Genomic DNA, 57,671 nt, shown 5'->3' with positions numbered 1-57,671 from the left:
GTGGTGTGGAGGATGCAGGAGTCAACTGGCACCAGCCCGTGGTGTTGGATCGGCCAGGACCGGCAGCCACCGTCCAGGTCCTCTGCTGAGTAAGCGGCACCTGGCCCGCCCTTCGAACCTCGAACAGACCGAAACTATGTGTATGTCATGGGGCCAGCAAGAAAGAACCAGCCCCCAAGCTGATTGGCGCTGTATAACTCAATATGGATTATGAGCTAGCTTTCTTAGGTCGGGTTGACTACCAATGCGGCGGTAGGCGATGTGGAAGAGGTTGTTTTGGCATAGTCAGAGGCCCCCACGCTCGCTGCGCCGTAGTCAGCGCACCCAGCCCGAGCACGAAGACCGTACCGACCTGGCTGAGTGCACTGAAGGAGCCTTCCGACACCGGCACCAGTCCCGCTAGTCCGGTGCCAAATCCAAATATGATGCCGAGTGCAGTCAGCGGCGCAACCGCGCGTCGCACAGACACGGTCGCCACGGCCTTTGTCTCGGTGGCGACGTAAGCAGTTTTGAGACCGGCAACCAGACATGGGACCCCGCACGACGCGAGAATGGCGAACGACACCAGCGGGACTGAGGCTTGCAGCTCGCGATCCAATGCGTGTTGCCACAGTCCAACCGAGATTCCCAGCGCGGCGAGGTAGGCGGCCAGTACACCTAAGCCAACCGCAAGCCCGCCGGCGGCACCGCTCCACATGCTGATCAGACCCACTACCGCGACCAGCGCGACGGCCAGTAGCACGATATCATGGGTGAGGGCAGCACGGGTGGCCACGGCTACTTGCACGGCTCCGTCCAGTGTGATCTGGCTGTCGACAAGACTTCCATATTTCATCGCTTTGCTGGCGGCGATTGTGATTTGCTGCGCACGTGCTGCTGCGCCAAGGTCCAGTTGTTTCCTGTCGGAATAGACGAATAGGCGGGTCACTGTTCCGTCTGACGAGAACATCGATTCCCGTACGTGCTGGTACGACGGACTCGCCAGTTCCTTCATGGATAAGTGGAAGCCGCCCTCACCAGTGTCGGCGAAATCGGCGCTGAGATTCTTCAGCATTGCTGATGCTTGCGCTATTTGCGGCATGATTTCCTGAATGGTGGATTCCAGCCGGGGTACGAAGCCGTGCACTTGCTCCAGCGCCAACCGCATTTGCGTCACGAGGTGCGGAATCTGGTTTAAGGAGTTCATTGTTTGATCCGATATCGTAGATATACGGTCGGCACCCTTGGACAGTTGGTCCATGCCAGCTACTATCTTGTCATAGGGCTCAATGACCTTGCGCATGGCCGAGCACAGTGCATCATTGGGGCAGTTTGTGACGCTGACCACCCAGTTGCGGACCGTGTCCAGGTATCCTGAAAGCTCAGCGGTTTTGTTTTTAAGGTTCCGTGCGGCGGATAGCACCGGATTCAGGTACTCCTGTACTTGGTGGGCCCCGGCCAGACTTACGTTGACGGTGTTTTCCACTTGGTCGATCGCTCCGCTCATCTGATCGATCACGGTCTTAATTTGTTTGATCGCCGTCACTGCCGGCACGAACGACCCGGCCTGCTGACCTAGTTGATCGGCGAGCCTTCCGGCGGCGGAGCTGAGCGAAGCATCGGTCCACGGCACACCGCCCGGCCAGGCAGCTGACTCTACCTTGCGCACACCAGGAATCTCCATTAGACGGTGACTGACTTGGTTGATGGCGATGAGCGCTGCGGGATCTCTGAGGTCCTGGGCGGATTTGATGAACAGAACGTCGGGCAGGGGATTGCCTGGAAGGACCTGTGTGCCACTTTGACCGGCATGGTCCTCAGCCAGACCTAACCGCATCCCGATGACGGGTAGAGCGCAGATGGCCAACACCACGGCGGTGACGCAGGCCCGACGAGAAAAGTTGAGCTTGATGCGCGGCCACTCGCTGCGTCCGACTTCGCTGGCTGGTGCTGATGCCTGCCCGTTCAACCTCGTCAGCTTGGTTAGGGTAGGCAGTAGCGTCAACGAAGCCGCCAGTGCCACAATGACACTCAACGCGGCTATCCCGACGCTGTGCAGCGCCGGTGTCCGGGCGAACAGTAGCGGGCCGGTGAGTAACGCGACGCACGCTCCGGGCATCGCTAACGCGGGTAGGTGGTCACGATAGGTGGGTGCGGCTGAATCACCTGCGTTGATCGTGAGCACCAGCAGGGTGGAAGCGGCGATAGTCCCGATCGTCAGGACTGTGGCCAAGGCCCAAGAAAATCCCGAAACGGTTCCCCCAGCTTGTTCCCGCACTACTGCAGCTAACGGCCAGGCTACCGCGAGCGACAAGTCGGCGGTCAGCAGCACAACCCCCGCGGCTCGGATCGAATGTAGCGCGCGCAGCAGCAGTAGGACGGCGAGTAACGCCGCGCCAGTTACGATGGTTGCGACCTGCCAGGCGGCCATCTCCATCGGCATGGCGTTTGTGGTTGCTGGAACCACAATGCGGGTGCGAAGCTCCGCATTTGGTGGTAACTGACGCACCACCGATCGGACAGCATCAAGGGATTCCCGAGCTTGGGGGGTACCTGCCTCGCCCCGCAGCCACATAATGGCTATGGCGGAATGGCCGTAGAGGCTGGTTCCTAGTGGGGCGGTAAGGGGATCTGACCACCAATCCAGGACTGATCCTACGTGGCGGGTGTCGGCGCGCAGGGCACTGACGGCGTCGTTATAGTACGATTGTTCTTCCGGTTCAAATGTGTTGGTGCCGTCCACCACCAGGTATGCGATGGCGTTAGTGCTGGTTCCCGGGAAAGCCTTCGCAATCCGGCTGGTTGCGGCAACTGTCTCGGCATCTTGTGGTAGGAGCGCCGAGCTGGCACCGCTGGGTTTTACCGGTGTCAGTGTGAGAACTAAATTCGCAATTACCGCTGCCGCAATCCAGGCGGCGACGACAAAGAGGTTGACAAGCCGGGGTGACCTATGATTATCGCCGGTTGACACGCTCGTGGTTTTCGGGTGGATGTACTAACGTCTGCACAGTACGGTCCCGTCCGTGGCTAAGCGTCTAATCGGGCGAACTGATCTTGTCGATACTGCTCGACACACGCCGCACGTCTGATCTTGCCGCTTGTGGTGATCGGGATCGAGCCAGGTGCTACCAGGACCAAATCTGCGATGCTTAGGCCGTGTGAACTTGATAAGGCCGAGGTCACTTCACGTTTGATAGCGCCTAGCCGGGCTAGCGCATCCTGATCTGAATTACCCTGCTGTTTGAGTTCAATGATGGCGACTAGCTTTTCAGTGCTGCGATCAGGAACCGATATCGCCGCACAGCGTCCTTGGGTGATTTCCTGGATCGTCGCCTCAATGTCGTCCGGGGAATGGTTGCGGCCGTACACGATTAGCAGATCCTTGATCCGGCCAATGATGAACATTTTTCCATCGGTGACGAAACCCGAGTCTCCTGTCCTTAACCAAGGGCCTTCGGGTGTGCCCTCCGAAGGGTCAGTGATTTTTCCGTTGAACGTGCGTTTACTCTCGTCAGGTTTTTGCCAATAGCCGTTAGCAACGTTGTCTCCGTGCACCCAGATCTCGCCGACGATTTTGTCCGGACATTCAACGCCGGTGTCCGAGTCGACGATCCGTACGATCGGTGACTGTGGTAAAGTATAGCTGATTAACGATGTACTGCGGCTGCTTGCGCAGGGTTTAGCCTGGCCAGCGGACAAACTCTCGGCATCGAAGTCAACGAGTTCCGGTGGCTGACTCGGTCTGCTGGTCGCCACGTACACTGTTGCTTCTGCGAGCCCATACGAAGGTCGAATCACCTTTTCTTGCAGATTGAATTGAGCAAAACGGTTGGCAAAGCGCTTAACCGTCGCGGGCTGTACTCGTTCGCTACCATTGAGGATGGTATGTATGTTGCCGAGATCAATCCCGGCCATGTCGTCATCTGATATCTTTTTTGCCGCCAGTTCAAAGGCGAAGTTCGGTGCTGCCGAAAGGACAGGGCAATCGGCTGCCAGCATGTGCATCCACCGGGCTGGGCGTTGCAGGAACGACACCGGGCCGGTGAGTATTGCCGGATATCCCCCTAAAATCGGTGCGCAAACTCCCAGCACCAAACCCATGTCGTGGTAGAATGGCAACCACGACACGAGTGTAATACCCAGTGGTGCGACCCCGTCGGTGTCCGCAAAATAGCTAGACATCAGCTGTTCGAAATTAGTCCGAAGGTTCTGATACGACATCACCACGCCCGCGGGGGTGCGAGTCGATCCGGAGGTATACTGCAGATAGGCGGTAGATGGGTAATCATCATTGTTGCCCGAGTCAGAGCCATTTGGCGAGTCCAGGTTTAGCAAATCAATTTCAATGACTGATGGCGCGGGTTCATTAGGCTGGTGTGTAACGTGCTGCACAACGTCGTCCACGACGGACGATGTTGTCAGGATGGCCACAGGTGATGAATCGTTGAGCACCGACTCGAAGCGTTCATCGGTGACACCGCCCTGTGGAACCGATAGCGGAATAGCAATGCGCCCGGCTTGCAATGCGCCAAGAAAAGCGACGACGTAGTCGAGTCCCTGTGGAGCCGAAATCGCTACTCGATCACCCGTTGAACCGCAACGGTTCAGCTCTTGCGCCACGCTCAGCGTTCTTCGATAAAGCTGCGACCATGTCAAGGTTATCGCAACACCATCCCAATCCTGTTCATAATCCATAAACGTGAAGACTGGGTCATTAGGTTGCAGACGTGCGCACGCGCGCAGCACAGCGGGGATGGAACGCACACTCATAGTGATAACGTTACTGGACTAGTCCTGACGTTGCCGCAAGTCGCCAAAGAGCTCGGTGCCGGCTCAGCCGGTTATTAGCACCTCGCCAGCAAACTCACTCCGGCGCCCGACCAGCCGGAAAACCTGTGAAGTGTATTCAGATGTGGAATCTGCCCGATACTTGACCCGTGTGGTGCGGGATGGACAGAATACTTGGGGTGGCAGCCATGCTGGTCTTGGCCTGCGTGGGGTCATCGCTGTCGTTAGCCCTGGTCGACATGTAAGCCCGGTCAAATATGGGGAAATCATGTTATATGTTCCACAGTCTCCCTATGGGGCGTCTAAGCTGAGGTCCTACACCTGTCAACGATGGCGAGATCCGGATCAGCCAGGGGGTAGAGGCTGCGTTAGCGGTGCTGCGACCATTTCGTTGCCCGCGTGAAAGTTCGGTGATGTCGCCGGGAAACGCCGGTTGAGCTGAGACGAGGTTAATATAGCGATGGAAATACCTGTCACTCCCATTGCGGTCATCGGAATGGGATGTCGGCTTCCCGGAGGCATCAACTCGCCAGACCAGCTATGGGAGTCGTTGCTACGCGGCGATGATCTGGTCACCGAGGTACCAGCCGACCGCTGGGACGCTGACGACTTTTACGACCCTGAGCCTGGCGTGCCCGGGCGATCGGTATCACGGTGGGGTGGTTTTCTTGACGACGTCGCCGGCTTTGATGCTGAGTTTTTTGGGATCAGCGAGCGGGAGGCAATCTCGATCGATCCGCAACAGCGGTTATTGCTGGAAACCTCGTGGGAGACGATCGAACAGGGTGGTCTGGATCCGGCGTCTTTAGTCGGGTCCTTGACAGCTGTTTTTACTGGGTTGACCCACGAAGACTACCTAGTACTCACCACCGCAGCGGGTGGTTTGGCCAGTCCGTACGTGGTAACCGGCCTCAACAACAGTGTGGCGTCCGGGCGGATCTCGCACACGTTGGGTCTGCACGGTCCGGCGATGACGTTTGACACCGCGTGTTCGTCGGGCCTGATGGCGGTGCATCTGGCTTGCCGCAGCTTGCACGACGGCGAAAGTGACCTTGCTTTAGCGGGTGGCTGTGCAGTCTTGCTGGAACCGCACGCAAGTGTGGCGGCGTCCGCGCAGGGCATGCTTTCGTCGACCGGTCGGTGCAAATCATTCGACGTCGACGCGGACGGGTTTGTGCGTTCCGAAGGCTGTGCGATGGTGTTGCTCAAACGACTGCCAGACGCGTTGCGCGACGGTAACCGGATCTTCGCTGTGATCCGCGGTACAGCAACCAACCAGGACGGTGGCACGGAGATGCTCATGATGCCGTCCGAGGACGCCCAGGTCGCTGTGTATCGGGCGGCATTGGTTGCGGCGGGCGTGGAGCCCGAAACGGTCAGTGTGGTGGAGGCGCACGGCACCGGCACACCAATTGGCGACCCGATTGAGTACCGCAGCCTGGCACGTGTGTATGGCGCGGGCACTTCCTGTGCGATAGGTTCGGTCAAGAGTAACATGGGGCACAGCACAGCATCGGCAGGAACCGTCGGGCTGATCAAGGCTATTCTGTCGTTGCGGCACGGGCTGGTGCCACCGTTGCTGCACTTTCATCGGCTTCCCGATGAACTTGCCGAGATCGAGACGGGACTCTTTGTGCCGCAGGCGGTTACGCCGTGGCCCAACAGTGACAATCACACGCCGAAGCGGGTTTCGGTTTCCTCGTTCGGAATGTCGGGAACCAACGTGCACGCCATTATAGAAGAGGCTCCGGAGGAAGCTTCCGCATTAGACTTACCCGAGGCTTCGACCGGAGACACTATGGGCGGCCGGTGGCTGTTCATGTTGTCGTCCACGTCTAGCGACGCACTGCGGGAAACCGCGCGCCAACTTGCTACGTGGGTGGAAGAACGTCAGGACTCTGTAATGCCTTTGGATCTGGCCTATACACTGGCACGCGGCCGTGCGCACCGACCGGTGCGCACCGCGGTGGTTGCCACGGACCTGTCCGAGCTCGTCGAAGGTTTACGTGGGGTGGCTGAGGGTGACGTCCTCTATACTGCTGCTGTTGGACAGGGTGATCGGGGGCCGGTCTGGGTTTTCTCCGGACAAGGGTCGCAGTGGGCGGCGATGGGTACGCAATTGATGGCGAGTGAGCCAGTGTTCGCTGCCACTGTCGCCACGCTAGAGCCGGTAATCGCCGCAGAATCACGATTCTCGGTGACTGAGGCGATTACGGCGCAGGAGACGGTGACCGGGATCGACAAGGTTCAGCCGGCGGTTTTTGCCGTGCAGGTCGCGTTGGCTGCTACCATGGAGCATGCCTATGGAGTGCGCCCGGGCGCCGTTATCGGACACTCGATGGGTGAGTCAGCCGCAGCCGTTGTCGCCGGAGCACTGTCGCTCGAAGACGCAGCGCGCGTTATCTGTCGTCGCTCGAAGTTGATGACCCGTATCGCCGGTGGCGGATCTATGGGGTCGGTGGAATTGTCTGCCAAGCAAGTGAATTCGGAACTCATGGCCCGTGGCATTGATGATGTTGTGATATCGGTGGTGGCTTCGCCGCAGTCCACGGTGATTGGCGGCGCCACCGAAACTGTGCGCGACTTAATTGCACGATGGGAGCAGCGTGACGTGATGGCGCGTGAGGTGGCTGTCGACGTAGCGTCGCACTCGCCTCAAGTCGATCCGATACTCGACGATTTAGCTGCGGCACTGACTGACATAGTCCCGATGACACCGAAGGTTCCCTACTACTCGGCGACCCTGTTCGACCCGCGTGAGCGACCGGTGTGCAACGGTGCTTACTGGGTGGACAACTTGCGAAGCACTGTGCAGTTCGCCGCGGCAGTGCAGGCCGCGATGGAGGACGGTTATCGAGTCTTTGCCGAGCTGTCACCACACCCGCTGCTGACCCACGCCGTTGAGCAGACTGCCCGAAATCTCGACATGTCGGTTGCTACCCTGGCCGGTATGCGGCGCGAACAGCTGCTTTCGCACGGGCTGCGTGGCTTGTTGACCGATCTGTATAGCGCGGGTGCCGCGTTAGATTTTGCGACGTTGTATCCTGCGGGCCGGTTGCTGGATGCGCCGCTACCGGTTTGGACTCACCCCCGCTTGTTTATCGACACCGACGGGCAAGAACGACGGGCGCAAGGTGTTAGCACCGTAACCGTGCATCCGTTGCTAGGCTCGCATGTGCACCTGCTTGAGGAACCCGAGCGCCACATTTGGCAGGGGGATGTAGGGACCTCGACACTGCCCTGGCTCGCCGACCATCAGGTGCACAGTGTTGCCGCTTTCCCCGCCGCTGCCTATTGCGAAATGGCATTAGCTGCGGCTGTGAAGATCTTCGGCAAAGCGGCCGAAGTCCGTGACATCGCTTTTGAGCAGATGCTGTTGCTTGATGACGAGACCCCGATCGACGCCATCGCGTCGATGGATGCGCCTGGTGTCATTAACTTCACAGTAACGGCAAGCCAGGATGGTGAAAAGACCCGGAACGCCACCGCGACACTACACGCCGCCGAGGATGCCTGCCCACCACCGGCGTATAACATCACCGCCCTGTTGGAAGAGCATCTGAATAGCATGAACGGGACCAGCATGCGGGAATCATTCGCTGAGCGTGGTGTGCAGCTGGGTACTGCGTTTGCTGGCTTGGCCACCGTGCACACTGCCGAAGCGGAAGCCGGCACTGTGCTGGCCGAGGTCGCGTTGCCCGCTTCGATTCGTTTCCAGCAAAGCTCTTACCACATCCACCCGGCACTGTTGGATGCCTGTTTCCAATCCGTCGGTGCTGGCGCCGATGCCACCAAGGCCGGCAGTAAAAGGGACTTACTGCTGCCGTTGGGTGTGCGTAGCTTGCGTGCCTACGGACCTGCCCGCAATGCCCGCTACTGCTACACGCGGTTGACCAAGATCGAAACCAGAGGCGGTGAGGCCGATCTCGACGTGCTCGACGAGCACGGGACAGTCTTGTTGGCTGTGCGTGGGCTACATATGGGAACCGGGACCACCGAACGCGGAGAGCTCGACCGCCAGCTCAGTGAGCGGTTACTGACCCTCGGATGGCAACAACGGACACTGCCTGAGGCGACCCGCCTTGAGGCCGGATCGTGGCTGTTGATTGACACCTCCAACGCCTCCGAAACCCCCGACATGTTGGCTTCCACTTTGATGGACGCGCTGAAATCACATGGTCCCCAAGGCGTCGAATGCACCAATCTGTCCTGGTCGATCCAGGACGATCCCGTGGTTAGCCGCGAAAAGCTTGGCAGCCAGCTACGTGGCCGCGATGGTGTGGTGATCCTCTACGGGCCACGCGCCGGCGACCCCGATGAGCAAAGTCTGCTGGCTGGCCGTGAGCAGGTACGTCATCTGGTTCGAATCATCCGGGAGCTGGCTGAATTAGAGGGTGAGATGCCGCGTCTATTCGTTGTGACCAGGCAAGCCCAGATAGTTCAGTCGGGGGATGTGGCCAACCTGGAGCAGGCCGGACTGCGTGGCTTGTTGCGGGTGATCAGCAGTGAACACCCGATGCTGCGCACCACTCTGGTTGACCTGGAAGAGCATATCGAGCATATCGACGTTGAACGGGTGGCGCAGCAACTGCTGAGCGGATCGGAAGAGGATGAGACAGCCTGGCGGAATGGCAACTGGTACGTGGCACGGCTGAGCCCTAGTCCGTTGAGCCATGAAGATCGTCGAACTGTTGTCTTGAACCCCGAGCACGACGGGATGCGGGTGCAAGTCCGCAAGCCGGGTGACTTGCAGTCTTTGGAACTCGTTGCCAGTGACCGGATTCCACCCGGTCCTGGACAGCTTGAGGTTGCGGTCAGCATGTCCAGCATCAACTTCGCTGATGTTCTTATCGCATTCGGCCGATTCCCCATCATTGACGACCGCGAGCCGCAGTTGGGTATGGACTTCGTGGGTGTGGTGACTGCCGTCGGAGAGGGCGTAACCGGCCATCAGATCGGCGATCGGGTTGGTGGTTTCTCCGAAGGAGGCTGTTGGCGGACGTTCCTCACTTGCGACGCCAATCTCGCTGTCACGCTCCCATCCGGCTTGACCGGTGAGCAGGCTATCACGGCGGCCACCGCGCATGCCACTGCCTGGTATGGGCTGAACGATCTGGCTGGGATTAAGGCCGGCGACAAAGTGTTGATTCACTCCGCCACCGGCGGTGTGGGACAGGCAGCTATTTCGATTGCTCGCGCTAAGGGTGCGGAAATCTTCGCGACCGCCGGTAACCCAACGAAACGAGCAATGTTGCACGACATGGGCATCGAGCGTGTCTACGATTCTCGTAGCGTCGAATTTGCCGAGCAGATCCGGCGCGACACCAACGGGTACGGCGTGGATATCGTGCTAAATTCGTTGACTGGTGCCGCACAACGCGTCGGGCTGGAGTTGTTGGCCTTCGGTGGGCGGTTTGTCGAAATCGGCAAGGCCGATGTTTACGGCAACACCCGGCTGGGACTTTTCCCGTTCCGCCGTGGTCTCACATTTTACTACTTGGACCTCGCACTGATGTCGGTTACCCAACCCGACCGGGTCCGTGAGTTGCTTGCCACAGTGTTCAAGCTCACCGCTGACGGCGTTCTGACCTCACCAGAGTGCACTCACTATCCGTTGATCGATGCGGCCAATGCCATCCGGGCAATGAGCAACGCCGAGCACACCGGTAAACTTGTGCTCGATATACCGCGTGCTGGCAGTAGAAGCGTGGCGGTGCCTCCGGGGCAAGCTTCGGTCTATCGCCGTGATGGCTCCTACATCATCACCGGTGGTTTGGGTGGCCTCGGCCTGTTTTTCGCCTCAAAGCTAGCCGAGGCGGGCTGCGGCCGGATCCTGCTGACCGCGCGTTCGCAGCCCAACCCCAAAGCTCGGCAGACCATCGAACGTCTTCGTGCAGCCGGGGCCGACATAGTGGTGGAGTGTGGCAATATCGCTGAGCCCGACACCGCGGACCGGTTGGTGAGCGCGGCGACTGCCACCGGGCTTCCGGTGCGCGGCGTACTGCACTCGGCTGCGGTGGTCGAGGACGCCACGCTGACCAACATCACCGATGAGCTCATTGACCGCGACTGGTCGCCCAAGGTGTACGGATCGTGGAACTTGCACCGCGCGACAATCGGGCAGCCGCTGGACTGGTTCTGCTTGTTCTCCTCGGGAGCAGCTCTGCTGGGCTCGCCTGGTCAAGGTGCCTATGCGGCAGCTAACAGTTGGGTCGATCTCTTTGCCCACTGGCGTCGTGCTCAGGGTTTGCCTGTCAGCGCGATTGCGTGGGGTGCGTGGGGAGAAGTAGGTCGTGCTACGTTCTTGGCTGAAGGGGGGGAAATCATGATCACCCCTGACGAAGGCGCGTATGCCTTCGAGACACTGGTGCGTCATGACCGGGCCTATAGTGGCTATATTCCGATCCTCGGGGCGCCATGGTTGCCGGGCCTCGTCCGGCGCAGCCCTTGGGGTGAGATGTTTGCATCCACTGGGCAAGGTTCAAGGGGCCCAAGCAAATTCCGCATGGAGCTGCTTGCGCTGCCATCAGATGAATGGCCCGGCCGACTGCGGCGTTTGCTAGTCGAGCAGGCAAGTGTGATTCTGCGTCGAACGATCGACGCGGATCGCTCATTCATTGAATACGGCCTGGATTCGCTGGGTATGCTTGAGATGCGTACCTATATTGAATCTGAGACCGGAATACGCCTGACTCCTAAGGTCATCGCTACGAACAACACCGCGCGTGCCTTGGCTCAGTATTTGGCCGACACACTGGCCGAGGAGGAAGGGGCGGTAACGGCTGCTGCAGCGACACTCGAGGTACAGGAGGAGTCCTGAGAAGCGGATTACGCTACACTGCAAGGTGAGCAGTGGTGCTGAAGCGCGTTGGAGACGTTACGTCTACTATTTTCATCTTCCTATGTGTTCATGTCGCGATTTTGTGAGCGAGGTTCCAAGCTAAAGCAGTTGGAGGACGGAAATCCAGTCGTGTTTTACTACGACTCCCCTAATCTCCATATGCATACGACTCAAAGTCGCGGTTGTCAAGCTAGACGAGGACTTTTGAAATCTCGACATTGAGGCATTCCACCAGGTTACTTGCGGTCGGTTGTATAAACGTGACACGACTTTGCTGTCAACTGGTAGACATTCCGTTCAAGTTGCACTATCCGATGTGACGTGAACTCTGCTTTGTCGACTTCACCTACTACATCCGGCCTTGGCGGCTACTTGCCCTGGGTAGTCGCCGTGAACTGAATGAGGCTAATTAGAACGGTCGCCAGCGTCCCGCTTGACCGCAGCCGTCCACTATGGAAAATGTACTTCGTTAAAGGTCTGGCTAGTAGCCAAATCACAGTGGTTGGTAAAATTCACCGTATATTGGTTGATGGAGTCAGTGTCGCCAACCTTATGACCGTTGCTATGGATCGGCTGCCCAGCCCGTGAAGATGGTCTGTACATGGCGGGTCGTGTCCCTACCGAAGAGTTGAGTGGTGTGTCGCCTGGTGTACGCGCACCACCTAAGCCATCCTAGTCAGGATTCCAGCTGACAATCAGCTGGAATGTCCGGGGCCTGGCACGGGTGCACAGCAGTTCGCGCAAGCTTTTAGAGATACTGGCCCAAGCCAATTGGCTAAATTCTCCAATAGATACATAGTCTCGCTGGTGTTGTGTGGTGTTGTTTTGTGTTGTTGGTTGGTGGTGTTGAAGCGAGGTTTTGGTCTGTTCTTATCTGGGGAGAGTCTAGCCAGTGTGACCATGGTGATGTCGTGATGCAAGACCGTCGCCCCTTACGGTACATGCGCTAGCCTTCACCTCATTTTGATGAAGACCAGCGCAACCCCCCGCCAGACAGTGTGCTGCGAGTCGCTACCCCAACCCCCGCACAGATACATCCCAGACACCTAGTCCCGGCCAGTATCCCAATCTACATTTACATGTAGATTCCAACAGGCCCACAATCTCCTCAGCCGCGTACCGCAACAACCACAAACCCACCGCCAAGCACGACACACCAGCCATAGCGGCAAGCTCCTTCTACAAACAACTCACAACACCACCCGCTTTACCGAGGGATTCATGGCTACCGGAACATCCACACAGTAGATCAACTCACACAACCCATCGACCTACACCACAATCAACTCCACCACACCAACACACTCCACATAAACAAAACCACACAACACTTAACGACTGGAAAAAGTCTCGCGCAGCCGACTGAACAGTCCGCCGCCGGCCGTATGCGACGAGCGAACCTCGGCCACGTCACGGCTGCGGCGGCTCTTCAGTTCGCGTAGCAGTTCGGTGTCATGGTGGTCCAGCCGAGTGGGAACCATCACCTCAACGTGCACGTGCAAATCGCCCCGAGTATTAGAGCGCAGGTGTGGCATCCCTCGGCCAGGCAGCTCGATGATCGAACCCGGTTGCGTCCCAGGCGGAATGTCGATCTCGCTCATACCGTCCGAGATGGCGTCCACGGCGATCGTGGTGCCCAACGCCGCGTCGACCATCGGCACTGAAACTGTGCAGTGCAGATCGTCTCCATCGCGAACAAAGATGTCGTGGGCCTGCTCGTGGACTTCGACATACAAGTCGCCCGCCGGACCTCCCCCGGGCCCAACCTCACCTTGAGCGGCAAGCCGGACCCGCATCCCGTCACCAACACCGGCAGGAATCTTGACGGTGATCTCCCGACGGGCGCGCACCCTGCCGTCGCCAACGCATTGGTAGCACGGATCGGGGATTACGACCCCGACACCCCGGCAGGTGGGACATGGCCGCGCCGTCATCATCTGACCCAACAGCGAACGCTGCACAGTCTGCACCTCTCCGCGCCCTCCACATGCGTCGCAAGGTACCGGGGCGGAATCGCCGTTGGTGCCCTTGCCCTGGCATTGGCTGCATAACACTGCGGTGTCGACGGTGACCTGCTTAGTGACACCGGTTGCGCACTCCTCAAGATCGAGTCGCATCCGCAGCAACGAGTCCGAGCCCGGCCGCACCCGGCCGATGGGACCACGCGATGCTGCCCCCCCGCCGAAGCTCCCGCCAAAAAATGCTTCGAAGACATCGCCTAAGCCACCAAAGCCGCCGAACCCTGACGCAGATGCTGCAGCGTTTTCCATCGGATCCCCGCCCAAATCGACAACCCGACGTTTCTCCGGGTCGCTCAGCACCTCGTACGCCATGCTGATTTCCTTGAATTTCGCCTGCGCGGCTTCATCGGGATTGATGTCGGGATGTAGTTCGCGCGCCAGCTTGCGATAGGCACGCTTAATGTCCACATCGCTGGCATTCCTGCTCACGCCGAGCAGCCCATAATAATCGCGTGCCACGCTTAACTCTCCTAGCAGCGTCTTAGTGCCGCTTCTAAGCGGCTGTCCACAGATTCCGTAGCGGGCGCACGTTCACCGGGCACCCAAAACTTCGCTGATATACAAAGCAACCGCTGCGACACTGGCGATAGTTCCCGGATAATCCATCCGAGTAGGCCCCAAAACACCCATGCCGCCATAGACAGTATCCGAAGTACCATAGGCGGTAGACACCATCGAGGTACTCATTATCTGTTCAGCCGCTGTCTCGTGACCAATACGCACGTTCACCTTGCCAGCCTCCTGCTGGGCGGCGAGCAGGCGCAGCACCACCACCTGCTCTTCGAGCGCTTCCAGGATGGATCGCAGTGAACCACCGAAGTCTGCGGAATTGCGGGTCAGATTGGCAGTGCCCCCCAGCAACAAGCGTTCTTCAGTGTGTTCGACCAGCGACTCTAGCAATACAGTCGCCGAGCGGCCTACGGCGTTGGCCAACCCGCCCGTACCCCGAAACTGTCCGGCGAGGTCAGCAACCGTGGTGGAGGCCGCCGACAGTTTCTTGCCTTCCATCGCCTGGCCGAGCATTTCACGCAGCTGGGAGAGCTGGTGATCGTCGATAACGTCACCAAGTTCGACGATGCGCTGATCCACCCGACCGGACTCGGTGATAACCACCATCAGCAGCCTGGCTGGATTTAGCGCAATCACTTCCAGATGGCGAACGGTCGACGTCAACAACGTCGGATACTGAACCACTGCCACCTGGCGGGTCAACTGAGCGAGCAGCCGCACCGCACGGCGCAGCACGTCGTCAAGGTCGACACCGGACTCCAGGAAGCTTTGGATCGCCTGCCGCTCGGCCGCTGACAGCGGCTTAACGTATTCGAGTCGATCGACGAACTCACGGTAGCCCTTCTCCGTGGGCACTCGTCCGGAGCTGGTGTGCGGCTGGGTGATGTATCCCTCGGCCTCCAACACCGCCATGTCGTTGCGGATGGTGGCGCTGGACACACCCAGGTTGTGGCGCTCTACCAAAGTCTTCGACCCAATCGGTTCCTTGGTAGCGACGAAGTCAGCAACGATAGCGCGCAGCACCTCGAAGCGACGCTCGTCAGCGCTTCCCATCGCCAGTCCATCCTCCTTAGTCGCGTTCATTTTACGGTCTCAAAATGGCGCTGAACGCCATGAGCAACCGTCGGGTGGCATACGTTGCGCAGTAGCACGGCATGGCAGGAGTGGAAGCCACGATTGGATCGGATATATCGATGAGCATGGCGGCCAGATGTCGAGCAGGCCCGTCGTCACAGTCACCCCAGGTTGTTGGTGCAGCTCACGCCCATTCCGTCGCCGGCCCACCACTCACTGAGTCAAGTCCTACTGGCCTGGACAAACAATAAATCCGCCGAATGGGCATTAAGGGATCTGAACATCACCATCGTCCCGCTGCAGACTCACGCCGCCCGGATGAACATCGTGCCGTTACTATACGAGAACGTTTTTGACGCCACCACGATCAGCGCCTCGATCGACCGATTGGAGAAGCTGTTGTTGGCGATAACCGCCGACCTACACCGGCGGTTGTCTTCAATCGACCTAACTTGATGAGCCCAAGCTCACTACCCCCCAACCTAACAGCAGCAAGCACTAAATTCTTCAACTAGCCTGGGTCAGTGTCAAAGCCATAGTATCGCAGGTGACGGTGGCGGGATCCCAATCACCCAGTTTCTGGCTCGTAACCTGACTGCTGCCCTTGTGTTTGGGGCTTGACATAGATATTTAGGAGAAGCGCCTAATTACATCGGGCTTGGGTGAAGCATTAAAGTTAAGTTGGGCAGATGACCTTCAAGGTATCATGGAGAACAAACCGTACGCCGAGCATGGGCTGTTCTACCGAGACTGGGCAAATCTACCGCCACAGCAGGTTCGACTCAACGAATTCGTTACCACCACGACCAGACTTGCGCTTGAACGGCTGTTGTCGGAAAGGTCTACGTTCTATGGCAATTTTTCCTGTATCCGGTGAGGTAGCTAGGGGTTCAGCTATCTCGAGTATAGCTCACACCGGGCAGTGCGCATTACGCTACGCAATCGTCGAAGTTTGTTAGCCGGATTCACGGGAGTTACTCTGATTCACGGGAGTTACTCTATTGGTTACCTTGGTCAATATAGCCCGATCCGCGACATCACACCCTACCCTGCAGCACGAGACGCTTGACGCCAGCGTCACCCGCGGCGGCCAATAGTCGAAGCTGCTTCTCCACATGCTCTGCTTGAGGCGAGATACCCGACGGGCACCCCGAAATAGGCGGTCAACTCACTAAATGATATCTGCATAACACTGGATTGAGCGCTCATGCCTGAGGGCATGGATTTAGCTGCCACTAACCCACTAATGGGGAGACCGATGAGCTAACTCACCGATCTGGCAACGCCGTCGACGGACTGCTCCACGTGATCCCGTGACCGATAAACGTCGAACAACCAGTTAAGTTGGGCCGAAAACGTCACGGCACTGTCACTGCCACCAGTCATCCACCGACCCTTTCGGGTGGATGGTTGCGGTGTCGAAGTCGCCGCCGAAATGACACCTCAAGCTCGGCGTCGATGCTGTCGAAGTAACCTAAGAGCCAGCGTCGGTACAACTTCTCAAGCTCTTCAGGATCATCTGCCGAGACCGGCGCCGAGAGCAACTCGGCAAACGCGTATTCCAGTAGCGGCTGCATCGGTTGGCCACTCTTAGTGTAGTTACGTTCGAGCAAATCAGTAACATAAAGCCCGACGATGACGCTCAGGTGCTGATTAAGAGCATCAACGAGGGGTCGGATTTCGCCGAACGGAATAGGTTCGTGCGAGTGGCCATCAATGACGTCGTTGAGTTGCGCCTTAGTCGTCATCATCGCCAGGATTCGGTCCAGGGGCAAGACTATGGCACCGCCCGCAGGCTCCAGCACCGTGCGCTTACCGACTTCCTCCCGAGGTTTCGGTTCATCACCGCCCCAGTAGACACTGGCCGCACTACCAGGTAACCAGCAAAGTCCGACGTCGAACTTCGACAGCGTACTGGGACGCGGATCCTCAAGTGCTCCCGCTTCTGCCTTGGCGAGCGTCGGCGCAGTAGGTCCACCGTTACGGTTGACATCGACCAGCGTCATTCCAAGGCTCCGACGTCGCTGCGATACCTTAGTGGCGAAGTGCTCCGGATGTCCCGTCATCAGGCGCTATATATTACGTTATAAATATAGCTGAAGCAGCGATGAACAAGCCGGGCATGTCACGGTAGACTTTATATAGTGCTCGATCCCGCAGCCAGTCAGCCTTAAGCTCAGCCTACGCAAACTTACGTAATTTAACGGTATTGCATTCTTCTTTGTTGCGTATCGGTGATCACTGACCTACGTTCCTTCCGGAGGATACGGTCAACGGCCAGGTGGCATCGCTGGTAGATGAGGTATCGAACTTGCATACGCCGCGGCGGGCACCGGGCCACCGGCCTGAATGGAGCACCGATACTCCAGATTTGGAGACGATGATGCTTGGCGCTACTACCGCGACCTACACTGCCGACGGTGCACCGGCTTTTGTGATTACTGCCAAGGGGGCCCTCAGAAGGTTCGGTATCGATGACGATGCGTTTGCGGCCTGAGTTACCGCTGAAGGCGATAGACTGGCACAGTACCTTCCTAATCCGGGCTTTGCCCCGTCGGGATCGACGTTGTCAGAGTTAGTTTATCAGGCGCTAAGTGCCTATGTGCTCGTCGGCGATCCCGGCATCGAATTTGAACATCCACTGCCACGCCGACGGAGACGGGTATTTTGCGCGACTCAACAATCGTGTCGGCCGCCAGCCCTTAGTGGGCCTGACTAGAGGTCTTCACGAACTACATTGACCACCAAACGATCTCACTCCTAGTGATGAAGCCCGCCACTACCTACAAGAGATCTGCCGTATTGCCGACGAAGCAGCTCCAGTCAAGCCGGGAACTAGTGTCGACGATATCAGTCACGCGTAATGGCTACTTTCCGTTCTCCACCAAAGCACCCATCAATGCCCTCGAGTTTTTCGACAAGTTCTTCTCCGACGATATCGCCCATCAGAGTCGTCGCCATCGAACACTACGGCATCAATGTAACCACCCTGATGCCTACATTGACCAAACTGCAGGCTTGCGCCTGCAGTTTGGGAACCGATAACGCCAAAAATACTACGGACCTTGCAGGTCGGCGGAGTCAAGCTCGAGACTAGAGTATGCCCACCAGGTATGCACAGCGTTGTCCCTGGTCCTACAGCAAGTGTTCAGAATGGCCGAAGAGCTGTTGAACTACGCCCGGCTCGACGACCCACCAGACCTGGCCGACCACAACCGGGGGCGGATTCTGTGCGCAAATGACGAACTGCGCGTGGTGGATAACACGAGTGACCAGGTAGTTCCAGGCAAAGAGGGCGGGTTATTGGTGCGCAGTCCGTGCACATTCGACGGCTCCTTCCGCAGCGATTACAACAAAGCGATTACAACAATGAGCGCTGCTTTAATCCTAAAGGCTTCTCCCACAAGGACGATCTTGCTCGTCGCCGAGAGGACACCTAGATGATGGTTACCTACTGCATTTATAAATGATTATATACCACGGCGGTGAAACTAGTTCCACCTAATACCTCAAGGAGCAGCTATTCAGCCGCTCAGGGTTTCTGATCGGCTGCGGCAATCCCACTTCCAGATCACTAATTAAGCTAAAAGACTTGCGCTGCTGTATTTTTCGACGGTGAACTGGTCGAGCTTGCGGAGTTGGATACTGACTTTGACCAGCGCGGTGTCGCTGCACACACCTGGCCCGATATGGTGGTCACGATGGCGGCACTGCCCACGACACCGATTGACAAGATCGGCACACTCGCCCGCCAGCTGAGTTCCTAACCCACCCGAACGGAGACACGACCGGACGAACTGGCTAGCAGTTCTTCTTGGGCGATCCTATTGACAACACTTTTGTTGGGTAGGCGTTCCTGTGGGGTCAGTTAGACACTGCTGGTTTGCCGACCCGACGTGAGACTGTCTCAAACAACAACGCCTTGGTGTAAAAGCAAAACACTGCTCGTCTGGATCTCCTGTGGTCACGTTCCGTAGAAAATCTCTTTTTAGCCAGATCGATCGAAAGTTCGTGCTGTCAAAACCACCCACCTTGACAGTACGCAATGATTGTACTGTTGACTATAGCGGCCTTTGGAGGGTTCGGCACCTACGGACTGTACAGCGCATCGAGCCGGCCCGTCGGATGATCCGAACCCAACGCCGACAATTGATTGCTGACATTGATGAATGCCACTATTTGCGATTGACTACAATTTATGACTGATTGCATACCGATGCGTGGATCCTGGCGATCCCGTGGCGCGGTAGCGGTAAGCACACTCACCCTGCCGCGGATAACCGGGCTGCTGCAGCCGAGGCGAGCGTGGGATGTCTGGGTGGCGCGCCAAACCATCGCCCGGCTCATGGACATATTTGGGTCGTCGTTAGTGGGTACTCGCGTCGAACAGATCAACTCCGTACTGCCCGATGGCCAGCGCGTCGTCGGGGAATGGGTGTACGGACAGCGCAGCCACGCAATCAATACCCGACGTAATACCGGGGCGGCGATCTACTTTGTGCACGGCAGTGGCTACACCATGTGTTCACCTCGAACGCATCGACGGTTGACGTCTTGGTTGTCGTCGCTGACCGGACTGCCGGTGTTCTGTGTTGATTACCGCCTCGCGCCGCGCTACCGATTTCCCACTGCAGCCAATGACGTGCGCGCAGGCTGGGACTGGTTGCTGCAAACGTGTAACTTGTCGGCGGAGCGCATTGTGGTTGTTGCTGATTCGGCAGGAGGACATCTGTCGGTGGATTTGCTGCTGCAACCCGAGGTCTCGGCACAGCATCCGGCGGCCCTGGTGTTATTTTCGCCGTTGATCGACCTCACGTTCACGTTGTCAGCAACTCGCGAACGGATCCGCCCCGACCCCGCCGTACGAGCGGCAACCGCCGCTCGCGTGGTCGGCCTCTACCATGCGGGGATCGACCCGACTCACCATCGCCTGGCACTCAACGTTGCCGGAGGGCTAACGCTTCCGCCGACGCTGATCCAGGTCGGTGGAGCCGAAATGCTGGAGGGCGACGCGCGGCAACTCGCCGCCGATATCCAGGCCGCCGGCGGCCGTTGCGAGTTGCAAGTGTGGCCTGACCAAGTGCACGTATTCCAGTCGCTACCGCGGCTGACACCCGATGCCGCCAAGGCCATGATCTATGCAGCACAGTTTATCGGATGCTCTCTTTGACATGCCGAGTCCCGGCTGACGTAGTCATGAATGAAGCGGACCAAGGACGTTTCGGGCCGTGGCATAAGCTTCTGAACGTACTACCGGCAACGACATCCACCTGAACGAGCCATCTAGTAGGCAGCCGACACAAAAGCATAAATGCAGAACAACGTGCACAACTAACCGGCCTGAATGTCGACTTGCCACAGCTAGTTTCTTACCAAGAACAGACCAACAAGACTATATACCCGGTTCCGCCACCCAGTATCGTTGCTAGAAGCGCTCTTTCGCGCATGGCGACGTGATAACATGACACTCTTATGCCCTCGTCACCTCGACTTGCTCGTAATGCGGCGCACTGAGATGGTGCCCAACCAGCCAACACAGCCCGCACCCGGTACGATCAACAGCGTACTGCTTAGCATACGACATGCACCCAACCGAGTTCGGCGCCAGTCACGTGCATTCCACGAGTTCACTGAGACCAGTGTAGCGCCAGCTTCTCAATACAGCAGTGCATGTCGGCCGTGTTGCGTCCGGAGGGACACTCATCTCACCCGGCTACGACTAATCACCTCGATGCTTAGCCGGCAGCTACAATATTGCACGCGCCCGACACCTCCTTCGGTAGCTATCACCGTCCGCTGAGCGTAAGCGTGCCTCGGGTTTTGAGCACTTTGCTTGCCGTGATCTTCTCGATTCTGCGGGACTGGTGGTCAAGGTAGCGCTGCTTGGATTCGTCGAACCTCTCCCCCTCTTAATTCGAGCTCTTTGACCAGTAAGCCAAGGTCATCACGCAATCCAGGCGGCTTCGCCAGTGAAGTCTTCACGTTCAAAAATCTGCCACTTTTTCAGCACCGGCATGACTACCTCGTTAAGATGGATCCTCGGATCATAGACGCCGCCGACGGCGATGATCACAGCCTTGCGTCGGAACTCTGGAACCGTTAAACCGGGCATTTTGAAGTTACGCAATATCCTGTGCACCGACTTCATCGCCTGATTAGGTGCAATCTCGAGACCGGCTGCGCTGACATCTCGATAGAAGATCATGTACAGGTCCTCGTCTGCCGACTCCTGGCGAGCAGTTTGTCCGCGATTGTCTCGTTGCAGACTCGTCCAGTATTGCGATGGGACACACGGGTGGCTAATTCCTGAAATGAAACGTACATGATGGAGTCAAGTAGACTATCAGCAAACATGTCGCCCTGATGGTTCTGGCCTGGGCTGAAGCCTCTAGTCATGTGTTCGAGGCGTAGCTTCTCCAACTCGACCGGATCGACAGCGCGGGTAACCACCAAGTAATCGTGCGGTGCCGTACTGTGCCTGCTTTCTTCAGCTGTTCACCGATTGATCCACTGCCCCCAAGAGCCATCCATGCTAAAGTTCATCGCGATCTCGCGGTGATATGATGGGAGATTGTCCTCTGTCAGCAGGTTTTGCACCATAGCGACCTGAGCGACATCAGAGAACTGACTCTGCCCGGGTTCCCAGTCATCTCCGTTGAGGGCGTAATAATTCTTGCCGTCTGACCAAGGAGTATAGTCGCGCGGACTCCATTCTTTGAACATTTAGAGGTGCCGGTTGAGCAAGTGCTCAACCACGGGCTCAAGCTCACGGAGTAGCTGCCGGTTGGTCAAGTTCTTGGACACGCCATCTCCCTAGTGATGTATTCCGTCGAGTAACACTCAATTTAACTGTGAATGTTAGTCATATTTAGCTGTAAATACTAGTCACATTCGAATCAGCTACGCCGGGCTATTACTCACCAAGTCGATAAAAACATCAGTCACAGACCGCACTCCCGCCGCTGACACCACGATCGTTCGATACACGACCGGCCAGACGATATAAGGACATTGGGGAATTCCCACTCCCACACATCGCTGACTAACATACACTTCGGACTAGGGTGCTGCCTTTTGCGTCCACAACAAGTCACATCTGACCGCGGACTATGGCAAACGCGCTAGTGCCGAAGTAATCTAGATAGCTACAGAACTTGCGACCGCCTGTGACAAGGAAGGATGCACGATACACTACTGACACGCAACCAAATACGAAGCCAGTGTGCATAGCTTCTCGAAGGTCTCCTCGAATTTGCATTCGGGTTGTGGCTCTCCGATGATTCCGGCTCCGACCCGCAGCCAGGTCTTCCCGTCACAGTCGCAGCATCAGCGTGCAATCCAATTCACTGGATACTGAAATAATAATGACAACAACGGAATACAGTTCATGCTAAACTTCGTATAGACGCAAGGTGGCCTCGACGCCAGTTGCTTTCGGTATAACCGACACGGTGGCCGCCGGAGACAGTGCCTCCAGCGCATCTATCCGGTCGCTGGAAGAGTCCAGGAGTGCGCTGATCGTCGATCTACGATGCTGCATGCCTCACTATTTACACACCGTCATAAAATCGATGACGGCTGCAGTGCCGAGTTCGGCGATCTCGGTAATCTTTAGCAAGCGAGCTATGAGTTGAAACAGATCGTTTAACAGCATACTGAGAATTAGATTCCAAATCTTCGCGTTACGCACGGTCACGCGCTATACCATGGTCGAGCGCGTGAATGCCTGCCGGCAACTCGGTAGCCACCGTGCCGTCACGGTAAACCGCTGCGCCAAACTCCGGACTGTAACACAAAGATCGAATTCCACTTATCTACAACAAGAATGGCATAACCTGAGCGTTGTATCGACGACCCAGTCGATAGCTGGACTGAAAGTCGAGTGCGAAAGTCACTTTTAAACAACGAGACAAGGTTACCTTGTGATAACTTCTGGCGGCGATCTCGTGCACGGCAACCGCCACTCGATTGCAGTAACTGGACGAGTCGGCGGTGACATCAACTGCACAGGAGAACGGCACTTTACACACACTTTCACTCAAAAACCCGCAAACAGCCTCATGGTGTCGAGCCTAGGCATCGAAAAACAAATCTCACCGGTGATCACCACGATGCGGATACGCAGTCAAAGACCCGGACCAGTGGGGTCCGCGGCACCAACCGCTCCTGCAGGCCTTAGCAATAGATACCGAATTCAAAGACAATTCGACCGAAAACTTGGTCGTTTTCCAGCAACAACCTGCCAATCACTTCACCCAACACCGCTCCAGTCCGCTCCGGCCAGCATTGTCGTTGCGTCACACCGTCGCGGATAGCGCACAGCGCATCGCTGTTTCGCTCGATCATCACAAGCACACCTAGTGATCAGCACCCATTGACCGTCGTGTTCGTAAAATAGGTACTTCTTGTCGATCTCACTTGGGCAATACCACGGTCAGCTAAACTGCAACGTCCGCCAGATCGATATGGCCGCGCAACGAAATCAACCGTGTCACCGCGCCAGCAGAGCTTATCTCGACGCAGACCTCGATCACGCACATAAACTCACATAAATTTTATAATTTATTTCATATAAGCCTACGCGACCTGCTTAACCTTTCGACAGGCAACTAGAGGGGCAGATCACCTTTGACACCGAGTCGCACCCTGTAGCCCCGATGCACTAAAGTCCCACGCTTTTCCCGCCTGTTTACGTACTGACTGGTTGCCGTCCCCAGAGTTCTCCTAACATCACAGCTAAGCTGTACGCATTCGTACTGGGTCGCGCGGATCGGGAAGCTCCGCTCGTATGGGAAAAGAGGCCGGTAAATGTGTTCGCGGGTATGTCCGGACACGTCCATTGACCGCCTACCAGTCTCGTGTGGGATGTGGCGGTTATGTAAGAAGACCAACACCACTGCCTGACCGAGAATAGCGAATCACGTCAACTGACCGTGTGGTGAAAAGGTTTAACGTAAGTTAAATGTGATGGCACTACCGTCATCGCAGCCCGCCACCTGTCCGATTGATTAGATACACAATTATGTTCGTAACCCGGCTTTATGGATAGCGAAAAACTTACAGTTAACCAAGAGACAGAAAGTACTTACGGTTACGAGCGTTGACAGTTTCGAAGAAACTACCACACACTGTTCACCATAGGCGTGGCAGTTCATGACACACCGCAAACGCGTCGCCGGGTTGCGCCATCGCTGGTTTCAAAAGCCCGTTAGAGAGCCTATCGGCGCGTGCCTCGGCCACTCTGCACCAAGGTTTACAAGAGTGCATTTGGGCATCAACCTCAAAAGCCCATGCGTATACTAAGTGGCGTACTAGCCTGAGCATATCTAAATTTCGCTATTTTTCTGGATGTGTATGGTCTCGCCGTTGACGTTCGATGCTTCCTTGAGGACCGCAAGCGAGCACAGGAGAGCCGTTCAATGCTTCAAGCATTTTGAGGTAACTTCACCCACAAGCTGTTCAAACTATTCCTACTGTTATTTTACTGCGTATTCTTGATACCAATCCTAGAGTTACGTTTCGATTTTCTGTATGTGATTTACCAGGGTTTGACCATGTATCTTTTTCCGGTTACCGGCTAATACGGAGGTGAAAAGCTAGTCAAGATAAAGTCCAACGAGATCAACAACATCGCTGGCTTTGTGGTGCCCGACTTCGTATCGAACTTCTTGATAGGAGAAATTAGCTTAATTTGTTGCTAGTCTGCTTGAGTCAAATGCTGAGAGTCGATAGGGTGACCGTCGCTAGGCATTATACGTCGGATTCGATAGGGATCTTTGTCACGTGCGTGGTCGTGCTGATCGCCACCTGAATGGCGTGTAACGCCTACATGCCTGCCATGCCTTACGGTGATGGAGATTACGGGCTGTTTGGTGGAGTTATGCCTAGTCACACAACTGCGGCACAAGGGTTTGAGCAATACCGGGAACATTCCCGAGGAGCAAAGCCTAAACCCCGTCGGTCAAGGTGGAGGGTCGGTCCGGTCGCAGCCGTGCGGCCACCGCACTGCTAGCCTCTGGAGGCCCAGCACGAACAAGAGATCGAACTCTTGATGGAAAAGCTAGGATATCCGAACTGGGAGCCCAACAGAGCATACTTATGGAGAAACTCGAGAGGATTCCTATTTTCTCCCGTAAGTTGCTATTAGGACGTTTTCCTCAACCGTAGATTCGTCCTCCTCATCGGCCTCATCAACGAACTGTTAGGTACAAAGGACATCCATGACGACGAAATCCTGTATAATATCGTTATAATATCGTTCCAACGCATGCTAGCATCGCATGTATTTGCACCGGTGGAGGTCAGTGTCTCTACATAAGCTATCCCTACCTGACTCACACCGGGAGCCTAAGTGCTGTTCGCGACTCTCTGTGGAGTGACATTTCACATCACCGTCCTCGCGGTCCAACGGCTGGCGATCCCCGAGGCAAGCACAACCCTACCGTTAGCCGCATCACTAGTTTTGGCATTTTCCTAAAACGTCACCGCTGGAATCATACTGTATATCGAGGCTAACCGGATGATCAAACGCCGGCTCTGATCTGCGGGCAGCTTCTGATGTACGGACGACACAATCCGGCCAACTGGGCTATCCCAGCAACGTGCGCACCACCGCGTCGGCAAGCAGCCGTCCACAGGGGGTGAGAACCAGCCTATCCCCCTCGAATACCAGTAGACTGTCAGCGACCACATCCTCTGCACGCTTGCGTTCGGCGTCCTCCAGCTGAGAAAGCGGAAGACCTTGGCGCAGACGTATTTTCAACATCACATCTTCAATGTGCAACGCATCCACGCTAAGCTGCTCAAAATCCGCAATGGGAAGCATTGCATTGCCCAGCATCTCTGCATAGGCATTAGGGTGCTTGACATTCCACCAGCGCGTTGCGCCGACGTAACTGTGCGCGCCCGGCCCTGCGCCCCACCATTGACCACCGTTCCAGTAGCCAAGGTTGTGTTGACATTCACCGCCTGGTAGAGACCAATTGGACACCTCATACCAGTTCAACCCGGCGGCAGACAGGCGTGCGTCGACCAGCTCGTAACGGTGTGCCAGCAGATCGTCGTCGGGAGCGGCCAGTTCACCGCGTCGGATTCGCCGCGCCAACGCGGTGCCATCCTCTACGACCAAGGCATATGCGGATATGTGGTCGATACCGACCTCGATCGCAGAGTCGACAGAACGTATCAGATCATCATCGGACTCTCCCGGTGTCCCATAGATTAGGTCGATGTTGACGTGTTCGAAGCCTGCGGCCATCGCCTCGCGAGCCGCGGTCGATGCCCGACCAGGCGAGTGTACCCGGTCGAGGGTGGCCAATACTCGGGGCGCTACAGACTGCATACCGAGCGATACTCGCGTGTAACCGGCCACGCGGATCGCTTCGAAGAATTCCGGCCAAGTGGACTCGGGATTAGCCTCGATGCTCACCTCGGCATCCGGCGCCAGCACGAAGTACTCCCGCACCATGACGAGCAGCGTAGCCAGGCGCTCATCGCCCAATAACGATGGCGTCCCACCTCCGACAAACACGGTGTTCACCGTGGGCGCCGCCAGACGCGCGGCCGCCAATTCGAGCTCGATCCGCAGTACCGCCAACCAGGTATCCGGGTCGACACCACCCAGTTCGGCTGGAGTGTAGGTGTTGAAATCACAGTAACCACAACGAGTCATGCAGAACGGGACATGTACATACACCCCGAATGGCTGTCCTGCACTGGGCTGCACGTCGGGCAGATCCACCGGTACCTGACGAAAGGGCATGCCAAATCATCGCATGGTGATCGGGTCAAGCTGGAACCGTCAATCCTTCCGTCACTCCTGCCGCTAACCCGACCACACTTTTGCAACGAGCGGCGCAGGATGAATGGGCTTCTCAGCGGATTCGCGGTTTTGTGTACCCGATCACTACTAATAAGCTTGTTCAGTACTTTCAATCATTGTTAGAAGAAATTTGAGGTGGTTAAGCGGCTCGTCGTTAGCCACGGTAGATTGGCGGCATGTTCGTCGCCAACCCCAGGCTTATGCATCGCGCTGGTGACACGGTGGTTATGTCAATCTCAAACATGTCTACAGCTGCTGCTATCTACATGTGATGCCGTAAATCAGACCACTAGTACGACCAACTGACCATCGAACTACGCCACCGAAACACCTTGATGGGCTGCGCAGTCCGCGTTGGCGGCATGCGTGAAAGAGAACCTCCAAATGATTACAGCCCGTTCGACACAGGCTCGCAACGTGGGCCTCAGTGAGTGCTGGAAAATCATTGAGCCGCTCAACGCTAACTAGGAGTTCAAAAAAGCCGACAACCGGCTCGATGCATGGGAGCTCGTCGACAACATCGACGCTAAAGCTGGATTCGATAGCATAGACAAAACCCATCTGCGTAGGCGCTTCCGCCGGTGAAACCTCTGCACACGGTATGAGCAGGGCTACAATGACAGCTCGACTTGCGACGAGAACATTTAACTACTAGGAAGTTGAATACTTCATGCTGCAAGTGCGCTGCGAGGGTGGCACAGTTTCGACTGTTGCGCTGCGCGCACCGGACCAGATCTCGACCGAATTCGCTAGCGGTACCGCCAACATCTGCGATTGAGAAAATGTGCAGTACCACTGGATCGAAGTGGAAAACATCCCTGAAATCTTGCGACGGCTGGCCGAGGTCAGACTTATAGCCTACCGAGACGTACGGTGACTGCTTGTGGGTAGTGCTTCGACTCACCACTGGCCAGTGAAGCTCTGGACGAGGTGCTGGACCCGATCTGGACGATTCACGAAATCAGGCGCCGCTACATCGGCAAACCGGACTTCGCCGACTCGCTGCACGAGTATAAACTCGCCGTTTCGAGTCTGCAGGATGCCGCGCGCGATATCTACTACATCGCATTCATCGGTGTTAACCACCCCAAGCCACGGACTCGTCCTGGGATCTATGGATCGGCGGCGGTCTGTCGACCAACCCGGTGTTAACCCAGCGAGTCGGCACCGGGGTTCCGCTAGACAAGGTGTCTGAAGTGTGGGCTGCCATCAGCTTACTGTTTCGTGACTATGGCTACCAACGTCTACGGGCCAAGACACGGCTGAAGTTCCCCATCAGGGATTGGAGTATAGAACAATTTTAGGGACGTTCTCGAAACCGAATACCTCAAACATCCTTTAATCGACAGTTCGGCTCTGAGCCAGTCAAGCATCCGATCGATCACGTCGGAACCCAGCAGTTCAAGAACGAGCTTAACGCCGTTAAGATTGCCCCGATCGCCGGACGGGTGTCGAGCACCCTTCTCACTGAGATAGCCGACCTAGCAGAGTGTGCCGGGTCGAATCGGACCCAGTTCACCCCACATCAGAAGCTAATCATTTTATAGTACACTCGACACCTTACTTGACGACATGGTCACCGGACTGGAGGCGTTGGGTCTGCGGTTTCGGCCATCGCAGTGGCTACGAAATTTGATGGCATGCAGAGAGATTAAGTTTTGTAAGCTGTCATTTATCGAAACCAGATTCAGGACACAGACTTTGGTTCCCGAACTCGAGCGTCGGCTGCAGGACATCAATTCCACACTTGAAGTACCAAGCACAGTCGATATCAGTGACTGCCCAGCTTCCTGTGTACGAATTCAAATCGCCGATATCTGTTTCAAAGACCTAATGGTCGACGACGGTCTCGGTGGTTCGGTCAAAAGCGTCCAGGTTCATTTGGGCGGCAGTCTCGGCCTGCATAGCAGTTTCAGCCATAAACTGCGTCAAAATAAGATCACCAGCGACAAGCTGAGTAACTACATCGATCGGGTGATTCGCAACTTCGTTAAACATCACGGCGACAGTGAGCGCTTCGCGCAGTGTGTTATTCGAGCCGAAGAAGACGACTTGTGATGAACACTCAAGTGGCTCGCCTGACCCAAGATGAACTGCGTGAGCTTGCGGCGCAAAGTATGGCCGAATTCGACGGCGCTGGCACTGTCGATTCGTTGCGGTGGACCAACGACACCTTCGATGGTATCAATGGCCCACGCGGATGGGTGACGTGCAACTACGTGGTAGTCGTCAATATAGTTTTGGTGCTATGTTAGCGTATCTAACCACTAGAATGCGCCCGAACGTGCCGGTAATCTTTCTGGACAATGGCTACCACTTCGTAGAAAGTATCGATACTCAAGATACCGTCGAGTCTGTCTATGACATCCGGGTACTCAACATCACTCCGGAACTGACACCTGACCAGCAGGACCAATTGCTGGACAAAAACTTCTTCGTCCATGACCCTAGTGAATGCTGCCGACTAAGCAAGGTTGTGCCCTTGGGCGAAACATTGCATGGCTACTCCGCTTGGGTGACCGGGCTGCGTCGGGTCGAAGCTCCGATCCGCGCCAACCCCCCACTGATCAGCTTCGGCAAGGCCTCCAAGTTGGTGAAGGTCAACTGGCGGTGTGGACCGACCAAGGTCTGCAGGATTACATCACCAAGTTCGACGTGCTGGTCAATCCGCTTGTACACGAAGACTATCCGTCGATCGGATGCGTCCCTTACACGGTCAAGACTGCCGACGTCACCGACCCGCACAGTGGACGCTGGCAAAGGCTAACCAAGACCGAATATGGGTTGTATGCCTCGTGGTCACCCGCGTATTAACCCCGCACGGAAAGTGCGGATCCACAGTCAGTGGCCAACACACAGGCCGTCGCAGCCCGGCTGGCGTGCATACAACCCAACATCGACGTACAACTGGCTTTTTGCGAACTCAACACGCCGAATCTGGTCGACGTACTCAATAGGTGTTCCGACCAAGCCGTTATGCTCCCGCTGCTGGCTGACGCCTGTAGACATCCATCCCAGGTCAAATCGCACACTGTGGTACCACTCTCACCGTGTGCAGCAGGCCAATGTCCTCGATTCTATTGGCTTACCGGTTGCACTACTGCGGGACTTATCACCAAAGGCACCACACGACGAAATCACCTGTACACCATGACCCGAACGGGTGGCATTAAATGCCGGAATCACAGTGCTCGACCCGAGTTCCGAGGCCGAGTAAGCGACCAGCGTGACATAGCAGCAACTATACTGACCATCGAACACCGCCAGTGCCATACTCACCCAAAATCGTTACACATGAGCAGCCTTCCAGTATCGGATGTAGGTATCTCGACCCCATTGCTGCGAAAAGGCGCCTCGCACTGGAGGAGAACTCACAAACTCCATACCAAACCGCGCACAAGTCTTGGAGTCAGCGACAACAGTCAACGAGTACACAACACTCCAGAACACCGGATAATACGTGCATGGCGCGAAGCCTGACAGAATTGGCAGGCCTGTCACCGAGCCGCACACCTGAGTACGTCAGCAAGTTTACATTACTCAGCGTGTCAACAGCCACGCCACTATCACCAGCATCATGAGTGTGACTAGCACCAACGTCACATGTGACCGAGGCATTCGGGTTACCCGCGCGCCGAGCCAGCCTGGCGGGCACGACGCATCAACTGGATGCCCTTGTCAAACGCGATGTCCAGCACTAATGCCGTGCCGTAGGCCAACGCGAGCACAACCGGCATCACCAACACGGCCTGTAATACAAAGGCGAGCCCGGACAGCCACAGTTCGATGCTGTCCCACCAATTCAGGAATCGGTTCACTGGGCTTATACTAAATCTTACTTGCCTTCTATCCCACCTGTCGTATCCGAACCATCAACCTACTGTGTCAAGGTCACACACTGCTTCCCGCGCCTCCCCCATTCGACAAAACGACGTGCCTCGTTGTAGACGGTGGACCGACGGGCATGAGGCTTGGTCCGCGCCGGCATATTTAAAGTCACCACGATGGAAAAATACGCCGCCTTTCTGCGTGACTTCCGTGGGGATACCCTGCACGTGAGTATCAAGCGGCTGCTTGACAAACTCGATTTGGGGCCGCATTCGCGCAGATTCCGCACCGCAACATCAACACTGTCCGGATGGAGATACAGGGCAAGTCGGTGAATCTGGATCTGAGCCGCTTGCCCAGCGCACATCAACACATCACACCTGGTTCCGTAGTGGAACCTTCTGCAAACGATCTTTTCAGGAGATGCTCGCTGCTGCTGCCGAGGCGGAGCCCACATTCCGGCTGATGTACAAGACCGAGGTAACCGGCGTGGTGCACGACGGTGAGCATCTGAACTGAATCGTAGACGTTACTTAGTCACTTATCGTGATCAGAGCAGTGAAACCAAAGAAATCCACGCCGAATTGACGATGGCATGCGATGGCCGCTCATAAACCCTACACTCAGCAATGGCGCTGACACCGTGTAACTTCTGCGCACTTACGTAACGTGTGGTGGTTCCGATTGCCTCGCCGGCCCAACGACCCGTCCAGACCTGCCTGCGTGCTGCACTGTACGCCAGTCACGCGGCGATCACGATTGACAACGAAGACTATTATGTAGATCGCCTACATCATTCCAAAGGTAATCAACTCCTAGCTACGGGCACAGGGCATTGACGCGTCGCGAGACGCGCTGGTTAGTATGGCGCACTGGATCGTCGACCACGTTGGCACGTAGACGTCCTTCGACGACGTGAAGCTGCTTGACGTGCAGCCGAATCGGCTCCGTCACCGGATTCCGGCGGCGATCCTGCAGGCTGCACAACGGATGATCTTGCCAACATCATCACTATCGCGGTGGGCAGCGGTGTTCAAGGACCACTGTGAAGCATGCGGTTGGTAAGCCGAACACTGACATTGCAACGGTGCGTCAGCTGCCTGATCGTAGCTTGGCCCGTTACCCGAACACGTGCCTCAGCACGCTAGGGCACACCGGGTAGGGCCCTACACCTCGGATAAGCGGTAAACGTTGGGCAAACGGTAAACAATAGACGCCGGGCAGGTCGACAGATGATGATGTCGATATGGTCCTGCACGCCAAACCCACCGACCGGCCAGCCGAGGCCGACGACGAGGCAGCTGCGGCTCGAGCGTTTATCACAGCCGACACCGCTAAGCTTGCGCCCTTTAATTTCAGTTCACCGGCGCTATCTGCTTCCAGCGGTGCACTGCGCAACCCGTTTCCGCCGATCGCCGACTATGCATTTCTGTCCGACTGGGAAACGACTTGTCTGATCTCGCCGGCCGGTTCGGTGGAATGGCTATGCTTGCCCCGGCCTGATTCCCCAAGCGTGTTTGGCGCGATCCTGGACCGCAGCGCCGGCCATTTCCGGCTGGGCCCCTATGGCGTTTCGGTGCCGTCGGCTCGCCGTTATTTGCCCGGCAGTCTGATCATGGAAACCACGTGGCAGACCCACACTGGATGGCTGATCGTGCGAGACGCGCTGGTGATGGGGCCGTGGCATGATATCGAGCGTCGATCACGCACGCATCGCCGCACCCCGATGGACTGGGATGCCGAGCACATCCTGCTGCGCACTGTGCGCTGCGTAAGTGGCACCGTCGAGCTGATGATGAGCTGCGAGCCGGCGTTCGACTACCACCGCGTCGGCACCGCGTGGGAATATTCGACCAATGCCTACAGCGAAGCTATCGCACGTGCCAGCAAACAACCTGACGTCCACCCGACGCTGCGGCTCACCACTAATCTGCGGATCGGGTTGGAGGGCCGGGAAGCACGGGCACGCACCCGGATGAAAGAGGGAGACGACGTGTTTGTTGCGCTGAGCTGGACTAAACATCCAGCACCGCAGAGCTATGGTGAAGCCGCCGACAAAATGTGGCAAACCACCGAGTGCTGGCGACAGTGGATCAACATCGGTAACTTCCCCGACCATCCGTGGCGAGCATATCTGCAACGCAGCGCGCTGACACTCAAAGGGTTGACGTATTCTCCCACCGGCGCGCTGCTGGCGGCCAGCACTACGTCCCTTCCGGAAACACCACGAGGTGAACGCAACTGGGACTACCGCTATGCCTGGGTGCGCGATTCAACGTTCGCCTTGTGGGGGCTTTACACGCTGGGACTCGACCGCGAAGCCGACGACTTTTTCGCGTTCATCGCCGATGTGTCCGGTGCTAATAGCAACCAACGTCATCCGCTGCAGGTGATGTACGGGGTGGGTGGTGAACGCAGCCTGGTGGAAGACGAACTGCACCATCTGTCCGGCTACGACCACGCGCAGCCGGTGCGAATCGGCAACGGCGCCTACGACCAAGTCCAGCACGACATCTGGGGCTCGATTCTGGACTCGTTCTACCTGCACGCCAAGTCGCGCGAGCAGATCCCGGAAACATTGTGGCCGGTATTGAAAAGACAGGTGGAGGAAGCGATCGCGCACTGGCGCGAGCCCGACCGCGGAATTTGGGAAGTCCGCGGCGAGCCACAGCACTTCACGTCGTCGAAGGTGATGTGTTGGGTAGCACTAGACCGCGGGGCCAAGCTGGCTGAACGGCAAGGCGAAAAGAGCTACGCTCAGCAGTGGCGGACCATTGCCGAGGAAATCAGGGCCGACATTATCGAACATGGGGTGGACTCCCGCGGCGTGTTCACCCAGCGGTATGGCAGCGACGCGCTAGATGCCTCGCTGTTGCTGGTGGTGCTGACCCGATTCCTGCCACCCGACGACCCGCGCGTGCGTAACACCGTGCTGGCCATCGCCAACGAACTCACCGAAGAGGGTCTGGTGCTGCGGTACCGGGCTGCCGAGACCGACGACGGATTATCCGGCGAAGAAGGCACGTTCACCATCTGCTCGTTCTGGTTGGTGTCAGCACTGGTGGAGATCGGTGAGGTGACTCGCGCCAAACGGCTGTGCGAGCGATTGCTGGCTTACGCGAGCCCCCTGCACCTTTACGCCGAGGAAATCGAACCGCGAACCGGGCGACACCTGGGTAACTTCCCGCAGGCGTTCACCCATCTGGCGTTGATCAACGCAGTGGTCCACGTGATACGCGCCGAGGAGGAAGCTGACAGCTCGGGGATGTTCCAACCTGCGAATGCACCTATATAGCAGGTGATGCGCACTCTAGGCGTCGAATATGCTTACAGGACAATCTTATTGATGCTTGAGACCGGCAATGTGTAGTCGAGCCGGTTACTTCTTGCCTTTGTCTCCTACAGTATCGGTGGACAATGCAGCGACGAACGCGTCTTGCGGCACCTCGACTCGGCCGATGGTTTTCATCCGCTTCTTGCCTTCTTTCTGCTTTTCCAGAAGTTTGCGTTTACGGGTAATATCGCCGCCATAACACTTCGACAGCACATCCTTGCGGATTGCCCGAATGTTTTCGCGCGCAATAACTTTCGATCCGATAGCCGCCTGCACCGGTACTTCAAACTGTTGACGCGGTATCAGGTTCTTGAGCTTGGTGGTCATCTTGTTGCCATAAGCGAAGGCTGAATCCTTGTGTACAATCGCGCTAAATGCGTCGACGGCTTCGCCTTGCAGCAGGATATCGACCTTGACAAGCTGAGCCTGCTGCTCGCCAGCCTCCTCATAGTCGAGGCTGGCGTAACCTCGGGTGCACGACTTCAGCGAGTCGAAGAAGTCGAAGATGATTTCCCCGAGCGGCATAGTGTAGCGCAGCTCGACTCGCTCAGGCGACAGGTAGTCCATACCACCCAATTCGCCACGGCGCGACTGGCACAGCTCCATGATCGTGCCTATGAACTCGCGGGGTGCGATGATAGTAGTCTTCACTACAGGCTCGTACGCCGCTCGAATTTTGCCCTCAGGCCAGTCCGACGGGTTGGTCACTACGACCTTGGTGTTGTCTTCTTTCACCACACGGTACACGACATTGGGCGATGTGGAGATCAGATCCAGGTCAAATTCGCGCTCTAGGCGTTCGCGGGTAATCTCCATATGCAGCAAACCGAAAAAGCCGCACCTATACCCAAAGCCCAGCGCCACCGACGTTTCCGGCTCGTAAGTTAACGCCGCGTCGTTTAATTTTAGCTTATCTAAGGCGTCGCGCAGATTCGGGTAATCCGAACCATCGACGGGATAAAGCCCCGAGTAGACCATGGGCTTGGGTTCGCGATAACCAGTTAACGCTTCGGTGGCACCATGGCAGGCTGTCGTCACGGTGTCACCGACCTTGGACTGGCGGACGTCCTTAACCCCAGTAATCAGGTAGCCCACCTCGCCCACACCCAGGCCCTCGCTGGCCTTCGGTTCGGGCGACACAATGCCGACCTCGAGCAGTTCGTGCGTCGCGCCGGTGGACATCATTGCGATGCGCTCACGCGGACTGATCTTGCCGTCGACCACACGAACATAGGTGACCACACCGCGGTAAATGTCGTAAACGGAGTCGAAGATCATTGCGCGGGTAGGCGCATCAGCATTACCTTGCGGGTGAGGCACCCGACGGACCACCTCGTCAAGAAGTTCGGAAACCCCTTCGCCGGTTTTGCCTGACACCCGAAGCACATCGCCTGGCTCGCAACCAATGCTGTGCGCGATCTCAACGGCGTAGCGGTCCGGATCGGCAGCTGGCAGGTCGATTTTGTTGAGAACCGGAATAATCGTCAGATCACGGTCCAGCGCGAGGTACAGATTAGCCAGGGTCTGAGCTTCGATGCCTTGGGCCGCGTCGACCAGCAGCACCGCGCCCTCACAAGCCTCCAACGCTCTCGACACCTCGTAGGTAAAGTCCACGTGGCCAGGTGTGTCGATCAAGTGCAGCACATAATTTTCAGTCGCCCCACCCGCTGTAATGCTCCAAGGCAGCCGGACGTTCTGCGCCTTAATCGTGATCCCGCGCTCACGTTCGATATCCATCCGGTCCAAGTATTGAGCACGCATCAACCGCTCATCGACGACACCAGTGAGTTGAAGCATTCGGTCCGCCAGTGTGGATTTGCCGTGATCAATATGAGCGATAATGCAGAAGTTCCGAATCTGCGCCGGCGCAGTGAAGGTCTTGTCGACGAAGCTGTTGATGGGAATCTCCTGGGCTGCGGTTGCTAGAAAATGCTCGAGCGGCGGTTTGCCGATACGTCCAGCGTATCCATGCAAGGTGACCGAGACACACTGAAGCGCACAATCTCGCCGGACTTTTCGCGTCTACGCTGCGAGTATGGCGTTGGCCCGGAAGTCACAGTGGAAGACTGCAACGGCTCAACGCGAAAGTGGTATTAAACCGAACTCCGTACCTCGTCCGTCACGTGCAGAATTCGCAAGCAGCACTGCGCGAACTCCAACAAGCGGTCAAAGTCACCGTGAATGCGATACCGCCGGCCGGTCAGTGACAAGAGCTAGTGTCCCCACCGCGCAGCGAGTCCGTAAACTGGCCTACGCCCTTGACCTTGACAAGTCGGGGTGGTCCTGGAGAGATCGTGTAGAGTTAGGTGGTTTTCGAGGACGATCCAACCCATGACCAAGACCGGCCAGTCCTTATCATGGGTCAAGCCCATAGCACACTATTGGGGCTGATGGTGTCCAGCCAAGAATGCCACGTAGCACCGCGATTGAGTGGGCCTCAGCTCTGACAATTGGGATTACAAAGGCTAGGGAAAGCTAAGTCCGGCTAGACCGGGCGCTAGACATACCAGAAGAAAGTACTCGCCGCGAGGACGCGATCCTGAACCGAGGCGATCTTCAATGTCCATAGCCGCCCGGCTGCGTTCCGACCACTCCTGGCACTGGGCCACGGAATTAACCTCTTGAGTGATGGAGGACTACAGCTGTTGCTCGACCTCGGGTTCTTCCATTTACGTCTTCACAACAGCATAAATGCTGACAATGTCGATCAGCTTTTCTACGTCTAGCACTGGCGCATGGAGGACTCGGCTGTTGGTCATCAGCACACTGATGCTGCCGACCGGTCAGATTTTCTGCAGTTGGCGACCACAGTGGTCATGATCTTGGAGATCAGGCAAGACAGCACACTGGAGCCATACGTATGGAACTAGCGTAACAATGTCACCCTCCGACATGAGGCCGACTACCGTTATCCACTATTGCGCCAATATTTTACTCGGCGAGGCTGGCGAGCAATTCCCAAACAGCCGCGTTGAGATTAATCGTCACCACCGCCGTGCCCTTGCTCCGCAAGATGTCTGCGATCCGCATCGAAGCTTCCAGCCGAAGGTTATGATTTGCTTCGCTCTAAGCTGAGACTAACACGGCTGGCGGGAAAGCCAACGGAACAACACATCGCCAATAACGTTCGAATATTCAGATCGATGGCCAGCATCTCACCCACCTGTAGAGGGCCAGACCCCTTGCTCACCGACCAAATGAACGGATTGCACTGCTGCACGCTTATTTAGCTTGCCAGGATGGGGTCATGATCGAGATCACGCTACTCAGCACCGAAAGTCCTATTTCCCGACCCGAACCGCGCCGAATCCCCCGTTGCTGCTGATCATCGAACCGCCGGTCACCGCCGAGACGGTTACGGCGACGTTGAAGGCGTTCGTTCACGATATCAGCTACCGGATCGCCCATCACGCTGACCTGAATGCGCCGCCATCAGTCGAAGTGCACAAATACGCCGAAGGTTCAGTGTGGAACTGCAACGGCATATTGATCCGGGTAGCCCTCACGGATCACCGGCTAGTGGCGCCGACGATCGGATTCCGGACCGAATCTGGACCGACCTTGGTGGTGCTGGACGGAGACACAGTTCCTTACGCCAGCCTGGACGAGCTAGCCCCGGGGTCAGCACATTGGTGCACACCGTAATCCGCAAAGACATCATCAGCCGTGTTCCGCAAAGGACATTCTACGACTATCATTCGTCGGTCGAGCAAGCGGCAGCAACCGCGGCGCGTGCGGGCGTGAGCCTCCTGGTCATGACGCACTATGTGTCGGGGCAGTAAGAACAATGGCGAGCGCTGGGGACGTCCAAGTTCTGTGGGCAAATCCAGCTTGGCGAGGTGACCTACACCGAATTGAGGTCGTCGCGCAGCCCTAGCGCGCCGACCGCCACTAGCCAGACCAGCGCCGAGGCGCGTGTGATCGGCAGTATCATACCCAACTTCAGCCAGACCAATACCAGGGTTGTTACGGCGGCGATCGCCAGTCTGGTCCACGCCAGCGGTCCGGGCATGAGACCTCGTATCCGGCTGGGCGCCGCCATACTGGCGACCAGCAGACCCAACGCACCGACAGTCGGTATAATGCCAGTTCAGCGCGATCACAGCGGCAGACAAGGCCACGCCTAGCTGACGTAAACAGGTACAGGCCAGGGCCACGTAGAGCGCCAACGGCACCGAGGACGCACACCTACTTGTGGCGATGACTTGCACCGCGATCGGTTCAGCGCGGACGTACATCGTAACCTTGGCTATCGGACCGTAGGGCCATGAGATCACACCTACCAGCGCGACGCCAACGGCAAGTTTGCCGAACAGCAACCCCATGCAGTCCAATCCAAGACCGGGCATCAGCCGATTCCATAGTGCTTTGATTGTGCCTGCATTGTTGGTTCTTTGCGCCGACAAATCGTCCATTCATTGACGGTAAGATCTTGGGCCTCTGCGCACGGGCTGGCCCAGTACGGATCACCAGTTAAGCCAGTCAAGTGACCTCCACGACCACCTTAAGATTTGTTGCCTCAACCCGGAGTAGATCTTCTTCAAGGGGCCACGTCGGCGTAGTTGCGCCCCACACCTACACTTACGTACTGTTCGGTGATTTCAGCGTCATTGGTGGGATCATAATTCCACCATCCGTCCATCCAGGCGTGACTGCGTCCGTCAATTGTCTTTCCGGTGACCGCGTCACGTCTGGTATGCAGATATCCTGACACATAACGCCCGGGAATACCCATGCTGAGCAACACAATCAACGTCAGATGCGCGAAATCCTGACAGACGCCCCTGCTCTGGCGTAGTGCGTCCAGCCTGGATGAGTGCACCACACCGGTGATTCTTGGGACGTAGTCCAGCTACTGCACACCCACCGAGCTGCGGCAACGACGGCTTCTCGAGGTTAGCGATTCTTGGCGATCCGCTTGTCCACGGCCGTTACACGATTATTTACCGGAGCGTATGCGGTGAACCGCAGAACTTCGTCAAATCGGTTCATCACGGCCGTCGACCGCAGGTCAGTCCAGGTAGCCTGACCGACCGGTGGACTCAGGGCGTTCGGTCTCGACAACTGGGGAGGACATCACCGTCAGCTCGGTGTGCGGCGCGTGCAGGTCGAACGCTGCCATTGCGGTACCCCAGTAATCGATGTAGTCGGTGGGACCGGGTGACCGGAATGGTTTCGACACGGTTGAGAATAACCGTTTGCTGTGTTAAATCGCGGCGTCAGCCGGACTTCGTTGAAGGAGGCGGTCGTCGATGATTCGTAAACGTATCCGTGGGTATGTACCACCTTGCATCCGCCACATCAGACTTTCCCCTGCTTGCCGATCAACCGCCCCCGGTGGCAGGCATTCCGACCACGCCACCCACGGTGTTGCGTGCAAGTACTGCAACACCAAAGCTTCTCCGACGTCACGACAAGTGTTCGGCAGGCTAGCCGAACGGCTGTCCAGTGTCTCCAACAGCACACCTGGTTGCATGAATTTCAGTTCGTTGTGGTCCTGTCCGAGTACCCGTTGCGCTTGCACTGTGACGCTAACGTGGTTCTGTGGATTGTGGAACAGTTCATCGAGATTGCGTTCGGCCAGCTTCAGCGAGTAGAAAACCGAGTGTGGAAACAGCGGGTCGAGCAGCATGAATTCGACCACCCGGGCCACGTTTCCAACACACTGCGGTAGGTGCATAGATAGGTGTCATGCGCACCCGCCGAGCGCAGCAACATCACCTATGCCAGCAACGATGCGCTATCGCCTGCCCGGGTCAGTAACAACCACATCGTCATGTCGACCCGCTCGATAGCGCCGCCCAGCAGCCTGAAGCGGTATCCATCGTCACGCGAAAGTGTCGAGTCAGTCAAGCCGACGAACATCGCCGCCTGACCCTCGATAAATCACAGAAATTCATGTGGTCCAAGGATGTTGGCAGCATGCTCGCGTTCGACGACAACATGGTAGGTAGTGTTTAGACACTCCCAGGTCTCGTTGGATGCCATTTCCCTTGCCGATTTTGCATTTCCCCACACCGCCGAGATAGCGTCGACAATCGAAGCACCACCCTAGGCATTGGTGCTGAACGCCACCAGATCGGTCAGCTGCCAGATATCTAATTCGTGGTCTGGGGACTCGATTCTAAGCACCAACAGCAGCGTCTTCGAGGCATGGCCTGGATCGACGCTGGAATCCTTCAGCAATTGGTGCACAGCAACGTCTAGAATGCGCACGGTATCGTCAGCGCGTTCAATGCAGCAACCGATCCATATAGAACGCCTCGGTATTGCGGGCGAATATCATGGCACCGTTGTCTGCTGTTGCGGTTGCTGTGGCTGCCGTTTCGGTCACAGCGATTCGTCGAGCGCTGAGTTGGGCAACGGCTGCGGCAACAAATTCACGATTTCGGCAGCGCCCAGTCCACGCGCGCCATCCGATGCACGCGGTGATAGCACCCAGGTGTTCTGGGAACCACCATCCTAACTGGAGTTGACCACCCGCGAACCTTCGACCAGCACAACATGAGTAAGCCCATCCGGCAACACCCATGCGTCGTTGCCATCGTTGACTGTGAACGATATCAGGTCAACGTAACGAGACGTCAGTATACTTTTGATCTGGGTCAACACAGTGGAGGGTTCCATCACCGGTTGCACGATCCAACTGCAGGGATCGTCGCAAATCTTTATATTGGCCGCGGCGAACTCTTGCGCGGAGTCATAGGGACCAAAAACGATTCCATAACCGCCGGGCATCTCGACCGGCTTAAGAACTAATTCGTGGATCCGGTCGAGCACTTCCTTCCTCGCGTTCGTCATCCAGCCAGCAACACGAGGTATCGACGTTTGCCAACAACAGCTTTTCTCAGAAAAATACTCGATCATGGTCAGCACGTAGGTACACACGAGTTTGTTGTCGTTGACGCCGTTGCCGATCACACTCGAGATAACGACGTTGCTCGTGCGCGGCGTTAACCAACCCGTCCAGCCCTAGTACTGAGTCAACACGGAACTGCAACGGGTCTAGAAAAGCGTCATCGATACGCCGGTAAAGGACATCGACCCGACTCTCTTCCCCGATGGCACGCATATGTACTTGCATATATGCCTGGTTGTCACGACAGAACAGGTCATAATCTTCGACCAACTCAACACCCATCTGGCAGACCAGCAGCGAATGCTCGAAATAAGCAGCGTTAGCCACGCCCAGAGTCAACACGACCACCGTCAGATCTGCCCCATTGGTGGCAACTAAGTTACGCAGCAGCCGCAACAGGCACGAGGCATAGTCGTTAACCGCTCGCACACAATAGGTGGCGAAAAATTCGGGAAGACTCGCGCTCTGGTGCGCCAGTTCTCCATCGCTCTGGTGCGCCAGTTCTCCATGATGTATAATACTCCGAACGAACATATAATATCTTAGACATTGAGCACAGAATTCTCTTCGAGCACCCAGACGTTGCCATGGTCTTGGCGGATCAAGTGTTGACGCCTGCGACGTGGATGCGCATGCCGTTGGGCAGGACAATAACCCGATCGCCTGGTGGTGACAATGCTCGCATAAGGTCATCAAACAGCACGAAATGATGCCGCCACGCAGGATTTCCTGATCGCCATAGATGTCGTCGAGGTAAATCTCAAGGGCGTTGATACGCCCGATGATACCAGGCTCCATTCGGAGGCCGAGATCACCCGCAGCACCAAATCTAACGGAAAGGGCCGCTCCTGACCCGACATCGAAAACGTGATGCCGTGGCCAATGAATACCCGCGCCAACGCTTTGGCGCGGGTATTCAGCCCATACGTATCCGACGGCGCCAGCTCAGCGTAGACACCCTTGTACAGGCCGTGAACATCTCATAAATGATTAAATGCCATCGATGAAGATGTCCGAAGTGTTGTTCTCACCAAAAATGCGCTTCGACCGGGCAAAGGTCCGACAGCGAGACCGCGACCTAAGTCTTTTCAAGACTTACCCGAGGCACGCTGCCGCCAGTGCGCCGTGCCAACAGCAGTTGGCTATGCTTTTGGGAAAAGCATAGCCAACTGCTAGCTTGGGCAATTATCGTCTGGCAGCAGGGCGCCCGAGTTTAACCGACAAAGGAACTTAACACGTGGCCAACATTAAGTCGCAACAGAAGCGCAACCGCACTAACGAGCGCGCCAGACTGCGCAACAAGTCGGTGAAGTCGTCACTTCGTACCGCGATCCACGCCTTCCGCGAGGCTGCTCACGCCGGCGAAAAAGAGAAGGCCGCCGAACTGCTGGTGTTGACCAGCCGCAAGTTGGACAAGGCTGCCAGCAAAGGTGTGATCCACAAGAACCAAGCGGCCAACAAGAAGTCGGCTCTGGCTCGCACCCTCAGCAGGATTTGACCCGATCTATGCGGGGCAGCTTATGGTTATCCGCCAACTCATCGGCTGCCAACGCTAGCCAGCTCAGCGACTTTCCTGACCGCGGACTCTAGAGCATAGGCGGCGTCCGCGGCGGCTCCTTTGACGTCGGCGTTGAGCTCAGCGACCACACTCATTGCAGCCGCCACTGCGTCGCGCGACCAACGCCGGGCCTGTTTTTGCGCCTTTTGCACCCGCCAGGACGGCATTCCCAACTGCGACGCTAGGCGGTAAGGGTCACCGGACAATGGCCCGACCCGGCCGATGGCATGCACCGCTTCGGCCAACGCATCAGCCAACACCACCAATGGTTCCCCACGCATCATAGCCCACCGCAGCACTTCCGTTGCCCCTGCGACATCGCCGGCCACTGCCTTGTCGGCGATGTCAAAGCCCTTCACTTCCGCTTTGCCGCTGTGATAACAGCGTACCGCGTCGGTGTCGATATCACCGGCGGTATCGGCTACCAGTTGCGAACAAGCCGACGCGAGTTCGCGCACATCGGAACCAACAGCGTCCAGCAGAGCGGTCACCGTCTCGTCGTCCACCTTGACCTGCAGCGAACGAAATTCTTTGCGGACGAAGTCAATACGCTGGCTGATCTTGGTGATTCGCGCGCAGGGATGAACCGTGGCGCCCAGTGACTGCAGCTCGCTGGCCAGCGCCTTGGCTCGACCACCACCCGAATGCACCACCACCAGCACCGTGCCGTGCGGGATGTCGGCGGCAGCCGACACTATCAGCGCGGCGGCCTCCTTGCCCGCTTCGGCGGCGTCCTCCAGCACCACGATCCGCTCGTCGGCAAACAATGAAGGGCTCAGTAGTTCGGCGAGCTCGTAGCTGCCGACGTCACCGGCCCTAATTCGGTTCACTAAGACGTCCTGGGTTCCTGTTCGCTGCTTCGCCGACCGCCACACCTTCTCCACGGCACGCTCAACCAACAGTTCCTCATCCCCCAGGATCAAGTGCAACGACGAAAACTTACTCACCCCGTAGATGGTGGCACGATGAGCCGACGAGTCCGCAGTGAGTCCGCCAGCCGGGGAGCCCCTGACAACGACCGGGCACGCACACGACGGCGACCGCCAGGGCTGAACCAATCACTACCCGAGGTCCCCCGCCACCGCCAGTATGGTGATACCGTCGACCACCAGTACACCGGGCGTACCCACCGGAACGAGCACGGTTGCCACGGTAACCGGCAGTCAGTGCACCGCACTTAACACGCACCACAATTCCGGCCCGGTGAAACGGATCAACAGCTGCGCACCGGCCGACCACAGGTCACACAACACGGCCGTCGCAGTACCCAGGATTGCAATCGGCGCTATCATGGCTGCCATCATCAGATTGGCTACAGCGGCAACCGAGCCTGAACCGACCAGAAATACCAGCAGCCAGTAGAAAAGTGACCACATGCGCGGCTCACGCGACAGCTAAGGCGTCGGCCAACGGCTTGCGACACCCTCGCCCGACCAAGAACTGTGACCAAACCGGCACCAATTGAAACAGTGGTCGTACGATAGCCTGCGCTGACTTTTGCCAGCGCCCTCGTTGTCTCCGTCATCGGGTAACTCACTCTGTCGGGATACCGAACCAGCTTATGACAACCGCGCCTACACCCCTAAAAGGGGTATCCAATGTCGGAGATGCCGCGGCCGAACGGCATTTCACTTACGCGAGACTGAATCCCGATTTGTTGTTGTATCGAAGCTGACCATCCGATGGACATGCTCGACTTGGATTAGACAGGAGTACGAAAACATATTCTGTGTGCCTGATATCACCGGAGTACAGAACATGAGCAGGCCGTTGTTATGTAAACATCGAGCATGGCATGATCCTATTTCAGATCGGCCTATAGCCCGTTCCCATCAGAGATAGCTTGCAGTATCCAAAATATCGTCTAGCCAATATTCTTAAGTTGAGTCGTGACGACCTTAGCACGATGATTACGACCCTGGAGCACCAGTATCGCTTAACACGTGAGCTTAACGACGCGTATAATCACCTAATCGGTATCTCACGTGATCTGCCAACAGTAACTTAACGAGCTACCAGACTCACTGGCTGATTTCGACGAATTCTGGAGGCCGACTCGTAGCTACTTCTATTGGGAAAAGCACTGCTTCGACATCCCAATTTATTGGTCTCTTCGATCGCTTTTTGATTCGTTAGACAAAGTTAATAAGCTCAGCAAAAATCCTCGAACAACGATAAACGAACTAGACCATAATCGTATAGGATGATACCCCAAATTATCGCACAAATGCCACCAATGATAGCCTTCGCAAAATTGATACAGGGCACGTTACTGAACTTCTACATCAGTTTTCGGGTCTGCTAAATCTAAATGTACCACATGACCAATACGGCAACCCTTGTGGGTATATACTTTGACAACGCTAAAATCGACGACTTCTTCTGCATCGCACTCGAGGTGTTCAACAGCCCAGACTCCAATCGAGAGCTCAAGCTGCCGATCTTTCCTGATAACAAGGCCGCTCAAATTATCATCACCCACGATAGGTATCCTGCTAGCGCCGAGAGCATTTCACACGTCGACGCAGAACTCAAGGCCATGTACGAAAGCTGTGAAGAGAACCCGGCTGGCAAACGCCAAATTCTATATTGAGCAGTACCGCGGCGACCTTCACAGGTACACAGAAAGCCACCAAATACGACATGATGGTAGAAGCGATAGCCGCGCTGATCCTGATCTTCATTGTTATGCTGGTGATCACGCGCACACTGATTGCCTCACTGGTGAACGTCGAGACGGTTGCACTTTCGCTGTCCACGAGGTTTGGGATTTCTGTGCTGGTCTGGCAGCATATTGTCAGCTTGGATTTGAACTGAGTCTTGCTGTCGTTTTCGGTCGCTATCCTACTGGCTGTGGGATCCAACTACAATCTGTTACTGATCTCCCACTTCAAGGAGAAAATCGGCGTCAGCCTGAAGACGGGCATCATCCGGTCCATGGGCAACACTGGCGAAGTCGTGACAGCCGCGGGGCTGGTGTTCACCTTCACCATGGGCTCATTGTCCATTAATTAACTGCGCACGCTTGACCAAGGCCAGCTCAACCATCTGCCTAAGCTTACTGGCCGATACCTTGATCGTGTACTCGCAACACGCCTAGCCAGCCCGCGCATCACCTTAATGGACTTGAGTGATCCTGACTGTGACTCATACACCACCACGTTAGCGCCATCGTCATGGGAAAAAGCTTCTACAACTCCAAGAAGGACGACTTCTTCTACTTGCTTCCAGAGGCGTTCGATAACCCGGACTTCCAGACGAGTCTACAAATGTTCGTGTTGTCAGATAGCAAGCCGGCTCGCTTCTTCATCACACATCAAAGCAATCCGATGACGCCGGAGGACATCTCGCGCGTAACTGTGCAACGAACCGTCATCCAGGAAGGACTGAAACAGTCTTCCTGGATGAGGCCAGGTTGTACCTTGGAGGTACCGCAGCGACCTTCAAAGACATGCACGACGGCGCCAAATGCGATCTGATGATCGCGGTGGTCTCGGCGCTCACGCTGACCTTCATAATTATTAGGATCCTTTCGGTATCAAAATCCACTGGATCGCCATGGCGCTGTCTCGTTATCATCCTGCTGGCGGCCGAATCCGACCACAATCTACTTCTGGTCGCCCGATTCAAAAAATAAATCCATGCGAGACTCAAGATGGGGAGCCATCCGATCCATAGCAGGCATCGGTACGGTGATGGCGGCCGTGGGTCTGGTGTTCACCTTCACTATAGTTGCCATGCTCGGCAGCGAGCTACGGATTATCGGTTAGTTCCGTGCCGTCGTCTATGCATTGGTCTGCTGCTCGACACGCTGATCGTGCGCACGTCGCTAATGCCTTCGATCGCCACACTGCTGGGCCACTGGTTTTCCAGTGACCGGAAGTTGTCCATCCGCGCAGAAACAACGCCGCACTAGCGTGATCACGGCGTCGTCACACAGAAGTCGACGCGCCTAATTCGACGCAAACCGCGACGGCTCCAGCACCGGACCCAAGGGCGTGACAATCACCGGTTCGCACGTTGGTAGGCGCTGTGCCAGCGCCGCTATCTAGCTGGCGCCCTCTGGACTGACGACGTGGTGCACCACCCCAGAGCCGCGAGGACGTCGCCGATCACTTCCGCAAATCCGATCGGCTATAGCGACTATTGCGTGGCGGACGGTGTGTATTTTATTGAGCCAAAGTAAGTCTACCGTCTTCGATACACAACAACGGGTTGAGCGCCAGCACGGCACCCAGCCAAACTTTGGCATCACCGATGCACCCGCTACGATATAGGTTATCTAATCGGTGCAACACAATGAACAGATGACTGCAGTCTACCGTCGATTTCGCAACGGCCGCAACGATGTCTAGGTAACCACCGACGTCCGCCGTCCGGGTGTCGACGAATACCACAAAACCGACACCCACACCAGCCGACTTCAAGTCGACGACCCCGAACCGCCGAGTCAACAGTCGGCCGCAGTCCGTTCGGCCATGGCGCAGGTTCCCGACAGTGCCAACGAAATATGTACTGCCACCACACTGTTATCCCCGCTGTCAGCCAACACCTGCCGGTAGGCGACAAGAGTTTGGCCGGAGTCGCCGCCACGGTCGTGGCATGGCGCGCGTACACGTCGTCAGAGGTGTCGTCCACACCGCCGCGTAGACTGACACCGTCTAACAAAATTGTGGAGCGGAACCGCGCTTATCGCCCACTTTTGGCAGATACCATCCGGTAGACGCAACGACGTGTCGGTCACCACCACAACAGTCACGAGCGCCGCTCTCCTCTACAAGCGGGAGGTATTACCACTGCACCGTCGCCAACTAGGGGCATGTTCTAACCGCGAAATTTTTTGTTCGGAACGCCGGCTTCAGCTAGCGCCTTGATCATCAGTTCCGCGACCGCCTGATGCGCCTCGAAATTCCAATGAATGCCGTCGGGATTGCCACGTCCGCTCATAACATGCTCGGCAACAGCGGCTTTGAGATCCACCAAGGGAACAGCATGGCGCTGCGCCCACTCCGTGATTGCCACCGCGGTCTCTGCCCGGCCCTGGTGCGCCTTACCGTAGATCTCAGCGATGTGCACCGACGGTAACGATGCCACAATCGGGATTCCTGGGCGGTTGAAATCGATTGCTCCACGAGTCCGTTCAAGGTACTTAGCGGTCAAGTACGGTGGCAGCGCCGCTTTGGCCATTGGTGACAGCCGCGGCTGCACCCAGCCATATCCGCCGCGGATCCAACGCCGCAGCCAAGGTGGCCGCACATAGCGGATCAGCTCACGCAGCGCGGTCGGCAACACTGACGGCAGCGAATCCATTCCTCCGGTTGCGAAAACCACCGCGCCCGCTCTGGGCAGTGCCGCCCAGGTCCGTGGATCCTGGGTTGTCGCCCACCAAATATCCCGGCACGTCCAGCCGATTCGGCCCACCAGCTCCAGATCCCAGCCTAATTGCGAAGCAACAATATTAGGCCAAATACGTGGATCATCGGCTGGCAAACCGCCACTAGGCCCATAGTAGGCCAACGAGTCAGCGAAGACCAACAATACGGGCTTTGACGTTGCCTTAGAGCACATCGTAAGAGACCTGAGCCGAGGCGTTCCATACGTCTAGACGCCAGCGAATGCCGTCAAAATCTGCTGAATCATCAGAATGACCGGACAGCTGCACCCAACTAGCATTATCCATGCTGCCCAAAATCGACCAATGGGCGACCGGCAGCCTTAACAACGCAGCCGACAAAGCGGCGATCAAGCCACCGTGAGCCACCAGCACCACCGGTCGATCCGGTTCATGAAAGTGACCCCACTCCGGTGCACTGGACACTACCTCGGCGACCATCGACAAACCGCGGGCCGCCACCTCAACCCGGCTCTCTCCACAATGCGGTGCCCACGTTGCGTCTTCGCACCATACCAGCCGGGCACCCGGGGAATCAGTATCGATCTGAGTGCGGGCTAGGCCCTGCCAGTCGCCGAGATGGGTCTCACGTAACCGGTCGTCTATCTGGACCTTCAACCCGGTCCGCTCACCCAGTTTGATCGCCGTTTCATAGGCTCGCCGCAGATCTGACGACACGATCCGCAACGGCTGTAACTTGACCAGTACCTCAGCGGCGGCGACCGCCTGTGCGCGGCCCAGTTCACTAAGCTCGGTGTCTAGCTGGCCCTGCATCCGGCTAACGCGGTTAAAGTCCGTCTGCCCGTGCCGCAACATCACCAAACGACGTAGCCTCATTACGAGCTCGCTGATTGCCCAGAGTCTCGAGATATGTCCACCGGTACCACCAGGAAATCACCCCACAGTCGTCCCGGGGCGTAGAAGTCACGATCGTCTTGATGCTGAATATGGACCATGATGTCGCAGTAATCCAGCAGCGTCCAATGGCCTTCACGAGCACCCTCACGGTGCGTCAGCCGGTGGCCTGCTCGGCACATTTTCTCCTCGACCTCATCGACGATGGCATTGACCTGCCGCTCGTTGGACACTGAGGCGATGCCAAAACAGCCCGTGATGCCCAGCTGTTCGGAGAGATCGATGGCGACGACGTTGGACAGCTTCTCGGCGGCCGCTGCGGCGGCCACCATAGACATGCCGATCGCCTCTTTTGTGGCGCTCATGTGTTATTTCCGGCGGCCAAGCTGGGGGTCGTTGAGTGCTCGATCCCAACAACGCCGCAAGGTCCACGATAAAGCCGACGCTTGAAGACGTACTGCACAACACCGTCGGGCATCAGGTACCATAACGGTCGATGTTGCTCGGCACGCTGTCGGCAGTCGGTCGACGAGATCGCCAGCGCCGGGATTTCGACGAGGGTTAATGCATCTGCGGGTAGCTCGCGCAGAACCCCGGTGATATGCTCATGACCCAGCTCATAGCCGGGTCGGCTAACCCCGACGAATCGTGCCGAGGTGAAAAGCTCTTCCCAGCCTTGCCAGGATAGAATGGACGCCAGCGCATCGGCGCCGGTGATGAAGTACAGCTCGGAGTCAGGGTTGAGGGCATGCAGGTCATGCAGTGTGTCTTTGGTGTAGGTGGGGCCGGTGCGGTCTATATCGACTCTGCTCACCGAAAAACGCGGATTGGATGCAGTCGCGATCACCGTCATCAGGTACCGGTCCTCGGCGGCTGAGGCATGCCGGCTCTTTTGCCAAGGCTGTCCACTGGGCACAAACACCACTTCGTCGAGTTCGAACAGGTGTGCCACCTCACTTGCGGCAACCAGGTGACCGTAATGGATGGGGTCGAACGTCCCACCCATGACTCCCAGTCTGCGAAGGTGCTTTTGCACGATTTGCCAGCTTACTTGAGCACATCGCGAAGACCAGGAAAACAGTTAAGGGTAGCTTCTAGGCATGCGTGCAATCCTTGATAAATTAAACGGGTTAGTTATTCTAAAGTTATTACGTGGCTATCTCGGACTACGGCCTGGCGAGGTCAAAGTGACCGCTGAAAGCCCTGGACTCCGCATGGGGCCGCTTGTTGATGACTCTACTCCGACTCTGACGAAGGAACGGCCACTTTGCGATACCTGACAACCTGGGTAAAAATCAACGACGCAATCATCAATGCTTTGCGTGATGCCGGTTAATGGTAGCATGCCAAACACAGCTCGTGTATATAAGCATTGCTGTCATACTGGTGGTCTGCCGATCACGACCACCACGAGGACATCTTTCAGGCGCTACATGGTCGGACATTGGGCTTGGCCAGCTCCGCTGCATAGGAGACATTCTCTTTCCTGACCCGCCTGCCGCCGACCCGTAAAACGGTAAAACTCCGATGACCATTCGTGAAGGTACTTGCGCAAAGCTTTCTCAGAGACCAGTTTTCTCGGGACTCGCACCGCCACAACACTGCTGGCAAAGCTCGAAACGACCGAGATCACTGGCGGCGCCGTCTACAACGCCCTAGTTGGCGACACGGCCAAGGAACATCAACTCACCCTAGTGGCTCGTGATCGAAGAGCAGGGGAAGTGTACAATCCCCTCGGTGTGGACACTGAGGGGATTAACGTTTAGAAGCGTTCTCTGACCTCAGACCGACAACAGCTGACCGACCACCGACCACCCGCGGGCGAGCGCCTTCGCGGAGCGACATTCGTGCATTGTGATCACTTCTTGGTAGTGCGACACCACCGAGTCACCGCTATACCCCTAAGTGCTTGGGTTCAAGGTTCAACTAGTGTGCATCCTAGCTGGCGGTCACCATATCGGCTAGAATGTTGATGGTCGAGTCGCGATAGCTGGTGTACCTGTCCCTCAACACTAGCAGTGAGTCGTACGGCGACAGTGCACTTAGGTGGACGTATGAACGAAATGAATGCTTTGCCGTAGTCGGAATGCCCATCGCGACTGTAAACACCTGCTTCTCGGGTGATCCAGCCAGATCGCCATCGGGAAAACATGTGTGTCACCTCGTCGGTGATGTTTATGAATGCGAAGACACGCAAGTGCGAAAATTGTTGCTGAAGCACGTGTGCCAGCAATAGAGCGAAGCTGATAAACTCAGCGATCGAGTCAGATACATCGCACAAGACGACTCATTCCGGGCGCGCAGGACAAAGTTTGGCCAGCACTACCTCGATCGGCACGTCGTCAGTCGACATCGACTTGCGTAGCGTCTTACGTAGGTTGACCGACCCCGAGCGGGTGCAGCGCCGACGGAGTACCAGCCGGGATGCGAGTGTGCGGGTCAGCCGGGTCACCACCCGGCGTATCTTGCGTAGCTGATCGCCTGAAGCACACAGGAAATAAAAGTTTTCCGAAAGCTGTGAAATTCCATACATCTAGATATGGTCACGGCCAAGCTGCTCAGCAGTGCACTGCTGGGTCTCGGAGACTACCATTCGACGAAGCTGCATGATAATTTGCGCAGCAGGAGCTTTAGAGATCGTCTCTTGGGTGAGAGCGGGCTTGTCGCTGTAGCGGGAAAACAAGTTGCCTTCCAGTTCATCCAACACCATTGCCTTAAGCTCCTGATGTGGTTGAGAACAACGGGCCGCAACAGGAGTTGATTTGCCGTACGCCTCCATAATAAGCGCCATCATCTCCACTAGCCGTTTATCAATGTCAGCGAGGTCGTCGTTGCCGGTGAGCAGGTCCAGCAGCAGCTGGCACATCGTCTCGACGTCGTCAGGCGGCAGACTGCTTGGAGTCGGACTCTTCTACTTCATTTCTACTTCTTCGTTTATGACTACTGCGCATGCGCCTAATGCCGCCGGAAAGCACAGATCGAACATGGCATCGTAAATGTCGCCGTGATCCGGCTGGCACAGCACCGCGTAGACGATGCTCTTGCAGAGCACTTCACGATCACCCAGGCTTAGGGGTACCAGCATTTGATCAGTGTCTAGCATCTCGGACAGAACCACCGAAATCCCATGCTGACAAAGCGCTCCGACGCACCCAACTAGGTGACCGGACAGCCCGTGCGGGAAAGCGAGTGGGTGATGCGGATACGGTAGGTGGCCATTCAGTTGGGTCTCATTTATTATAATTCAGCTATAGCTCGCCGACCGTGTGTTGCTAGTCGGCTTGGTGTTTGAGGGCCACGCCGAGTGTGGTGACAACAACCGCACCATCGATAATGTCCAGGGCCAGTGCGAACACCGCACGGTCCCAGTCGATGGTCTTAGCGATAAACGGTACCTTCTTGAACCGCATCCCCCACAGCACACCTATAATCTGCACCAACTCCTCGGCGAGACACCAAGGATTCGGGACGACAGAATCCGGCGTTCAGCGCCAGGGCTAGGGAAGTCGATGTATACGAAGCAGCGACGCTTGAGCGTCTCGGACAGTTCGCGAGTGGTGTTGGACATCAATATCATGAACGGCACCCGGATTGCAGCGAGGGTGCCCAGCTCTGGGACCGTCACGACGAAGTCAGCCAGCACCTCCAGCAGCAAACCTTCAATCTCGATGTCAGCCTTGTCGGTTTCGTCGATCAACAGCACCGGCGGTTCGGTGCGCCGGACCGCGGTCAACAACGGACGCTGCAGCAGACACTCCTCGCTGAACACATCATCATTTCGTATAACTCCAGTCGCTGTCGTCTCCGGAGCCGCCTGGATGCGCAGGGATCTGTTTGGTGTGATCCCCTTCACGCAGCGCGCCAGCCTCATCGACTCCCTCATAGCACTGCAGCTGGATCAGACCGGAGCTGAGTGGCCTGAGCGACTACACAGGGCACCTCGGTCTTGCCAATGCCGGCGGGGCCTTCCGCCAGCAGTGACGTGCTCTAGCCGGTCGACAAAAGCACCGCCGTAGCGGTGGCAGTTTCAGGCAGATAGCCGGTCTTCGACCAGCCGTTGCGAGACGTCAGAGCTATCGGCAAACAGTGGCGTGAGCCGAGCGGGCAAAGTCACAATCGGATACTGCTAAGCTGGGGTGGTGCCCAACTAAATATCGAAGGATCAGACCGGTCGGATCTGACCTTCTCCCCAAGCTATCCACTTGGTCGAGGTCAATTCCGGCAGGCCCATCGGGCCACGGGTGTGCAATTTCTGGGTGGAAATACCGATCTCAGCGCCGAAACCGAACTGCTCACCGTCGGTGAACGCCGTTGATGCGTTGACCATCACCACGGCCGAGTCCACTCCTTCGGCAAACCGTTGGGCAGCAGCTATATTGGTCGTCACGATTGCCTCGGTGTGTCCAGTACCGTATTCGTTAATGTGGGCAATCGCGGCGTCGACGCCGTCAACCACCGCCACGGCGATATCCATCGACAGGTACTCGCGGCGCAGGTTGGCCTCGTCCGGGTCTCCCGAAAGACCACCATGCACCGTCACCCCGGCATCTTGCAGGACAGCCACCAGCCTCGGCATAGCGTGATCGGCGATCGCTGCATCGATCAACAACGTTTCGGCGGCATTGCAGACACTGGGCCGGCGAGTCTTGGAGTTCAGCAGGATCCGTTCGGCAACCTCCAAGTCGGCGGTCTGATGCACGTAAACATGACAGTTCCCGACACCGGTCTCGATGGTGGGCACTTGCGCGTCACGAACCACCTCGTTGATCAAGCTCGCTCCCCCGCGCGGGATCACCACGTCCACTAAGCCGCGAGCTTGGATCAGGTGGGTGACCGTGGACCGATCGACAGCCGAAAGCAGCTGGACCGCGTCAGCGGGCAAGTCCTCTCTGACCAACGCAGCGCGCAACACATCGACGAGCGCCTGGTTGGACTTCGCTGCTGACGAGCTGCCACGCAGCAGCACCGCATTACCTGACTTGAGCGTCAACCCAAAAGCATCAACGGTAACGTTAGGTCGGCCCTCGTAGATCACGCCCACCACGCCGAAAGGAACCCGTAGCTGGCGCAACTGCAACCCATTAGGCAACGTGTAGCCGCGCAACACCTCCCCAACCGAGTCAAGCAACGCCGCGACTTGACGCAAACCGGTAGCTATCCCGTCAATGCGTTGCCGGTTCAACGCCAATCTGTCGAGTATCGCAGCCGACGTGTCAGTATCCCGAGCCGCCTGTAGATCTTCGGCGTTGGCCGCCAGGATCTGCTCGGTGTTGGCAACTACCGCCGTTGCTGCGGCTCGCAGCGCGTGATCTTTGACCGTCGTCGGCATCACCGCGAGGACGCGGGCAGCGACCCGGGCTCGCCGGGCAGCGTCGTGGACTTCCCAGCGCAGATCGGAACGCGATGATGCTTGCAAACTCACCAATTCAGGGTATCGGGTTTGCATTGGCCGATTACGACCGCCCGTTCGTCAAGGCCGCTATCGGGGCCGATACAAAAAACCTGCCCGCCATAACGACCCTGCAACGCCACATTGTCGTTCTACTATCTCCCTATGCAGATATCCGTCAAATTCCGATTATGTTCCAAATTCCCGGATTTGCCAACCTTATGGAAAATCGCCAATCAACTGGGACTCGAAGTAACTTAGGATTGCGACTACTTCTACAGACCGACGGAATTAACCGCGTCAGTGTTGTAGAGCTAGACCACACTGGTGGCCATGGTAGTGACCCATTGAACGAGCGCGGATCGGCTAGCTGGAGCTCAGTGTAATCGATTGGAATTCATCGCTTCTCGTCAATATAGCCGGTCACAGTAGACCATATTTTCGGCAGGCGTCTGAACTTCTGGATTGGTGCCGGATGACACGCAAAAGAGCGCCGCGGCTAAGGAATCGATTGCTCGAACCCGGGTATCCAGGTCGCGATGCTCGGTAAGGTGCTGACCGTGGTCCACAGGTTCTGGACCGAAGAGTCGGTGATCTCTACCGGACGCTTCTTGAACCGTCTTTAACTGCGACAACGCACTGTGCAAACCCAAATCACTGTAGAACCCACACTCGCCGACCGTTATCTGGCGGGTCAGAGTCGAAGAGCCTGCAGGCCATTGCGCACCACACCGAAAAATGGAACATGTCGCTCTACGACAGGCCCGAGAAATAGAGTGATCTGAGCATTTACCTGAAATCAGTATACGCTTAAATCGATCGCAACAGTAACGAAACCGTACCCTCCGGCACAAGTGCCCCTGACTTCGACGGTGGCAAGCCAAGTCGATGAGCAGCTGGCGATGTTGCCAGAATTCGAGCGACTCAGCTACGAGCCCATGGTATTCGCATTTCTCGAGACACCAACGATGGAACTACTCGAACGCTGCGCCACACTCAGATAAGCATTGCCGACGGCTTTACGTTGCCACTCGTCGATCAGTCGGCCCGAGTCCTGCAGCAGCAAGCGGGTAACAATGTCACGGAAGATAAAATGGTAAATAGAAGCTGTGGCGGACATTGACTGCCGACCAGACACTGCCGTGGCTAGCGTTCTCGCAACCATTGGGTCGGATATCACCGTGAACAGTGCCGTGCAGTACGCCTGAAAATATTTCTGGGCATTAGAATTCGGTAAAACTGCGTTAAGATCGAGTGTGTCACCTGCCATCCAACCGGCTTGCGGCCGCAGCGGTACGTTTGTGGCTGCAAGCAGAGCACAGCGATGGCCACTAATGTTGGGCAGCACAATACTAAATGTCTGTTTGGTAGGCAGTCTGAACATGGACCTGACGTTTGATGTTGCTACACTTCCGCACTAGTGTCGTCAATGATCTACGCATCCGGCGACAATTACGGTAATCAAGCTGTGACGGCAACGCGTGGGCGCACAAGTAACAGTTTGGTCGGCGTGGTCGGCGACGACCTTGCCGCCTACTGATTACGAGACCAACAGCATTGGCCTGGAAAGAACGGTCGAGATACCCGAATTGAGTAGCACGACGATCATCATGGTCGATGCTAATGCTGAAAACACCATCGTGGTGGTGCTGGGCACAAATAACCAGCTGAGACTGGCCGACACGACCGCACGCACCATCGTCACCGATTACTACGTGTTGTTAACCTAATTGGAAATTCCGTGGACGACGGTGGTGGGGCCTGCTCAGCACGACCGAACTTCCCAAGCTGTCATCATAGTCAATGCCTAACCGGGTATGGTATACTACCGGTCGCTGGCGGAGCTGGTTTCCCCGTGCTGATGCCGTAATCATACACGAACCTAAGAAACACGAATAGTCATGGCGGCCAAGTTATTTCGTGACTACATTAGACACGCAAAACGTCAAGTGTATCAGTGCGAACGGCAAGTTCGCAGTATCTTCGCCGCCGGTGCCGCGGTGGGAACCACCGAAGCCGACGACGTATTCACCAAGTGCCCTGGCAGCGTAGCCCAGACTCGAACCCAGCATTAAAAATACAGCGGGTGCACTGGCGACGCTGGTATCAAGTGTCGGCGACTACGCGTCACATGTCGACATGATTGAAATAAGCAGCCCATGAAAACCATCATCACTGCCGACATTGCCCTTATGCTATTTGCGGTTTTGCGTACTCGGACGCGGTTGGCGTAGTTGGTTACAGAACCGACGTACTGGATCGACTGGCTTTCGTGACGCCTCGACAATAATGCCTGGAGTGCGCCGCGCCCCGAGTTCGACAACGTCGAACTCGGTTTCGGACTCGGCCCAGCGCAGCCCTTCTAGATACAATCGTCCTACCCTTAAGGTGTCTGATGCATCCGCTGGACCATGTTCGCGCACACAAAGAACCAACTCCCTGCCTACGCTCGAAATATCCTTGTTCGACCAGATCCGCCAGTGCGCGACACACCGTGATGCGCAAAGCTCCGAATTGATAACACAAATGTCTGATCTATGGGCAACGCATCGCCTGGGGCGATAATGTCCCAACCAATCTCATCGTACAGCACCAAAAATAGTCACTGATGCAATGACACCCTTACGCCGATCGACATCGGGACGGTCTTACCGCCAGTCTCTTACACGGTCATCACCAAACTTCCACACCGTCGCTCCTACAGTTCCGGCAGCAGCAGTTATGTGCATAAATGCTACAGTCGCACGGCATGCTCAGCGGCTCCGTCACCCACAACTAAGTGGTCGCAAAGTTCTACGCGCTCGTTGAGCGAGCCACAAGCGACGGACGCGCTGAAACGGTCGAGCGGGTGGTGGCTGGCCTCGATGACCTCGATGACGCCGACAATCTGATCGATCTACCCACGCCTCCGTCACAGAGTGTATTGAAGGGGAGGGATTCTCAATGACGATGTCAAGCCGCTGGCTGGGTGTTCGGGGGTGAATCGGGTGGCGAACTCCGGCGATTAGACCGATTTCGCCCGCGGTCTCAGTGCGAAGCGCTTAACGAATTCGTGTTGCTCGTTGTCGAGCGACCCCGAGTTGGCGGTGGCGCGCATGGTGGCATTGGTCGCCAGCCCAACCTCCCGCGGCACAGCCGTGGGCCCCACGGTCAGTTTGAGCGCCGGCACCGACGGGATCATCGGCCACGCTTAGTGGCTAAGCTGTGACGCACGGCGGATTCGGCGTCGAAACGCATGCCAAACAATAAAATCTGCCCGAGCAACTCGCAGTTCCACCGCAGGGTGCGAGAATCGACCTCGCATCTTCGCCAGGGTGCAGTCCCAGCTCAGGGAAGGATTTAGCTGGTTCAAAACTGCTATTGCTGAAGAGCTACCCGAGTTGGTGGCGGTGATGGACTCGTTCCATGTGGTCAGTTTGGCC

General features: G+C 56.8%; 30 protein-coding genes and 20 pseudogenes. 21 read left to right on the top strand and 29 right to left on the bottom strand.

Annotated features, from left to right (window positions below; genetic code table 11):
- Nucleotides 1-238 precede the first annotated feature (238 nt).
- The 3 genes from MUBE_RS00255 to MUBE_RS18765 form a co-directional block, all read right to left on the bottom strand.
- Complete coding sequence (locus tag MUBE_RS00255) at nucleotides 239-2,950, bottom strand: MMPL family transporter (RefSeq protein WP_116539022.1); 2,712 nt, start codon at nucleotides 2,948-2,950, stop codon at nucleotides 239-241.
- 56 nt (nucleotides 2,951-3,006) lie between these two features.
- Nucleotides 3,007-4,749, bottom strand: a complete 1,743-nt coding sequence (gene fadD28 / locus MUBE_RS00250; protein ID WP_116539021.1) for a fatty-acid--AMP ligase FAAL28/FadD28 — start codon at nucleotides 4,747-4,749, stop codon at nucleotides 3,007-3,009.
- A gap of 136 nt (nucleotides 4,750-4,885) precedes the next feature.
- Nucleotides 4,886-5,008 carry a hypothetical protein gene (locus tag MUBE_RS18765; protein WP_279386643.1) on the bottom strand — a complete coding sequence of 41 codons (123 nt, stop codon included), beginning with the start codon at nucleotides 5,006-5,008 and terminating at the stop codon, nucleotides 4,886-4,888.
- 219 nt (nucleotides 5,009-5,227) lie between these two features.
- Here MUBE_RS18765 and pks2 point away from each other — a divergent pair, with 219 nt between their 5' ends.
- Nucleotides 5,228-11,587 (top strand): sulfolipid-1 biosynthesis phthioceranic/hydroxyphthioceranic acid synthase, encoded by a 6,360-nt coding sequence (pks2, locus tag MUBE_RS00245; protein ID WP_116539020.1) that lies wholly within the window; start codon nucleotides 5,228-5,230, stop codon nucleotides 11,585-11,587.
- A gap of 420 nt (nucleotides 11,588-12,007) precedes the next feature.
- Complete coding sequence (locus MUBE_RS16520) at nucleotides 12,008-12,196, top strand: wax ester/triacylglycerol synthase domain-containing protein (RefSeq protein WP_341537685.1); 189 nt, start codon at nucleotides 12,008-12,010, stop codon at nucleotides 12,194-12,196.
- A gap of 743 nt (nucleotides 12,197-12,939) precedes the next feature.
- On the opposite strand, the gene dnaJ is transcribed toward MUBE_RS16520, so the two are convergent.
- A complete protein-coding gene (gene dnaJ, locus MUBE_RS00235) occupies nucleotides 12,940-14,088 on the bottom strand; it encodes a molecular chaperone DnaJ (protein WP_116539019.1) in 1,149 nt (382 codons plus the stop codon).
- Between the two features lie 72 nt (nucleotides 14,089-14,160).
- Entirely contained in the window at nucleotides 14,161-15,192 is a 1,032-nt protein-coding gene (gene hrcA, locus MUBE_RS00230; protein WP_116539272.1) for a heat-inducible transcriptional repressor HrcA, read from the bottom strand.
- 198 nt (nucleotides 15,193-15,390) lie between these two features.
- On the opposite strand from hrcA, the gene MUBE_RS00225 reads away from it, so the two are divergent.
- Nucleotides 15,391-15,669 carry a hypothetical protein gene (locus MUBE_RS00225; protein ID WP_116539018.1) on the top strand — a complete coding sequence of 93 codons (279 nt, stop codon included), beginning with the start codon at nucleotides 15,391-15,393 and terminating at the stop codon, nucleotides 15,667-15,669.
- 250 nt (nucleotides 15,670-15,919) lie between these two features.
- Nucleotides 15,920-16,282: pseudogene (locus MUBE_RS16515) on the top strand (type II toxin-antitoxin system VapB family antitoxin).
- A 313-nt stretch (nucleotides 16,283-16,595) separates the two neighbouring features.
- Here the strand turns inward: MUBE_RS16515 and MUBE_RS00215 are convergent.
- Nucleotides 16,596-17,279 (bottom strand): hypothetical protein, encoded by a 684-nt coding sequence (locus MUBE_RS00215; RefSeq protein WP_165849612.1) that lies wholly within the window; start codon nucleotides 17,277-17,279, stop codon nucleotides 16,596-16,598.
- Nucleotides 17,280-17,494: 215 nt separating this feature from the next.
- Between MUBE_RS00215 and MUBE_RS00210 the strand changes: the two genes are divergently transcribed.
- The 4 genes from MUBE_RS00210 to MUBE_RS00195 all read left to right on the top strand — a co-directional run bounded on the left by MUBE_RS00210 (nucleotide 17,495) and on the right by MUBE_RS00195 (nucleotide 20,383).
- On the top strand, nucleotides 17,495-17,710 hold the full coding sequence (locus MUBE_RS00210) for a hypothetical protein (protein ID WP_116539016.1): 216 nt from the start codon (nucleotides 17,495-17,497) through the stop codon (nucleotides 17,708-17,710).
- Between the two features lie 656 nt (nucleotides 17,711-18,366).
- A complete protein-coding gene (locus MUBE_RS00200) occupies nucleotides 18,367-18,657 on the top strand; it encodes a hypothetical protein (RefSeq protein ID WP_133297002.1) in 291 nt (96 codons plus the stop codon).
- A gap of 194 nt (nucleotides 18,658-18,851) precedes the next feature.
- Nucleotides 18,852-18,980 (top strand): hypothetical protein, encoded by a 129-nt coding sequence (locus tag MUBE_RS18760; RefSeq protein WP_279386642.1) that lies wholly within the window; start codon nucleotides 18,852-18,854, stop codon nucleotides 18,978-18,980.
- 431 nt (nucleotides 18,981-19,411) lie between these two features.
- The gene (locus MUBE_RS00195) at nucleotides 19,412-20,383 is read left to right on the top strand and encodes an alpha/beta hydrolase (RefSeq protein ID WP_116539013.1); all 972 of its coding nucleotides are present in this window, start codon (nucleotides 19,412-19,414) and stop codon (nucleotides 20,381-20,383) included.
- Nucleotides 20,384-20,999: 616 nt separating this feature from the next.
- Here MUBE_RS00195 and MUBE_RS00190 read toward each other — a convergent pair.
- The 3 genes and pseudogenes from MUBE_RS00190 to hemW all read right to left on the bottom strand — a co-directional run bounded on the left by MUBE_RS00190 (nucleotide 21,000) and on the right by hemW (nucleotide 26,974).
- Nucleotides 21,000-22,017, bottom strand: a pseudogene (locus MUBE_RS00190) (acyl-ACP desaturase).
- 387 nt (nucleotides 22,018-22,404) lie between these two features.
- Nucleotides 22,405-23,747 (bottom strand): annotated as a pseudogene (locus MUBE_RS00185) (salicylate synthase).
- Between the two features lie 2,054 nt (nucleotides 23,748-25,801).
- The gene (gene hemW / locus MUBE_RS00175; protein ID WP_116539011.1) at nucleotides 25,802-26,974 is read right to left on the bottom strand and encodes a radical SAM family heme chaperone HemW; all 1,173 of its coding nucleotides are present in this window, start codon (nucleotides 26,972-26,974) and stop codon (nucleotides 25,802-25,804) included.
- 444 nt (nucleotides 26,975-27,418) lie between these two features.
- Between hemW and MUBE_RS00170 the strand changes: the two are divergent.
- From MUBE_RS00170 to MUBE_RS19600, 3 pseudogenes are all read left to right on the top strand, one after another.
- Nucleotides 27,419-29,092, top strand: a pseudogene (locus MUBE_RS00170) (nitrite/sulfite reductase).
- A pseudogene (locus MUBE_RS00165) lies at nucleotides 29,092-29,848 on the top strand (phosphoadenylyl-sulfate reductase). Before MUBE_RS00170 ends, MUBE_RS00165 begins: the two co-directional pseudogenes overlap by 1 nt.
- A pseudogene (locus MUBE_RS19600) lies at nucleotides 29,788-30,107 on the top strand (CbiX/SirB N-terminal domain-containing protein); the annotation flags it as partial. The pseudogenes MUBE_RS00165 and MUBE_RS19600, both read left to right, overlap by 61 nt.
- A gap of 550 nt (nucleotides 30,108-30,657) precedes the next feature.
- Here MUBE_RS19600 and MUBE_RS00155 read toward each other — a convergent pair.
- The gene (locus tag MUBE_RS00155) at nucleotides 30,658-30,861 is read right to left on the bottom strand and encodes a hypothetical protein (RefSeq protein WP_116539009.1); all 204 of its coding nucleotides are present in this window, start codon (nucleotides 30,859-30,861) and stop codon (nucleotides 30,658-30,660) included.
- An 820-nt stretch (nucleotides 30,862-31,681) separates the two neighbouring features.
- A complete protein-coding gene (locus MUBE_RS18755) occupies nucleotides 31,682-31,816 on the bottom strand; it encodes a hypothetical protein (protein ID WP_279386641.1) in 135 nt (44 codons plus the stop codon).
- A gap of 292 nt (nucleotides 31,817-32,108) precedes the next feature.
- Between MUBE_RS18755 and MUBE_RS00150 the strand changes: the two genes are divergently transcribed.
- Nucleotides 32,109-34,157 carry a glycoside hydrolase family 15 protein gene (locus MUBE_RS00150; protein WP_116539008.1) on the top strand — a complete coding sequence of 683 codons (2,049 nt, stop codon included), beginning with the start codon at nucleotides 32,109-32,111 and terminating at the stop codon, nucleotides 34,155-34,157.
- 84 nt (nucleotides 34,158-34,241) lie between these two features.
- On the opposite strand, the pseudogene lepA reads toward MUBE_RS00150, so the two are convergent.
- A pseudogene (gene lepA / locus MUBE_RS00145) lies at nucleotides 34,242-36,166 on the bottom strand (translation elongation factor 4).
- A gap of 65 nt (nucleotides 36,167-36,231) precedes the next feature.
- Between lepA and MUBE_RS16510 the strand changes: the two are divergent.
- Nucleotides 36,232-36,821: pseudogene (locus MUBE_RS16510) on the top strand (type II toxin-antitoxin system PemK/MazF family toxin).
- A gap of 44 nt (nucleotides 36,822-36,865) precedes the next feature.
- On the opposite strand, the pseudogene MUBE_RS00135 reads toward MUBE_RS16510, so the two are convergent.
- Nucleotides 36,866-37,226: pseudogene (locus tag MUBE_RS00135) on the bottom strand (CBS domain-containing protein).
- Nucleotides 37,227-37,499: 273 nt separating this feature from the next.
- On the opposite strand from MUBE_RS00135, the pseudogene MUBE_RS16505 reads away from it, so the two are divergent.
- Nucleotides 37,500-38,073, top strand: a pseudogene (locus MUBE_RS16505) (MBL fold metallo-hydrolase); the annotation flags it as partial.
- On the opposite strand, the gene MUBE_RS16500 reads toward MUBE_RS16505, so the two are convergent.
- The 4 genes and pseudogenes from MUBE_RS16500 to MUBE_RS00110 all read right to left on the bottom strand — a co-directional run bounded on the left by MUBE_RS16500 (nucleotide 38,041) and on the right by MUBE_RS00110 (nucleotide 41,853).
- Complete coding sequence (locus MUBE_RS16500; RefSeq protein ID WP_243632706.1) at nucleotides 38,041-38,208, bottom strand: hypothetical protein; 168 nt, start codon at nucleotides 38,206-38,208, stop codon at nucleotides 38,041-38,043. The pseudogene MUBE_RS16505 and the gene MUBE_RS16500 overlap by 33 nt on opposite strands.
- A 470-nt stretch (nucleotides 38,209-38,678) precedes the next feature.
- Nucleotides 38,679-39,498, bottom strand: a pseudogene (locus MUBE_RS00120) (transglutaminase family protein).
- Nucleotides 39,498-40,479, bottom strand: a pseudogene (locus MUBE_RS00115) (alpha-E domain-containing protein). The pseudogenes MUBE_RS00120 and MUBE_RS00115 overlap by 1 nt, the downstream one beginning before the upstream one ends.
- Before the next feature lie 179 nt (nucleotides 40,480-40,658).
- Nucleotides 40,659-41,853, bottom strand: a pseudogene (locus tag MUBE_RS00110) (circularly permuted type 2 ATP-grasp protein).
- Between the two features lie 439 nt (nucleotides 41,854-42,292).
- Here MUBE_RS00110 and rpsT point away from each other — a divergent pair.
- A complete protein-coding gene (gene rpsT, locus MUBE_RS00105) occupies nucleotides 42,293-42,553 on the top strand; it encodes a 30S ribosomal protein S20 (protein ID WP_116539006.1) in 261 nt (86 codons plus the stop codon).
- 38 nt (nucleotides 42,554-42,591) lie between these two features.
- On the opposite strand, the gene holA is transcribed toward rpsT, so the two are convergent.
- Both holA and MUBE_RS20680 read right to left on the bottom strand, forming a co-directional pair.
- On the bottom strand, nucleotides 42,592-43,560 hold the full coding sequence (holA, locus tag MUBE_RS00100; protein WP_279386640.1) for a DNA polymerase III subunit delta: 969 nt from the start codon (nucleotides 43,558-43,560) through the stop codon (nucleotides 42,592-42,594).
- A 150-nt stretch (nucleotides 43,561-43,710) separates the two neighbouring features.
- Nucleotides 43,711-44,083, bottom strand: a pseudogene (locus MUBE_RS20680) (ComEC/Rec2 family competence protein); the annotation flags it as partial.
- 850 nt (nucleotides 44,084-44,933) lie between these two features.
- On the opposite strand from MUBE_RS20680, the gene MUBE_RS00090 reads away from it, so the two are divergent.
- The 3 genes and pseudogenes from MUBE_RS00090 to MUBE_RS19590 form a co-directional block, all read left to right on the top strand.
- Complete coding sequence (locus MUBE_RS00090; protein WP_133297000.1) at nucleotides 44,934-45,206, top strand: hypothetical protein; 273 nt, start codon at nucleotides 44,934-44,936, stop codon at nucleotides 45,204-45,206.
- 50 nt (nucleotides 45,207-45,256) lie between these two features.
- Nucleotides 45,257-45,628, top strand: a pseudogene (locus tag MUBE_RS16490) (MMPL family transporter).
- Nucleotides 45,629-45,777: 149 nt separating this feature from the next.
- A pseudogene (locus MUBE_RS19590) lies at nucleotides 45,778-46,534 on the top strand (MMPL family transporter); the annotation flags it as partial.
- An 11-nt stretch (nucleotides 46,535-46,545) separates the two neighbouring features.
- Here the strand turns inward: MUBE_RS19590 and MUBE_RS00070 are convergent.
- From MUBE_RS00070 to nadD, 5 genes and pseudogenes are all read right to left on the bottom strand, one after another.
- A pseudogene (locus MUBE_RS00070) lies at nucleotides 46,546-47,372 on the bottom strand (DegV family protein).
- Between the two features lie 65 nt (nucleotides 47,373-47,437).
- Nucleotides 47,438-48,181: a diglucosylglycerate octanoyltransferase gene (octT, locus tag MUBE_RS00065; protein WP_116539001.1), complete on the bottom strand. Its 744-nt coding sequence runs from the start codon at nucleotides 48,179-48,181 to the stop codon at nucleotides 47,438-47,440.
- Nucleotides 48,171-48,842 (bottom strand): glucosyl-3-phosphoglycerate phosphatase, encoded by a 672-nt coding sequence (gene gpgP / locus MUBE_RS00060; RefSeq protein WP_116539000.1) that lies wholly within the window; start codon nucleotides 48,840-48,842, stop codon nucleotides 48,171-48,173. The genes octT and gpgP overlap by 11 nt, the downstream gene beginning before the upstream one ends.
- Nucleotides 48,842-49,225 (bottom strand): ribosome silencing factor, encoded by a 384-nt coding sequence (rsfS, locus tag MUBE_RS00055; protein ID WP_116538999.1) that lies wholly within the window; start codon nucleotides 49,223-49,225, stop codon nucleotides 48,842-48,844. The genes gpgP and rsfS overlap by 1 nt, the downstream gene beginning before the upstream one ends.
- Nucleotides 49,222-49,896 (bottom strand): nicotinate-nucleotide adenylyltransferase, encoded by a 675-nt coding sequence (gene nadD, locus MUBE_RS00050; protein WP_279386638.1) that lies wholly within the window; start codon nucleotides 49,894-49,896, stop codon nucleotides 49,222-49,224. The genes rsfS and nadD overlap by 4 nt, the downstream gene beginning before the upstream one ends.
- A gap of 511 nt (nucleotides 49,897-50,407) precedes the next feature.
- Between nadD and MUBE_RS00045 the strand changes: the two genes are divergently transcribed.
- On the top strand, nucleotides 50,408-50,626 hold the full coding sequence (locus tag MUBE_RS00045) for a PIN domain-containing protein (RefSeq protein WP_116538997.1): 219 nt from the start codon (nucleotides 50,408-50,410) through the stop codon (nucleotides 50,624-50,626).
- 15 nt (nucleotides 50,627-50,641) lie between these two features.
- Here MUBE_RS00045 and MUBE_RS00040 read toward each other — a convergent pair.
- From MUBE_RS00040 to MUBE_RS15295, 4 genes and pseudogenes are all read right to left on the bottom strand, one after another.
- Nucleotides 50,642-52,083: pseudogene (locus MUBE_RS00040) on the bottom strand (VWA domain-containing protein).
- Nucleotides 52,084-52,132: 49 nt separating this feature from the next.
- Nucleotides 52,133-52,974: pseudogene (locus MUBE_RS00035) on the bottom strand (AAA family ATPase).
- A gap of 48 nt (nucleotides 52,975-53,022) precedes the next feature.
- Entirely contained in the window at nucleotides 53,023-54,306 is a 1,284-nt protein-coding gene (locus MUBE_RS00030; protein WP_424398999.1) for a glutamate-5-semialdehyde dehydrogenase, read from the bottom strand.
- Nucleotides 54,307-55,177: 871 nt separating this feature from the next.
- The gene (locus tag MUBE_RS15295) at nucleotides 55,178-55,519 is read right to left on the bottom strand and encodes a hypothetical protein (protein WP_165849609.1); all 342 of its coding nucleotides are present in this window, start codon (nucleotides 55,517-55,519) and stop codon (nucleotides 55,178-55,180) included.
- Nucleotides 55,520-55,730: 211 nt separating this feature from the next.
- Between MUBE_RS15295 and MUBE_RS00020 the strand changes: the two genes are divergently transcribed.
- On the top strand, nucleotides 55,731-55,979 hold the full coding sequence (locus MUBE_RS00020) for a hypothetical protein (RefSeq protein ID WP_116538995.1): 249 nt from the start codon (nucleotides 55,731-55,733) through the stop codon (nucleotides 55,977-55,979).
- 1,049 nt (nucleotides 55,980-57,028) lie between these two features.
- Nucleotides 57,029-57,196 (top strand): hypothetical protein, encoded by a 168-nt coding sequence (locus MUBE_RS15290; RefSeq protein ID WP_165849608.1) that lies wholly within the window; start codon nucleotides 57,029-57,031, stop codon nucleotides 57,194-57,196.
- A 57-nt stretch (nucleotides 57,197-57,253) separates the two neighbouring features.
- Here MUBE_RS15290 and MUBE_RS00010 read toward each other — a convergent pair.
- A pseudogene (locus MUBE_RS00010) lies at nucleotides 57,254-57,584 on the bottom strand (Clp protease/crotonase-like domain-containing protein); the annotation flags it as partial.
- Between the last annotated feature and the right edge of the window lie 87 nt (nucleotides 57,585-57,671).

It is taken from the genome of Mycobacterium uberis (assembly GCF_003408705.1).
Lineage (GTDB): Bacteria > Actinomycetota > Actinomycetes > Mycobacteriales > Mycobacteriaceae > Mycobacterium > Mycobacterium uberis.
This window is presented reverse-complemented; position numbering and strand designations above follow the sequence as displayed.

What these genes read in the sequence shown, in the direction of transcription:
- fadD28 (WP_116539021.1), bottom strand. Translation starts at nt 4,749, where the DNA reads ATGAGTGTGCGTTCCATCCCCGCTGTGCTGCGCGCGTGCGCACGTCTG.
- MUBE_RS18765 (WP_279386643.1), bottom strand. Translation starts at nt 5,008, where the DNA reads ATGTCGACCAGGGCTAACGACAGCGATGACCCCACGCAGGCCAAGACC.
- pks2 (WP_116539020.1), top strand. Translation starts at nt 5,228, where the DNA reads ATGGAAATACCTGTCACTCCCATTGCGGTCATCGGAATGGGATGTCGG.
- MUBE_RS16520 (WP_341537685.1), top strand. Translation starts at nt 12,008, where the DNA reads ATGAGGCTAATTAGAACGGTCGCCAGCGTCCCGCTTGACCGCAGCCGT.
- hrcA (WP_116539272.1), bottom strand. Translation starts at nt 15,192, where the DNA reads ATGGGAAGCGCTGACGAGCGTCGCTTCGAGGTGCTGCGCGCTATCGTT.
- MUBE_RS00215 (WP_165849612.1), bottom strand. Translation starts at nt 17,279, where the DNA reads ATGACGGGACATCCGGAGCACTTCGCCACTAAGGTATCGCAGCGACGT.
- MUBE_RS00200 (WP_133297002.1), top strand. Translation starts at nt 18,367, where the DNA reads ATGGCCGAAGAGCTGTTGAACTACGCCCGGCTCGACGACCCACCAGAC.
- MUBE_RS00195 (WP_116539013.1), top strand. Translation starts at nt 19,412, where the DNA reads ATGACTGATTGCATACCGATGCGTGGATCCTGGCGATCCCGTGGCGCG.
- hemW (WP_116539011.1), bottom strand. Translation starts at nt 26,974, where the DNA reads ATGCCCTTTCGTCAGGTACCGGTGGATCTGCCCGACGTGCAGCCCAGT.
- MUBE_RS00150 (WP_116539008.1), top strand. Translation starts at nt 32,109, where the DNA reads ATGGTCCTGCACGCCAAACCCACCGACCGGCCAGCCGAGGCCGACGAC.
- MUBE_RS16500 (WP_243632706.1), bottom strand. Translation starts at nt 38,208, where the DNA reads ATGCCCGGACCGCTGGCGTGGACCAGACTGGCGATCGCCGCCGTAACA.
- MUBE_RS00090 (WP_133297000.1), top strand. Translation starts at nt 44,934, where the DNA reads ATGACCAATACGGCAACCCTTGTGGGTATATACTTTGACAACGCTAAA.
- octT (WP_116539001.1), bottom strand. Translation starts at nt 48,181, where the DNA reads ATGTGCTCTAAGGCAACGTCAAAGCCCGTATTGTTGGTCTTCGCTGAC.
- gpgP (WP_116539000.1), bottom strand. Translation starts at nt 48,842, where the DNA reads ATGAGGCTACGTCGTTTGGTGATGTTGCGGCACGGGCAGACGGACTTT.
- rsfS (WP_116538999.1), bottom strand. Translation starts at nt 49,225, where the DNA reads ATGAGCGCCACAAAAGAGGCGATCGGCATGTCTATGGTGGCCGCCGCA.
- MUBE_RS00030 (WP_424398999.1), bottom strand. Translation starts at nt 54,306, where the DNA reads ATGCAAACCCGATACCCTGAATTGGTGAGTTTGCAAGCATCATCGCGT.
- MUBE_RS15295 (WP_165849609.1), bottom strand. Translation starts at nt 55,519, where the DNA reads ATGGCAGGTGACACACTCGATCTTAACGCAGTTTTACCGAATTCTAAT.